The 57403-nt window shown below is 54.5% G+C and carries 53 protein-coding genes (1 of these 53 cut by a window edge); 25 read left to right on the top strand and 28 right to left on the bottom strand.

Annotated features, from left to right (window positions below; translation table 11 throughout):
• The 3 genes in view from M2418_RS21165 to dnaQ are tightly spaced (each overlapping or abutting the next) and all read left to right on the top strand, a layout consistent with a single transcriptional unit that may run on beyond the window.
• Positions 1–187 carry the final stretch of a shikimate dehydrogenase gene (locus M2418_RS21165; protein WP_259148943.1) on the top strand. The gene continues 677 nt to the left of window position 1, outside the view, so only the last 187 of its 864 coding nucleotides appear in the window; its start codon lies off the left edge, out of view; its stop codon occupies positions 185–187.
• Entirely contained in the window at positions 184–792 is a 609-nt protein-coding gene (coaE, locus tag M2418_RS21160; protein ID WP_259148942.1) for a dephospho-CoA kinase, read from the top strand. Before M2418_RS21165 ends, coaE begins: the two co-directional genes overlap by 4 nt.
• Positions 785–1486 carry a DNA polymerase III subunit epsilon gene (gene dnaQ / locus M2418_RS21155; protein WP_259148941.1) on the top strand — a complete coding sequence of 234 codons (702 nt, stop codon included), beginning with the start codon at positions 785–787 and terminating at the stop codon, positions 1484–1486. Before coaE ends, dnaQ begins: the two co-directional genes overlap by 8 nt.
• 127 nt (positions 1487–1613) lie before the next feature.
• On the opposite strand, the gene secB is transcribed toward dnaQ, so the two are convergent.
• Positions 1614–2093 carry a protein-export chaperone SecB gene (gene secB / locus M2418_RS21150; protein WP_192490597.1) on the bottom strand — a complete coding sequence of 160 codons (480 nt, stop codon included), beginning with the start codon at positions 2091–2093 and terminating at the stop codon, positions 1614–1616.
• Between the two features lie 64 nt (positions 2094–2157).
• Positions 2158–2700, bottom strand: a complete 543-nt coding sequence (locus M2418_RS21145; RefSeq protein WP_259148940.1) for an FxsA family protein — start codon at positions 2698–2700, stop codon at positions 2158–2160.
• Positions 2701–2842: 142 nt separating this feature from the next.
• Between M2418_RS21145 and M2418_RS21140 the strand changes: the two genes are divergently transcribed.
• The 5 genes from M2418_RS21140 (at position 2843) to gyrB (ending at position 8160) form a co-directional block, all read left to right on the top strand.
• Positions 2843–3541 carry a Tim44/TimA family putative adaptor protein gene (locus tag M2418_RS21140; RefSeq protein WP_192490599.1) on the top strand — a complete coding sequence of 233 codons (699 nt, stop codon included), beginning with the start codon at positions 2843–2845 and terminating at the stop codon, positions 3539–3541.
• On the top strand, positions 3538–4659 hold the full coding sequence (locus M2418_RS21135; RefSeq protein WP_259148939.1) for a murein transglycosylase A: 1122 nt from the start codon (positions 3538–3540) through the stop codon (positions 4657–4659). Before M2418_RS21140 ends, M2418_RS21135 begins: the two co-directional genes overlap by 4 nt.
• Positions 4656–5222: a Smr/MutS family protein gene (locus M2418_RS21130; protein ID WP_259148937.1), complete on the top strand. Its 567-nt coding sequence runs from the start codon at positions 4656–4658 to the stop codon at positions 5220–5222. Before M2418_RS21135 ends, M2418_RS21130 begins: the two co-directional genes overlap by 4 nt.
• Positions 5219–5584 (top strand): helix-turn-helix domain-containing protein, encoded by a 366-nt coding sequence (locus M2418_RS21125; RefSeq protein WP_250984131.1) that lies wholly within the window; start codon positions 5219–5221, stop codon positions 5582–5584. The genes M2418_RS21130 and M2418_RS21125 overlap by 4 nt, the downstream gene beginning before the upstream one ends.
• A 140-nt stretch (positions 5585–5724) precedes the next feature.
• Positions 5725–8160, top strand: coding sequence for a DNA topoisomerase (ATP-hydrolyzing) subunit B (gene gyrB / locus M2418_RS21120; protein WP_259148934.1), 2436 nt, complete (start codon positions 5725–5727; stop codon positions 8158–8160).
• A 160-nt stretch (positions 8161–8320) separates the two neighbouring features.
• Here the strand turns inward: gyrB and M2418_RS21115 are convergent, their stop codons facing one another.
• A complete protein-coding gene (locus M2418_RS21115) occupies positions 8321–8923 on the bottom strand; it encodes a nitroreductase family protein (RefSeq protein ID WP_259148933.1) in 603 nt (200 codons plus the stop codon).
• A gap of 136 nt (positions 8924–9059) precedes the next feature.
• Between M2418_RS21115 and M2418_RS21110 the strand changes: the two genes are divergently transcribed.
• The 7 genes from M2418_RS21110 (at position 9060) to M2418_RS21080 (ending at position 16157) form a co-directional block, all read left to right on the top strand.
• On the top strand, positions 9060–9902 hold the full coding sequence (locus M2418_RS21110; protein ID WP_259148932.1) for a fumarylacetoacetate hydrolase family protein: 843 nt from the start codon (positions 9060–9062) through the stop codon (positions 9900–9902).
• 177 nt (positions 9903–10079) lie between these two features.
• Positions 10080–10841, top strand: coding sequence for a M48 family metallopeptidase (locus tag M2418_RS21105; protein ID WP_259148931.1), 762 nt, complete (start codon positions 10080–10082; stop codon positions 10839–10841).
• Positions 10842–11012: 171 nt separating this feature from the next.
• The gene (locus tag M2418_RS21100) at positions 11013–11675 is read left to right on the top strand and encodes a phosphoribosylanthranilate isomerase (RefSeq protein WP_259148930.1); all 663 of its coding nucleotides are present in this window, start codon (positions 11013–11015) and stop codon (positions 11673–11675) included.
• A gap of 2 nt (positions 11676–11677) precedes the next feature.
• Positions 11678–12898, top strand: coding sequence for a tryptophan synthase subunit beta (gene trpB, locus M2418_RS21095; RefSeq protein ID WP_250984126.1), 1221 nt, complete (start codon positions 11678–11680; stop codon positions 12896–12898).
• Positions 12899–12900: 2 nt separating this feature from the next.
• A complete protein-coding gene (gene trpA, locus M2418_RS21090) occupies positions 12901–13740 on the top strand; it encodes a tryptophan synthase subunit alpha (RefSeq protein ID WP_259148929.1) in 840 nt (279 codons plus the stop codon).
• Between the two features lie 39 nt (positions 13741–13779).
• Positions 13780–14682, top strand: coding sequence for an acetyl-CoA carboxylase, carboxyltransferase subunit beta (accD, locus tag M2418_RS21085; protein WP_192490610.1), 903 nt, complete (start codon positions 13780–13782; stop codon positions 14680–14682).
• A 122-nt stretch (positions 14683–14804) separates the two neighbouring features.
• Positions 14805–16157 (top strand): folylpolyglutamate synthase/dihydrofolate synthase family protein, encoded by a 1353-nt coding sequence (locus tag M2418_RS21080; protein WP_259148928.1) that lies wholly within the window; start codon positions 14805–14807, stop codon positions 16155–16157.
• Between the two features lie 6 nt (positions 16158–16163).
• Here M2418_RS21080 and M2418_RS21075 read toward each other — a convergent pair whose 3' ends face one another.
• Complete coding sequence (locus M2418_RS21075) at positions 16164–16565, bottom strand: helix-turn-helix domain-containing protein (protein WP_259148927.1); 402 nt, start codon at positions 16563–16565, stop codon at positions 16164–16166.
• A 101-nt stretch (positions 16566–16666) separates the two neighbouring features.
• Between M2418_RS21075 and M2418_RS21070 the strand changes: the two genes are divergently transcribed.
• Positions 16667–17875: an MFS transporter gene (locus M2418_RS21070; RefSeq protein WP_259148926.1), complete on the top strand. Its 1209-nt coding sequence runs from the start codon at positions 16667–16669 to the stop codon at positions 17873–17875.
• Between the two features lie 48 nt (positions 17876–17923).
• Here M2418_RS21070 and trxA read toward each other — a convergent pair whose 3' ends face one another.
• The 12 genes from trxA to chvI form a co-directional block, all read right to left on the bottom strand.
• Entirely contained in the window at positions 17924–18244 is a 321-nt protein-coding gene (trxA, locus tag M2418_RS21065; protein ID WP_192490614.1) for a thioredoxin, read from the bottom strand.
• 90 nt (positions 18245–18334) lie between these two features.
• A complete protein-coding gene (gene addA, locus M2418_RS21060; RefSeq protein WP_405049459.1) occupies positions 18335–21913 on the bottom strand; it encodes a double-strand break repair helicase AddA in 3579 nt (1192 codons plus the stop codon).
• Positions 21903–25091: a double-strand break repair protein AddB gene (gene addB / locus M2418_RS21055; RefSeq protein WP_259148924.1), complete on the bottom strand. Its 3189-nt coding sequence runs from the start codon at positions 25089–25091 to the stop codon at positions 21903–21905. The genes addA and addB overlap by 11 nt, the downstream gene beginning before the upstream one ends.
• Positions 25088–25825: a nucleotidyltransferase family protein gene (locus tag M2418_RS21050; RefSeq protein WP_259148922.1), complete on the bottom strand. Its 738-nt coding sequence runs from the start codon at positions 25823–25825 to the stop codon at positions 25088–25090. The genes addB and M2418_RS21050 overlap by 4 nt, the downstream gene beginning before the upstream one ends.
• An 80-nt stretch (positions 25826–25905) precedes the next feature.
• A complete protein-coding gene (gene tsaE, locus M2418_RS21045; RefSeq protein WP_250984345.1) occupies positions 25906–27399 on the bottom strand; it encodes a tRNA (adenosine(37)-N6)-threonylcarbamoyltransferase complex ATPase subunit type 1 TsaE in 1494 nt (497 codons plus the stop codon).
• A gap of 20 nt (positions 27400–27419) precedes the next feature.
• Positions 27420–29993: an ATP-binding protein gene (locus M2418_RS21040; RefSeq protein WP_405049462.1), complete on the bottom strand. Its 2574-nt coding sequence runs from the start codon at positions 29991–29993 to the stop codon at positions 27420–27422.
• Positions 29994–30192: 199 nt separating this feature from the next.
• Positions 30193–31596 carry an adenosylhomocysteinase gene (ahcY, locus tag M2418_RS21035; RefSeq protein WP_259148921.1) on the bottom strand — a complete coding sequence of 468 codons (1404 nt, stop codon included), beginning with the start codon at positions 31594–31596 and terminating at the stop codon, positions 30193–30195.
• Between the two features lie 126 nt (positions 31597–31722).
• Positions 31723–31998: an HPr family phosphocarrier protein gene (locus M2418_RS21030; RefSeq protein ID WP_192490618.1), complete on the bottom strand. Its 276-nt coding sequence runs from the start codon at positions 31996–31998 to the stop codon at positions 31723–31725.
• Positions 31999–32014: 16 nt separating this feature from the next.
• On the bottom strand, positions 32015–32416 hold the full coding sequence (locus tag M2418_RS21025) for a PTS sugar transporter subunit IIA (RefSeq protein WP_192490619.1): 402 nt from the start codon (positions 32414–32416) through the stop codon (positions 32015–32017).
• Positions 32417–32549: 133 nt separating this feature from the next.
• Positions 32550–33011: an HPr kinase/phosphorylase gene (locus tag M2418_RS21020; protein WP_250984118.1), complete on the bottom strand. Its 462-nt coding sequence runs from the start codon at positions 33009–33011 to the stop codon at positions 32550–32552.
• Positions 33001–34758, bottom strand: coding sequence for a stimulus-sensing domain-containing protein (locus M2418_RS21015; RefSeq protein ID WP_405049461.1), 1758 nt, complete (start codon positions 34756–34758; stop codon positions 33001–33003). The genes M2418_RS21020 and M2418_RS21015 overlap by 11 nt, the downstream gene beginning before the upstream one ends.
• 182 nt (positions 34759–34940) lie before the next feature.
• Positions 34941–35666, bottom strand: a complete 726-nt coding sequence (chvI, locus tag M2418_RS21010; RefSeq protein WP_192490622.1) for a two-component system response regulator ChvI — start codon at positions 35664–35666, stop codon at positions 34941–34943.
• A gap of 331 nt (positions 35667–35997) precedes the next feature.
• Between chvI and M2418_RS21005 the strand changes: the two genes are divergently transcribed.
• From M2418_RS21005 to lysM, 3 genes are all read left to right on the top strand, one after another.
• A complete protein-coding gene (locus tag M2418_RS21005) occupies positions 35998–37608 on the top strand; it encodes a phosphoenolpyruvate carboxykinase (RefSeq protein WP_250984117.1) in 1611 nt (536 codons plus the stop codon).
• 172 nt (positions 37609–37780) lie between these two features.
• Complete coding sequence (gene arfB / locus M2418_RS21000; protein ID WP_250984116.1) at positions 37781–38215, top strand: alternative ribosome rescue aminoacyl-tRNA hydrolase ArfB; 435 nt, start codon at positions 37781–37783, stop codon at positions 38213–38215.
• 79 nt (positions 38216–38294) lie between these two features.
• The gene (gene lysM, locus M2418_RS20995) at positions 38295–38750 is read left to right on the top strand and encodes a peptidoglycan-binding protein LysM (protein ID WP_259148920.1); all 456 of its coding nucleotides are present in this window, start codon (positions 38295–38297) and stop codon (positions 38748–38750) included.
• A gap of 72 nt (positions 38751–38822) precedes the next feature.
• Here the strand turns inward: lysM and coaA are convergent, their stop codons facing one another.
• From coaA to hisB, 7 genes are all read right to left on the bottom strand, one after another.
• Entirely contained in the window at positions 38823–39797 is a 975-nt protein-coding gene (coaA, locus tag M2418_RS20990) for a type I pantothenate kinase (RefSeq protein WP_250984115.1), read from the bottom strand.
• 28 nt (positions 39798–39825) lie between these two features.
• Complete coding sequence (locus tag M2418_RS20985) at positions 39826–40149, bottom strand: phosphoribosyl-ATP diphosphatase (RefSeq protein WP_250984114.1); 324 nt, start codon at positions 40147–40149, stop codon at positions 39826–39828.
• A 21-nt stretch (positions 40150–40170) separates the two neighbouring features.
• Positions 40171–40947 (bottom strand): imidazole glycerol phosphate synthase subunit HisF, encoded by a 777-nt coding sequence (gene hisF, locus M2418_RS20980; RefSeq protein ID WP_259148919.1) that lies wholly within the window; start codon positions 40945–40947, stop codon positions 40171–40173.
• Positions 40944–41678, bottom strand: coding sequence for a 1-(5-phosphoribosyl)-5-[(5-phosphoribosylamino)methylideneamino]imidazole-4-carboxamide isomerase (hisA, locus tag M2418_RS20975; RefSeq protein WP_192490629.1), 735 nt, complete (start codon positions 41676–41678; stop codon positions 40944–40946). The genes hisF and hisA overlap by 4 nt, the downstream gene beginning before the upstream one ends.
• A gap of 1 nt (position 41679) precedes the next feature.
• Positions 41680–42330, bottom strand: a complete 651-nt coding sequence (gene hisH, locus M2418_RS20970) for an imidazole glycerol phosphate synthase subunit HisH (RefSeq protein WP_250984111.1) — start codon at positions 42328–42330, stop codon at positions 41680–41682.
• 1 nt (position 42331) lies between these two features.
• Positions 42332–42823, bottom strand: coding sequence for a DUF2628 domain-containing protein (locus M2418_RS20965; protein WP_259148918.1), 492 nt, complete (start codon positions 42821–42823; stop codon positions 42332–42334).
• Positions 42824–42885: 62 nt separating this feature from the next.
• On the bottom strand, positions 42886–43482 hold the full coding sequence (hisB, locus tag M2418_RS20960) for an imidazoleglycerol-phosphate dehydratase HisB (protein WP_259148917.1): 597 nt from the start codon (positions 43480–43482) through the stop codon (positions 42886–42888).
• A 202-nt stretch (positions 43483–43684) separates the two neighbouring features.
• Here hisB and hslV point away from each other — a divergent pair, with 202 nt between their 5' ends.
• The 4 genes from hslV to M2418_RS20940 all read left to right on the top strand — a co-directional run bounded on the left by hslV (position 43685) and on the right by M2418_RS20940 (position 49021).
• Positions 43685–44212 carry an ATP-dependent protease subunit HslV gene (gene hslV, locus M2418_RS20955; RefSeq protein ID WP_259148916.1) on the top strand — a complete coding sequence of 176 codons (528 nt, stop codon included), beginning with the start codon at positions 43685–43687 and terminating at the stop codon, positions 44210–44212.
• Positions 44213–44243: 31 nt separating this feature from the next.
• Entirely contained in the window at positions 44244–45551 is a 1308-nt protein-coding gene (gene hslU / locus M2418_RS20950) for an ATP-dependent protease ATPase subunit HslU (protein ID WP_250984107.1), read from the top strand.
• 179 nt (positions 45552–45730) lie between these two features.
• Positions 45731–46696, top strand: a complete 966-nt coding sequence (locus M2418_RS20945; protein ID WP_250984106.1) for a DUF1402 family protein — start codon at positions 45731–45733, stop codon at positions 46694–46696.
• A gap of 156 nt (positions 46697–46852) precedes the next feature.
• A complete protein-coding gene (locus M2418_RS20940) occupies positions 46853–49021 on the top strand; it encodes a malate synthase G (protein WP_259148915.1) in 2169 nt (722 codons plus the stop codon).
• Between the two features lie 51 nt (positions 49022–49072).
• Here the strand turns inward: M2418_RS20940 and M2418_RS20935 are convergent, their stop codons facing one another.
• The gene (locus M2418_RS20935) at positions 49073–49528 is read right to left on the bottom strand and encodes a helix-turn-helix domain-containing protein (RefSeq protein ID WP_259148914.1); all 456 of its coding nucleotides are present in this window, start codon (positions 49526–49528) and stop codon (positions 49073–49075) included.
• Between the two features lie 120 nt (positions 49529–49648).
• Here M2418_RS20935 and M2418_RS20930 point away from each other — a divergent pair, with 120 nt between their 5' ends.
• Positions 49649–50896 (top strand): MFS transporter, encoded by a 1248-nt coding sequence (locus M2418_RS20930; RefSeq protein WP_259148913.1) that lies wholly within the window; start codon positions 49649–49651, stop codon positions 50894–50896.
• Between the two features lie 64 nt (positions 50897–50960).
• Here M2418_RS20930 and M2418_RS20925 read toward each other — a convergent pair whose 3' ends face one another.
• Positions 50961–51650 (bottom strand): L,D-transpeptidase, encoded by a 690-nt coding sequence (locus M2418_RS20925; RefSeq protein WP_259148912.1) that lies wholly within the window; start codon positions 51648–51650, stop codon positions 50961–50963.
• A gap of 169 nt (positions 51651–51819) precedes the next feature.
• Here M2418_RS20925 and M2418_RS20920 point away from each other — a divergent pair, with 169 nt between their 5' ends.
• A complete protein-coding gene (locus tag M2418_RS20920; protein WP_259149077.1) occupies positions 51820–52305 on the top strand; it encodes an MmcB family DNA repair protein in 486 nt (161 codons plus the stop codon).
• A gap of 13 nt (positions 52306–52318) precedes the next feature.
• Here the strand turns inward: M2418_RS20920 and M2418_RS20915 are convergent, their stop codons facing one another.
• From M2418_RS20915 to hrpB, 3 genes are all read right to left on the bottom strand, one after another.
• Entirely contained in the window at positions 52319–52909 is a 591-nt protein-coding gene (locus M2418_RS20915; RefSeq protein ID WP_259148911.1) for an ActR/PrrA/RegA family redox response regulator transcription factor, read from the bottom strand.
• A 72-nt stretch (positions 52910–52981) separates the two neighbouring features.
• The gene (locus M2418_RS20910; protein ID WP_259148910.1) at positions 52982–54286 is read right to left on the bottom strand and encodes an ActS/PrrB/RegB family redox-sensitive histidine kinase; all 1305 of its coding nucleotides are present in this window, start codon (positions 54284–54286) and stop codon (positions 52982–52984) included.
• A gap of 108 nt (positions 54287–54394) precedes the next feature.
• Positions 54395–56884 carry an ATP-dependent helicase HrpB gene (hrpB, locus tag M2418_RS20905; RefSeq protein ID WP_259148909.1) on the bottom strand — a complete coding sequence of 830 codons (2490 nt, stop codon included), beginning with the start codon at positions 56882–56884 and terminating at the stop codon, positions 54395–54397.
• Positions 56885–57403 lie beyond the last annotated feature (519 nt).

Here is a 57403-nt window from a genome sequence, read left to right as displayed (position 1 = left end):
CGTGTATGTGCCGCTGAAAACGCCGATCCTGAAAATTGCCGAGCGACAGGGCTTTGCGATTGTTGACGGTCTTGGCATGTTACTGCATCAGGCAGCACCAGGGTTTGAGAAATGGTTTGGGGTTCGCCCGAAGGTCGATGAGACCTTGCGGTCTCTGATCATCGCCGACATGGAGAAACATGCATGATTGTGATCGGGCTGACCGGGTCGATAGGCATGGGCAAGTCGACGACAGCCGCCATGTTTGCCGATGCTGGAATCCCGGTCAATGACTCTGATCGGAATGTGCATAGTCTCTATTTGGGTAAAGCAGTTTCTACCATTGAAGAGGCCTTTCCTGGCGTGACGTCCAATGGAACAGTCGACCGTCAAAAACTGTCGCAAGAACTCAAGAAGAATCCGGCTAATTTTAAAATGCTGGAAGGCATTGTTCATCCGCTTGTGCGCGAAATGGAAAAGGATTTTTTGGCAAACCAGAAAGCCTTGGGGCAAGACATCGTCATTCTCGATATACCTTTGCTGTTTGAAACGGGAGCTGACAAAAGGGTCGACAAGATAGTTGTCGTCACTTGTGATCCTGAAATTCAGAAAGAACGGGTTTTGAAACGCCCTGACATGACGGCAGAAAAATTTGTAATGATCCTGTCACGGCAGACACCGGATGCGGTAAAACGGGCGAGGGCGGATTTTATAATTGATACCGGAAACGGTATGGAGGCGGCCAGACAACAGGTTGATGAGATCATTCACAATCTGCGTGGGCAGATGAATAAGGATAATGCAGATGCGTGAGATTATTTTCGATACGGAAACGACCGGACTTGAATCAAAGAATGATCGCATCATCGAAATTGGCGGCATTGAGCTTATCAATCATTTTCCTACGGGTCGTACGATCCATTTGTATATCAATCCGCAGGGTCGCAAAGTTCATCCAGACGCTTTGGCGGTGCATGGCATTACCGACGAATCTTTGGTCGATAAGCCAAAATTCTCTGAGGTCGTTGACCAGATACGGGAGTTCTTTGAAGGCGCGAAGTGGGTCGCTCATAACGCGACCTTCGATATGGGCTTCATCAATGCGGAATTTGCGCGTCTGGGTATAGAGCCCGTGGCACCTGACATGGTGCTGGATACCCTGGCGATGGCTCGCCGCAAACATCCGATGGGGCCAAACTCTCTCGATGCTCTTTGCCGTCGTTATGGCATCGACAACTCCCGCCGCGAAAAACACGGCGCGCTTCTCGACTCCGAACTTTTGGCTGAAGTCTATATCGAGATGATTGGCGGACGCCAGACAGCGCTTGGTTTCGGATCGGCGCAGAAGGTGGCAGAACAGATAGATGTCGGCGATGACAGCCAGGTCGACGAGCCATTGTCGCGACCACACGCATTGCCATCACGACTGTCCCAACTTGAAGCTGAATCGCATGCGAAGCTGGTTGCCTCAATGGGCGAAAAAGCGATTTGGGGACGTTACAACTAAATCAGCTGTCGGTGGTCTCCGAGACGAGACCGCAGATAAAAGAGAAAGATTTTTCTTTGAACAAACAAAAAGCCCGCAGCGATTACCCCGCAGCGGGCTTTTTAGTTTCATACAAGCGAACCAACTATCAGTTGGTAACCTGAACCTTGGAGCGGGCCTGCTCTTCAGCAACGCGCTGTGCAAACATCTGCGCAAAGTCGATCGGGTCGATCATCAGTGGCGGGAAGCCACCATTGCGCGTCACGTCAGCAATGATCTGGCGTGCAAACGGGAACAGAAGGCGTGGGCACTCGATGAAGAGAACCGGCAGCATATGTTCCTGTGGGAAACCAGTGATGCGGAAAACACCGCCGTAAACCAGTTCCGCTGCAAACAGAACCTTGTCGCCATCCTTGGCTTCAGCGTTCAGCGTCAGAACAACGTCGAAGTCAGAACCGGTGATCGGGTTCGCATTGACGTTGACATTGATGTTGATCGAGGGAGCACCCTCACGCGCCTGCAAGGAACGGGGAGCGCCGGGATTTTCGAACGACAGATCCTTGATGTACTGGGTCAGAATATTCAGGGAGGGGCTGGCTCCGCCCTGCGCGCCATTTTCGGTGGTCATGCTTTTTCCTCGCGGATTGAATGTGTTTGGCCATCTATCATTTCAAAACAGGGCTTACAAGCCTTCAGCCACGGGGACCGTTGTTTCCGGGTCCGTCAAGATGGTCGATATCAGGTCCTTTTCGCCAAGGACTTTTTTCATTCGGGTCTTGCCGGTGAAAGTCAGTGTCATCGAGATCAACGACATCAGGGCGCGAAGACTGGCTTCGGGCACCACCACTCCACTGGCGACTTTGGCTGAAATTGCTGGCCACAACAATATTGGCTGCGAATTTCGACCAGATCGCTTTGCGTACAAAAGGCAGTAACAGCAGTAGACCGATCACATCGGTAATGAAGCCGGGTAGGAACAGGAGGACACCGGCGAGGCCAAGCATAACGCCCTGGACGATCTCGTCGGCAGGCGCTACGCCACTTTGACGGCTGGCCGAAAGTTTGCGGAACATGCCAAGTCCTATCGCTCGCAAAATTATCAGACCTGCGAAAGCGCTGAGGATGACAAGTGCCAGCGTTGCCCAAACACCTATTGCCTTGCCCACAACAATGAAGCCGGCAATTTCCAAGATCGGCATCAGTATGACGAAGAAGGATAGGAGTGGAAAACGCATTATTCTCGCCCTGCGTGTGAGTTATCTCGTTGCCAACGGTATGACGCCCATACCGCCGATTGCATCTGTCTATTTGAATGAGTGACAGTTCAGACTATATGATGTTTCATGATGTGGATTTAAATGGTGGTTTTGGCTAAACATGGGTTCAAGCGATTTCATAACATTATTCTTTCTTGTTGCGGCTGTACTGATTTTTCTTCAGTTGCGCAGCGTCCTTGGTCGCCGCACAGGAAATGAAAAACCGCCCTTTGATCCCTATAGCGCAAAGGACGCTGCGAGGGGTCCCGGTAGTGATGACGGCAAGGTTGTTACCCTGCCCAAACGCGATGGAAGGGATGAGGATGAGCGTTTTGCTGAAATCGATTCTTTTGCAAAACCAGGCACAGAACTGAACGAATCACTTCGTGAACTCCTCAAGAGTGATCCGTCTTTCCGGCCCAAGGAATTCCTCAACGGTGCCCGTATGGCATACGAAATGATCGTCATGGCTTTTGCTGATGGCGATCGCAAGACCCTCAAAAACCTGTTGTCACGAGAAGTTTATGATGGCTTCAATTCAGCCATTACGGAACGTGAGGCACAGGGCGAAGTCGTGAAGTCCACTTTTGTCGGTATCGAAAAGGCGGATATTCTTCAGGCCAGCATTCGTGATGAAGAAGAACAGATCACAGTGCGCATAGCCAGCCAGCTGATTTCGGCCACCTATAACAAGGATGGGGAACTGGTAGACGGCGATGCCGAGGGTGTTTCCGAGGTCAATGATATCTGGACCTTTGCCCGCGATGTGCGGTCAAAAGATCCAAACTGGAAACTGGTTGCTACAGAATCCGAACAATGAGTGCCGAAGGCCAGAATTTCTCGTTACGAGAACTGAAATTTTTGGATCTACCGGGCTGGCGTGGGGATGACCCACGCCCGTTGTTGGATGCTATGCAAGCCTGTCTTCGGCATCTGCGCTCCATAAAACCCTATCGTACCGGTTCCCTTGGACTGTCGAGTGATGATTTGCTGCCGCTTCTTGAAGCGGCAGAAACATTTCAGCCATCCAGTGCGGCAGATGCCCGGGAGTTTTTTGAACGACACTGTTCGCCATTTGCCATTCTTCCTAAGGAAACAGCGCAAGGTTTCGTAACCGGCTTTTATGAACCGGAAGTCGAAGTATCTGCCGTCCCTGACGATGTCTGGAAATATCCCTTCTACAATCGCCCCACTGATTTGATTGATCTGGACGCGCAAAATCGCCCAGTTCATATCGATGCATCCTATGCATTTGGACTTTCTGGCGACAACGGTATCGATTTCTATCCGGACCGCAAAGTGATTGATCAGGGTTATCTCCAGGGTAGGAATCTGGAAATTGCCTGGGCGAAATCGAAGGTTGATGTGTTCTTTGCCCATGTTCAGGGTGCCGCAAGGCTGAAATTTCCCGATGGAAGCGTGACCCGCATCACCTATGCGGCAAAAGCTGGTCATCCGTTTTCAGGCATCGGTCGGTTGTTGATCGATCGTGGCTGCATCGATCCGGCCACTGTCTCCATGCAGTCCATTCGTAGATGGCTCGGCGAAAATCCTGCCTTGGTGGACGAAGTGCTGTGGCACAATCCTTCTTATATCTTTTTCAAGGTAGCGGATGTTTCGGATGAAACTCTGGGGCCGGTGGCGGCTGCAAAGGTTCCACTGATCGCCGGCCGCTCGCTGGCTGTCGATCGTTCTGTTCACACATTTGGCTACCCATTTTTTATTCACGCTGCGGAGCTGACACATCTCGACGAGGGAAAACCTTTTGCCAGATTGATGCTGGCGCTTGATACCGGTTCGGCGATTATCGGTCCGGCACGCGGTGATATTTTCACGGGCTCCGGTTATCTGGCTGGAGAGCAGGCAGGCACGATCCGCAACAACGCTGATTTTTACATTCTGCTGCCCAACCATGCCGCCCAAAGGTACCGGCCATGAAGGGTGGTCGAAAGCTGAATCGGGACGAACGCATTTTGTGGGGCAAGGTCGCCAGAACGACACGGCCTGTGTCCGGTCGTCTTGAAGACCTGGAGTTTGAAGATGTAACGGAAGCAGCGCCCGTTGCCGCAGAACCGGAGAAGCCCAAAGCGCAATTCCCGAAAATGATTGTTGAGGAAGTGCCGCTTGATCCCGGTATTAAGACTAAAGCTGGTCGCATTCACCATCCGCTTGAGAAACCGGTCAAACGAAAACTGACCCGCGGCCATCTGCCACTTGAAGGCCGTATTGATTTGCACGGCATGGTCCAGAGCGAAGCGCATTCCATTCTGCTGGATTTTTTGATCCGCGCCCATGAACGGGGTATGCGGCATGTATTGGTCATCACCGGCAAAGGCAGGTCGCTCGGCAGCGATGGTGCCCTGAAACGAGCAGTGCCAATGTGGTTTTCCAAACCGGAGTTTCGTTACCTGATATCGTCTTATGAAGATGCTTCGCGTAATCACGGTGGTGATGGCGCGCTTTATGTCAGGCTGTCGCGGGCGAGGGGAGATCGATCATGACACCCTTTGCAGAAGCTGTGCGTCTGTTGAGAGAACGTAAGGGCGTGACGCAAAAGCAAATGGCCTATGCCATCGGTGTGTCGCCCGCCTACCTCTCAGCGCTGGAGCATGGAAAGCGTGGCAAACCCAGCTTCGATTTTCTCCAGCGGGTTGCCGGATATTTCAATATTATCTGGGACGAGGCAGAGGAGCTGTTTTCTCTCGCCGGTGTATCCGATCCAAGGGTGGTTATTGACACGTCTGGTATGGCGCCGGAATACACCGCCTTTGCCAACGCGCTTGCGAAGGATATTCGCCATTTGCCATCATCCGTGCTAAATGAACTGTCAGATGTTCTGCAACGCAGCCGGACGACCGGATAAATGCCTCTATCCCCTGAATTATGGGGTTAGAACAGTTCTCGGACTTTGGATGTTGCCCTAAAATTTCTATAGTCTCGGGTCAGGAATCTGGTGATTCGCAGAGACCCCTTCTGCCACCGACAAATTTGGAAAGACAATTCATGACCGAAATACCGTCTGGCGAAGTTGGCGCAACCCCTGAATATGGCGCCGATTCGATCAAGGTTCTCAAGGGTCTCGATGCGGTACGCAAGCGCCCTGGCATGTATATTGGCGATACCGATGATGGCTCCGGCCTGCACCACATGGTGTACGAAGTTGTCGATAACGCAATCGACGAAGCGCTGGCCGGCCACGCCGATATCGTAACTGTTACGCTCAATGCTGATGGCTCGGTCACCGTGACCGACAACGGCCGTGGCATTCCAACAGACATTCACACAGGTGAGGGGGTTTCTGCCGCTGAAGTTATCATGACCCAGTTGCACGCAGGTGGTAAGTTCGACCAGAACTCCTACAAGGTATCTGGTGGTCTGCACGGCGTGGGTGTGTCGGTGGTGAACGCGCTGTCCGTTTGGCTTAAGCTGCGTATCCGCCGCAATGGTAAGCTGCATGAAATCGCTTTCACCCACGGCGTGGCTGATGCGCCGCTGAAAGTAATTGGTGATTATGAAGGTCGTTCCGGCACGGAAGTTACCTTCCAGCCAAGCACGGAAACCTTCACTCATATCGAATTTGATTACGGCACGCTGGAACACCGTCTGCGGGAGCTCGCATTCCTTAACTCGGGTGTGCGCATTCTGTTAACTGACAAGCGTCGCCCGGAAATCAAGCAGGAAGAGATGCTTTATGAGGGCGGTCTGGAAGCCTATGTGCGCTACCTTGACCGTTCCAAGAAATCTCTGGTCGACAAGCCGATCTTTATCAAAAGCGAAAAAGACGGGATCACCGTTGAAGTGTCCATGTGGTGGAACGACAGCTACCATGAAAATGTTCTTTGCTTCACAAACAACATTCCACAGCGCGATGGCGGCACGCATATGGCCGGTTTCCGTGGTGCGCTGACACGTCAGATCACCTCCTATGCGGATACGTCAGGTATCACCAAGAAGGAAAAGGTCAGCCTGACCGGTGACGATTGCCGTGAAGGCCTGACTGCAGTTCTGTCTGTTAAGGTTCCTGATCCAAAGTTCTCGTCGCAGACCAAGGATAAGCTGGTTTCGTCGGAAGTGCGGCCAGTTGTTGAAGGTTTGGTCAACGAAGCCCTTTCGACCTGGTTGGAAGAACATCCGACAGAAGCCAAGGTTCTGGTTGGCAAAGTGGTTGAAGCTGCTGTTGCCCGTGAAGCTGCGCGCAAGGCTCGCGAACTGACACGCCGTAAGGGCGCACTGGATATCGCGTCTCTACCTGGCAAGCTTGCTGACTGCTCTGAACGGGATCCTGCCAAGTCTGAACTTTTCCTCGTCGAGGGTGACTCGGCTGGTGGTTCCGCCAAGCAGGGTCGTTCGCGTGAATCACAGGCCATTTTGCCGCTGCGCGGTAAAATCCTCAACGTAGAGCGCGCCCGCTTCGACAAGATGTTGTCCAGCCAGGAAATCGGTACGTTGATTACCGCGCTTGGTACGTCGATCGGTAAGGACGAGTTTAATCCGGATAAACTGCGCTACCACAAGATCATCATCATGACCGATGCTGACGTGGACGGGGCACATATTCGTACACTGCTGCTGACATTCTTCTTCCGTCAGATGCCGGAACTGATTGAACGCGGTCATCTCTATATCGCACAGCCGCCGCTTTATAAGGTGACGCGTGGCAAGTCCGTTCAATATCTGAAGGACGAAAAGGCGCTGGAAGATTATCTGGTGACCATGGGTCTCGAAGACGCGACATTGACATTGGGGTCAGGCGAAGTACGCGCCGGCCAGGATTTGCGTGAGATAATTGTTGACACGTCCAAGCTGCGTTCGCTGATTGATGGTCTCCATTCGCGTTATAATCGCGGTGTTGTCGAGCAGGCGGCAATTGCTGGCCTTCTTAATGTCGAGCTTGCTGCTGACAAGAGCCGTGGCGAAGAAATCGCCGCAGAAGTGGCACGACGCCTGGATATGATTGCTGAAGAAACCGAACGCGGCTGGAGTGGTCACGTGACGGACGAGGGTGGTTTCCGTTTTGAACGTATGGTGCGTGGCGTCAAGGAAGTGGCGTGGCTCGATATGAACCTGATCGGTTCGGCTGATGCACGTTACATTGACCAGTTGTCCGTTCGCTTGGCAGACATCTACCGTGTTCCGCCGGTCCTGACCCGCAAGGAAGGCAACATCACCCTTTCCGGCCCTCGTGAATTGCTGGATGCGATCTTTGCATCGGGCCGCAAGGGTCTGTCCATGCAGCGTTATAAAGGTCTTGGCGAAATGAATGCCGAGCAGCTTTGGGAAACCACTCTGGATCCAAACGTTCGCTCGCTGCTGCAGGTCAAGGTCAATGATGCGACCGACGCGGATGGCTTGTTCTCGCGCCTGATGGGCGATGAAGTTGAGCCGCGCCGTGACTTTATCCAGGAAAACGCCTTGAGCGTTGCCAACCTCGATATCTGATCAGGCACTGTCCCAGACGGTGAATGGTTGAGGATTCACGTGAAACTTTTAATCCCCGGGCTAAACCTCGGGGATTTATGTTTTGTGCTATGGCATCAATTAAGATGTCTTTGCAGAAAGACAGCCTGTTGGTGCCAGACTGCCAAAAGCGGCAACGCCCTTAATCAATCTTGCCGGTAAATTTGCCTTCAAAGGCAACGTCTGCCAGTGGAAGTCTGCCGCTTGGCACTTCACGTTCTCTCAGATCATCGGGCAGGGTGTCCTTGTCGGCTATCTTGCCGATCGCAACCGCTGCCTCAACCTGATACCCGTCGGGAATATCCAAAGCCTCAAGTGCCTTGTCACGGTAAATGCCACCCATGCCATGGGCATGGTAACCGAGCAACTGCGACTGCATGGCCATTGAAAACCAAGCAGCACCAGCATCGAAGGAATGGGTCGCCGATGGCTTTTTCTCGCCTTCGCGTGAAACATTGTAGGTGCGAGATACCACAAACAGCAGCACAGACGCTTTGTCGACCCAACGTTTGTTACCGTCCATCAGCAAGTCGAAAAGTGTCTGCCATTGTTCGCTGCCATTATGGGCGTAGATAAAACGCCATGGCTGGAAATTTGAAGCAGATGGTGCCCAGTGGGCGGCATCCAGAATGGTCAGAAGATCATCCGCCGGCATTGCCTCACCGGTGAAGGCTCGCGGTGACCAGCGCTCGAGAAACAATGGATCAACGGGATATTCAGATTGGCGGGAATTGGCTTTGGTCATCTTTGCGCCTTTCATTGGTAAAAAGATGTCAGCATTCCGCATGCTATTTTTCAGGTCCATATGCGGTCAAGGGGTGACAAGGATAAATAGATCGTTCATATATGATCTATCTTGTCTGACAACCGGGAGGATCCCTATGAAATTGATGCGCGTTGGCCCAGCGGGTCAGGAAAAACCAGCTATTCTTGACAACGACGGTAAGGTCCGTGATCTTTCCGCTCATGTAAAGGATATTGGCGGCGAGGCGATTTCGCCTGAAGGCCTCAAAAAGATTGCTGCACTGGACCTGTCCAGCCTCCCAGTGCTCGATGACTGCCGTATTGGCGCCTGCGTTGCCGGCACGGGCAAATTCATCTGCATCGGCCTGAACTTCTCGGACCACGCTGCTGAAACCGGCGCAGCCGTTCCTTCCGAACCAGTTATCTTCATGAAGGCAACATCCGCTATCGTTGGTCCTAACGACAATGTCGTTATTCCACGTGGCTCTGAAAAGACCGACTGGGAAGTTGAACTGGGTGTGGTTATCGGCAAGACAGCGAAATACGTTTCCGAAGCCGACGCATTGGACTACGTTGCAGGTTACTGCGTCAGCCACGACGTATCCGAGCGTGCGTTCCAGACCGAGCGTCAGGGACAGTGGACGAAGGGCAAGTCCTGCGACACCTTCGGCCCGATCGGCCCATGGCTGGTGACAAAGGAAGAAATTACCGATCCGCAGAACCTTGGAATGTGGTTGAAGGTCAACGGCGAAACTGTACAGAACGGCTCCAGCAAGACCATGGTTTATGGCGTTGCCAATGTTGTTTCCTACCTCAGCCAGTTCATGTCTCTGCACCCGGGCGATGTTATCTCCACCGGCACACCTCCAGGCGTTGGCCTCGGCATGAAGCCACCACGCTTCCTCAAGGCAGGTGACGTTGTTGAGCTCGGCATCGAAGGCCTTGGCACGCAGAAGCAGACTTTCGTCGCTGACGTCTAAGATCTGAATTGACGGTGCGTTCTGCGATGTTTTTATCGCAAGACATGCTGGAAGTTACACAAAAGCCTGAAGGTATCTTCGGGCTTTTGTTTGTTTCATAGTCCGCGACATACCCGCAGGATTGACAGGATGCAGTTTTCCTTGGCGTGAATGGCCTCGAATCGGTTATGAAACAGCATGTTTTCCTTACTGAGAAAATCTCGAACACCAGCAAAACCCAAAGCCCCGCTTCAGCGTGTGCATGAAGTGGCTGGCAGAAGCTTGCCGTTGGTTATCAAGGAAAACCTGCGCGCCACCCGTATTACCCTGCGTATCGAACCAGGCGGAAAGGGTCTGAAACTCACCATTCCCTATGGTCTACACCATCGCGAGGTCGATGATTTTCTTGATCGGCATCACGGCTGGTTGAAAAACAGGCTCGAAAAACTTGGCCCGGAGCAACATCTGCGCCATGGCGGTACCATCAGCATTCGCGGTATTTCCCACCGTATCGAACATACCGGAACGTTGCGCGGGGTGACGCAGGTTCTGCGTACTCCGGAAGGGGAGGCGATCTTGCGGGTCAGCGGCCTGCCGGAACATACCGGTCGACGCATTTCAACCTACCTTAAAAAGGAAGCCCGTGCTGATCTAGAACGGCTGGTGGCCATGTATGCAAAAACCGTGGGCCGGCCGGTGCGCTCCCTCACCATGAAAGATACGCGCAGCCGTTGGGGATCGTGCTCCTACGAAGGCAATCTCAGTTTTTCATGGCGTATCGTTATGGCCCCGGACAGTGTGATTGATTATCTGGCCGCTCATGAGGTGGCGCATTTGCGTGAAATGAACCACGGACCAAAATTCTGGGCACTGTGCAAAGCACTGTGCCCACATATGGAAGAATCCAAGGCCTGGCTGAAGCGGCATGGTTCACAGCTGCATGCATTGGATTTCAGCTAGACGTCATTGGCATAAAATGACGGCCACTCTGTTATGTTTTCCATCATTTGGCCCATTTTGTCGCGCGTATAACAGGTAACACTACAACTTGGATTCACGTGAAACATATTCTCTCATCGGGAGGTCGCGTTTTGGCTCGACTCTTGGATAAAATCATGTCACGTCGCGGCTATGAAACCTGATATCAAGATATGCGGATTGAAGACCTCGGAAGCGGTGGAAAAAGCCGTTGCCCGTGGTGCAAGCCATATTGGCTTCATTTTCTTTGAAAAAAGCCCCCGCAATATTGAACCTGATATTGCTGGAAAACTGGCGGATGCGGTGCGGGGACGGGCAAAAATCGTTGCTGTCACCGTCAATGCCGACAATGATGATCTGGACGAAATCATTGCGCTTCTCAAACCGGATATTCTGCAGCTTCATGGCACGGAAACCCCTGAACGGGTTTTGAACGTCAAGGCGATCTACGGATTGCCAGTCATGAAGGCACTTTCCATCCGTGAAGCTGATGATCTTATCAGGGTCGAACCCTATATAGGAATAGCAGATCGCTTCCTGTTCGATGCCAAGCCTCCAAAGGGTTCGGATCTGCCGGGTGGCAATGGTGTAAGCTTTGACTGGTCGTTGTTGGCTGGCCTTGACGCAGATATCGATTACATGCTTTCCGGTGGATTGAACAAAGATAATGTCGCAGAGGCGCTGTCACGCACCGGGGCGAGGGGAATAGATTTATCGTCGGGCGTGGAAAGTGCGCCTGGCGTAAAGGATCTCGGACTGATTGATGCGCTTTTTGATGCCATCGAGACAGCCGGAAACAAACCGCAGGGAGTTTGAAAGTGAACGAGACGCCAAAACCGAATTCGTTTCGTGCCGGTCCCGACCAGGATGGGCGCTTCGGCATTTACGGGGGGCGCTTTGTTGCCGAAACCCTGATGCCTCTGATCCTCGATCTTCAGGCGGAATGGGACAAAGCCAAGAACGATCCTGAATTCCAGGCAGAATTGAAGCATCTCGGCGCGCACTATACCGGCCGTCCAAGCCCACTCTATTTTGCGGAACGCCTGACCGAGGAACTCGGCGGTGCCAAGATCTATTTCAAACGCGAAGAGCTGAACCATACCGGTTCACACAAGATCAACAACTGCCTTGGCCAAATCCTGCTTGCCAAACGCATGGGCAAGACCCGTATTATCGCTGAAACCGGTGCCGGCCAGCACGGCGTGGCTTCTGCCACCGTGGCCGCACGGTTTGGACTGCCTTGTGTTGTCTACATGGGTGCAACGGATGTTGAGCGTCAGGCTCCAAATGTGTTCCGCATGAAACTCCTCGGTGCTGAAGTAAAGCCGGTCACGGCTGGCCACGGCACGTTGAAGGACGCCATGAATGAGGCGCTGCGCGACTGGGTTACCAATGTCGACGACACCTACTATTTGATCGGTACCGCTGCCGGACCTCATCCGTATCCGGAGATGGTGCGCGATTTTCAGGCTGTGATTGGTGAAGAAGCCAAACAGCAGATGATGGAGGCCGAAGGCCGTCTGCCGGATATGGTTATTGCAGCTGTTGGCGGCGGTTCCAACGCTATCGGTATTTTCCATCCGTTCCTGGATGATGAAAGTGTGAAGATTGTCGGTGTCGAGGCTGGCGGCAAGGGTCTGTCGGGTGATGAGCACTGCGCATCCATCACGGCCGGTTCTCCAGGTGTTTTGCATGGCAACCGTACCTATCTGCTTCAGGATGAAGATGGCCAGATCAAGGAAGGTCACTCCGTGTCTGCCGGTCTAGACTATCCGGGGATCGGGCCTGAGCATTCCTGGCTGAATGATATTGGTCGCGTTGAATACGTTCCGATCATGGACCATGAAGCTCTGGAAGCATTCCAGACACTGACACGTCTTGAAGGCATCATTCCCGCACTGGAGCCAAGCCATGCTTTGGCCGAAGTTATCAAGCGCGCGCCGACAATGGGCAAGGACGAAATCATTCTCATGAATCTGTCCGGTCGCGGCGACAAGGATATCTTCACTGTGGCGAAACTTCTGGGAATGGGTGCGTAATCATGACTGCTCGTATGGAAAAACGTTTCGCGGATCTGCGTGCAGAAAATCGCCCGGCGCTCATTACATATTTCATGGGTGGCGATCCGGACTTCGAAACATCGCTTGGCATCATGAAGGCGCTGCCGGAAGCCGGTTCAGATGTGATCGAACTCGGCATGCCGTTTTCTGATCCGATGGCCGACGGCCCGGCCATTCAGTTGGCTGGCCAGCGCGCGCTAAAGAACGGCCAGTCGCTGAAAACCACGATTGATCTGGCCCGTGAATTCCGCAAGGTTGATAACGATACGCCGATTGTCCTGATGGGCTACTATAACCCCATCTACATCTATGGGGTCGAAAAGTTCATCGAAGATGCATTGGCCTCCGGTATAGACGGCCTGATCATCGTTGATCTGCCGCCGGAAATGGATGACGAACTCTGCATTCCAGCATTGCAGAAAGATCTCAATTTCATTCGTCTCGCAACACCGACCACGGATGAGAAGCGTCTGCCTGCGGTTCTCAACAACACGTCCGGTTTTGTTTACTACGTTTCGATGAATGGTATCACCGGTTCGGCGCTGCCGGATCCATCGTTGATCTCCGGTGCCGTCGGGCGTATCAAGGCACACACGAATCTGCCGGTTTGTGTCGGTTTCGGCGTCAAGACCGCTGAACATGCCAAGGCCATAGGCGCAGTTGCCGATGGTGTGGTGGTCGGTACTGCGATTGTCGCGCAGATTGCCGGAAGTCTGACAAAGGACGGTAAGGCGTCAGCGGACACTGTTCATGCCGTCACGACACTGGTAAAGGGACTTTCCACGGGCGTCAGAGCATCACGCCTTGCTGCTGCCGAGTAGTATTCGGTACGGACAGCAGAAAAAGTCAGGAGTTTTCAAGTGAACTGGATCACCAATTACGTTCGGCCGCGCATCAATTCCATGCTGGGCCGCCGCGATGTGCCGGAGAATCTCTGGATCAAGTGCCCGGAAACGGGCGAGATGGTTTTCCATAAGGATCTGGAAGACAACAAGTGGGTTATTCCTGCTTCCGGCTATCATATGAAGATGCCGGGCAAGGCCCGACTTGCTGATCTGTTTGATGACGGCGTTTACGAAGCACTGCAGCAGCCAAAGGTCGCGCAGGATCCGCTGAAGTTCCGCGATTCAAAGAAATACACCGATCGCCTGCGTGACAGCCGCATCAAGACCGACCAGGAAGATACCATTCTGGCCGGCGTTGGTTTGCTGAAGGGCCTAAAGATTGTGGCCGTCGTGCATGAATTCCAGTTCATGGGCGGTTCGCTGGGTATTGCGGCCGGTGAGGCCATCGTCAAGGCATTTGAGCGCGCTATTTCCGAACGGTGCCCGCTCGTGATGTTCCCGGCTTCCGGTGGCGCACGTATGCAGGAGGGCATTCTGTCTCTCATGCAGCTGCCGCGCACCACTGTTGCCGTCAACATGCTCAAAGAAGCAGGCATGCCGTATATTGTCGTGCTCACTAACCCGACCACGGGCGGTGTGACCGCGTCTTATGCAATGCTGGGCGATGTTCACATTGCCGAGCCAGGTGCCGAAATCTGCTTTGCTGGCAAGCGCGTTATCGAGCAGACAATTCGCGAAAAGCTGCCGGAAGGCTTCCAGACGGCGGAATACCTGCTGGATCACGGCATGGTCGACATGGTGGTGGATCGCCATGAGATTCCCGATACGCTGGCAAACCTTCTCAAGATCATGACGAAATCGAACATCGCGGCGCCTGAAAAAAAGCAGGTTACCGTGGTTGATGCCGTTTCCGCCTGATTGCGCTTTTTCAAGATCCATGCGCAGCCTGCATTTTCGTCAGGCTGCGCATTTGTATTTTCCGGATGTGTGCGGAACAGGCTTTGTCCTCTAGACACACGCTTTAGACGCCTGAGGGGCGAATGACCGACATGACGCACTTGCCCATGAGTGAAGCCGAACTGGAAATTGAAAAGCTGATGCAGCTTCATCCGAAGGGCTTTGACCTTTCGCTGGAGCGTATTACCGCTCTTCTTGAGAAGCTGGGCAATCCACATCGCCGCCTGCCGCCTGTCATTCATGTGGCCGGCACCAATGGCAAAGGCTCTGTCACGGCGTTCAGCCGCGCGCTTCTCGAAGCAGCCGGTCTTTCTGTTCATGTCCACACCTCGCCGCATCTGGTGCGCTGGCACGAACGGTACCGCCTCGGCGTCCCCGGAGGCCGTGGTCGTTTCGTGGAAGATGCTGTATTTGCCAACGCATTGCGCCGCGTGGCTGATGCCAATGGCGGACAAAAAATCACAGTTTTTGAAATTCTGACGGCGGTGACGTTCCTATTGTTTTCGGAACATCCGGCAGATGTTGCGATTATCGAAGTGGGACTTGGCGGCAGGTTTGATGCCACCAATGTCATCAACAGCCCGGCTGTCTCCGTCATCATGCCGATTTCGCTGGATCACCAGCCTTATCTCGGTGACAGGGTGGAACTGATTGCGGCCGAAAAGGCCGGTATCATGAAAAAGGGCTTTCCTGTCGTCATCGGCCATCAGCAATTTGATGCGGCTCTTGAGGTTCTGGTCGGTACGGCCGAGCGGCTGTCCTGTCCCACCACTGTCTTCGGACAGGATTACGGTGCCCATGAGGAATTTGGCCGCATGATCTACCAGGACGAATTTGGGCTGTCCGATCTTCCGATGCCGCGGCTTCCGGGCCGCCACCAACTTGCCAATGCCGCTGCTGCCATTCGCGCCGTCAAGGCTGCAGGCTTCGAAGTCAGTGAGCGCATGATGGAAAAAGCCATGCAGTCGGTCGAATGGCCGGGTCGTTTGCAGAGACTGATGGATGGCAAACTGTTCCAACTGGCGCCAAAGGGTGCCGAATTGTGGGTCGATGGCGGGCATAATCCCGGTGCCGGTGAAGTGATTGCCGAAGCGATGGCCGGTTTCGAGGAAAAGCAGTCGCGCCCGCTGTTCATCATCGCTGGTATGATCAATACCAAGGATCCGGTTGGCTACTTCAAGGCATTTGCCGATATCGCCGAATATGTCTTTACAGTGCCGATTGGCGGAACCGATGCTGCAATTGATCCCGTCGTTCTGGCCCACGCTGCCTTTGACGCCGGATTGACGGCAGAGCCATCCTCGTCAATCGAGGAAGCGCTGCAGGAGATTCACGGCAGGCTGATGCTCGACGCACCGGCTCCACGTATTCTGATTGGTGGATCGCTCTACCTGGCTGGCAACGCGCTTTCTGCCAACGGCACGCTTCCAGACTGACATCGTTCAGGCAGGTTTTGCGGTCAAACTTCCATTCAAAAGCTGCCGGAATGACTTGCATTGCATATGCGACGGGGCAGGGCACTCGGCGACGTGGCGCAACGTGTCACGCAACGTCGTCAGTTCGCGGATCTGTGCATCGATCTGATCCGCCTTTTGATGGAAAACATCGCGCGATATCTGCGGCAATCCATTCTGGCCAAACATTCCGGCAATGTCCTGCAGTGAAAATCCTGCTGACTTGGCCATCGCAATCAATTTGAGTTGCAGCAGGACCTCAGGCGGAAACTGTCGACGCAAACCTTTGCGTGACACCGAGCCGATCAGCCCGGCTTCTTCGTAATGTCGAAGTGCCGACGGTTTGAACCCGCTACGAGCCGAAACTTCGCCGATATCCAGAAACTTCATACTTGACCTCAAGTTGGCTTGAAGTGGCAGCATGCTCCTCGTTCGTTATTCAAACAAGAGGCAAAGACATGCAGCAAACCAAAGTAAGTGAACAACAGCGAATGACGAAGGGGGTAGTTTTTACCCTCTCACTATCGATGTTGCTGGCATCGCTCGGCACCAGCATTGTCAACATTGCCTTGCCAGCACTGGCTGAGGCGTTTTCGGCACCGTTTGCAGAAGTGCAAGCGGTCGTGGTCATCTATCTTGCTGCCATGACAGTATCGGTCGTCATCGCTGGCAGGCTCGGTGACCGGTTCGGTTTAAAGCCCATGTTACAAACTGGCCTTGGCTTATTTTGCCTTGCCTCATTTGCCAGTGCATTTGCGCAAAATCTCTGGTGGCTGATTGCTGCACGAGCACTTCAAGGTATCGGCGCAGCTTTTCTAATGACGCTCTCCATGGCCCTGATGCGCCAAATGGCAAGCCAATCGCGGATTGGACGGGCCATGGGACTGCTCGGAACCGTTTCCGCTGGTGGCCCCTCGCTTGGTGGCCTGTTAATCCCGGTGGCGGGATGGCAGGGTATCTTCTGGCTGCAGATCCCTTTCACCGCAATCGCCTTGCTGCTGGCAGTTGTAATCCTGCCTGATGACGTGGCGAGAAAACAAACAGTAGCTGCTAGCATGCGATCGGTGTTCAACGCTGACTTGGTCGCCAGTCTTGTTATCAATCTTCTGGTCGCCGCAGTGATGATGACGACATTGGTTGTCGGCCCATTTTATCTCGGCCTCAGGCTGGAGTTGCAGATCAATCAGATCGGCTTTGTCATGGCGATTGGGCCGCTCCTGTCGATCATCAGCGGTGTGCCATCGGGTCGTCTTGTTGATGTCTGGGGAAGCAGGAGAGTGTTGTCCCTCGGGCTGATCTTGTTGGCTGCCGGCGCTTTTCTTCTGGCTTTTCTGCCTAACACGATTGGGCTGGTTGGATATATTGCATCCATCATTCTGCTGACGCCGGGATATCAATTGTTCCAGGCGGCCAATAACACCGCAGCTTTGGCAGATGTGCCGAGAGAACAGCGCGGTACAGCATTCGGTGTCCTGACCATGTCACGCAATATCGGTTTGATTACCGGTGCATCGATTATGGGAGTTGTTTTCAGCGCCGGTGTCGGCACCGAAAATTTAGCAGATGCCACAAGTGAGGCCATAGGGCAGGGCATGCAGCTGGTTTTTCTATTCTCCGGCGCCATGATGATTGCTGCAATCGCTGCGAATATCGCGGCAGGCAGGCGTAGATGGGAAAGTCTGACTCGTGAGCAGCCATAAAAAAAGCCCGGCATGGCCGGGCTTTTAATCTGTATTCTGATTGGAAAATCAGGCTGCGCCAGCAATCCAGGCAGAGAGCGCGCTCTTGGGGGCAGCGCCTACCTTGATGTCGGCCACTTCGCCACCCTTGAAAACGGCAAGTGTCGGGATAGACCGAACGCCGAACTGAGCAGCAAGCTCAGGGTTTTCATCGATGTTCAGCTTGGCAACCTTGACCTTGCCAGCCAGTTCATTGGAAATCTCTTCAAGGCTTGGTGCAATCATCTTGCACGGGCCGCACCATTCCGCCCAAAAATCAACAACGACAGGTTCGGAGGATTCGAGAACTTCCGACTGGAAGTTGGCGGTATCGACTTTAACGGTAGCCATCGCGGCTCTCCTTTCAGTGAAGCTTGTTGGCAAGCATGTGATGCGGCGCGGGCAGAATTTCAATGCCCTGTGTGCGGTTTTCCCGGTATTTCACTTTGTCTTGATTGCGGCAAGGGCCAGTGCGAGTTCTTTCTCATCCAGCGTCACAAGCTTTGCCGTTTCGGTGTAAACCAACGCGCAGATGAAGGTTTTACCCGGGTAGAGCGGCTCAAGAATGCGTTTATAGATAGCGAGCTGCGCCTTATGCGAATGAGGCGTGTCAACATTGCCCTTTGGCGGAACACGGTTGGTTTTGTAATCGATGAGGATAACGTGATCGCCATCCACCGCCAACCTGTCGATACGGCCGGAGACTGCATAGTCGGTTCTGCCAAGGGTCAGCGTTCCCATGATAGAGACTTCTGCACGGCTATTGGCTGAGAAAGCAGCTTTCAACTCCGGATTGGCAAAAACAGAAAGCGTGGTCTCAATCAGATTGTCGCGTTCGCGTTGGGGCCAGAAGCGGGCAGCACGCTCTACATAACGCAAGGCAGCATCGCGGCGTTCTTCTTCCGCAAAATCCGGCAGCATCTGCATCATGCGGTGGATCAACCGCCCACGTTGCAGTGCTATGCCCGAAGACGATGCCTTTTCCGTCGCAAACAATCGCGATGTTACGATTAGATCATCCGCACCATCATCGATTATTGTACCGGCACCGGAGGGGCTGAGAGGTCGCGGCAGATAGGTCTGTGGTGGCAACGGCTCGCCAAGTGCAGCCGGCAGCACAGGACTGTCATGATGTCGAGCCTCTGGCGTGCCTTTTATTTCAGCAGACGCCCCGCCTGTACTTGCCCGCCATAAGAGACCACCCCATTCCTCGGCACCGCTTTTCAGCGTGACCGACTGGCAGCGTGTTTCATCGGGAGCAAGGCTTGCTGAAATCATTGCATGCCAGCAATCCGGATTTTCTTTCGGCCCGCGATATCCGCAGACAATCAAATGATCGGCAGCGCGGGTCATCGCCACATAAAGCAGGCGACGATATTCCTCTTCCGCCGACATTTTCAGACGCGCTTCGTCAGCTTCGGTCAGCGTATTGCTGAAACCTTTGCCGGGTAGCCAGACCGGGAAGGAATTTTCTGTGGCTTCGATAAAACGAAGTTTCGGCAGATGACTGTGGTTGAAAGCCTTTGATGCGCCATCCACCAGAAAAACCACTGGCGCTTCCAGACCTTTGGACGCGTGCACGGTCATGATGCGTACTTCATTACGCTCCTTGTCCTGCTCACGTTTGACTTCCGGTGAATCGGTTTCCAGCACGGAGATAAAAGATTGCAGACCCGGCAGGCCGGCTCGCTCATGGTCGAGTGCAAAGGACAGGAATTCGTCGAGAACGTCACTCGCCTCATTGCCAAGCCGCGCAAGGAACAGTCTGCGTCCTTCATAGAGCGCAAGAATGGCGGCAAAGAAGTCATGCACCGTTGCGGTTTTGGAAAGCGTTATAAAGCCCTGCAGACGTTCCATTGCTGCTTGATAGGGCGAGTGGCTTTCACCGCTGCATAACCGCTGCAGGTGCTGCCAGACGCTTTCATGGTTCTCACGCTTGGCTGCCAGGGTAAAAATATCGTCTTCCGACAGGTTGAACAGCGGGCTTTTCAGAAGTGCAGAAAGTGAAAGGTCATCCTGCGGCAAAAGCACAAAACGCCCCAGCGCCAGTAGATCCTGAATGGCAATGTGGTCGGTCAGCCGCAGGCGGTCTGCACCGGCAACAGGAATGTCGCGTCGTTTTTTTAGTTCGCGGGTCAGGGCGTTAACGAAGGCGTGGCGTTTGCGCACCAGAACGAGAATGTCCCCCGCTTCAATCGACCGGGTCACGCCTTTCTCGGTAATGGTCTGATTGCCAATCATCTCACCGATCCGTGCGGCAATTCGACGGGCTAGAACGGCAGGCGGTGCACTTTCTGGTAGCGAATCGAACGGTGCCGTCCAATCGTCTTCGGTGTCAGCTTGCTCGGCGGCAATCATCTCCCACACTTCAACAGTACCAGCCTGGCCGATGCGGTTGGAGCGATGTTCGACCGGCTCTCCCGTAAAGCTCAGGCCTTTGGCATTTTCCTCATTGGAAAACACCTGATCGACAGCCGACAACACGTCTTCGGTGGAGCGGAAGGAAAGCGGTAGGCGCACCGGATGGAATACCTGCTCGACCGCCGTCACGCGTCGATGTGTGTCGCGGCGCTCCTGCGCAAATCGCTCAGGCCTGGCTCCCTGGAAGGAGTAGATGGATTGTTTTTCGTCGCCCACGGCAAACATTGTGCGGCGTGTTTCACGCGCCGTGCGACCGTTGAAAAAATCGGCTGCCAGAGACTGGATGATGGACCACTGCACCGGGCTGGTGTCCTGCGCCTCATCGACCAGAATGTGGTCAATGCCCTGGTCCAGCTTGTAATGAACCCATGCACCGGCTGTATCGCGGTTGAGAAGTGTTGCAGCACGTTCGATCAGATCTTCAAAGTCCAACTGGCTACGTTGCTTCTTCAGATCCTCAAATTCGGCAATCAGCCTTTCTGCCAGTACAAGTGCAGCGCGGGTTGCAGATAGCATGCGAAGCGTGCGGTAGGTATTGCGGCAGGCCGCCACATGCTCCTTTGCCGCGGCAAAAGCGTCACCCAGTTCCGGTGCTGCTTTCGACATTGCCTTATTGAACAGGAAGGCATCGGTTTTGGGCGTGCCTTTTTCGGTCAGAATGGCCGCCTCGACGAAATCCATTCGTTTGACTGGGTCGCTTTCCTTGATCGCCAGCCGCAGCTGATAGGCAACCACTTCTGCCCGCGCACCGCCAACCTCGTCGGCAAGCGTCAGATAGGCGTCCAGCAATGCACCACTGAGATAAGGTAGGGGCCAGTACGCGCTCGCGGCATCCTGTTCGCTCATGCCGTCAGGAATAGCAAACTCACGTCGCAGTGCCGTATCGATCCCACCGCTTTTGCGGGCCAGTGCCAGAAAGGCGTGAATAGGGTTGCGGCTGGCGACAATGGCGCTCAACAGACTTTCCAGCCCTGTCTCATCACCAATATCCAGAACGTAAGCCAAAGCCTGTGAAAGCTCGCTGTCACGATCACTGGAAACACTGGTCAACAATGTCCGTCCCGCTTCGGCAAGAAGCGTCGAGGCGGCACGATCGTCAAGCACCGAGAAGTGTCCGGCGACATTTGCTTCCAGCGGAAATTGGTGCAGAAGCGCTTCGCAAAAGGCGTGAATGGTCTGGATTTTAAGACCGCCCGGCGTCTCCAGGGCGCGTGCAAACAACCGTCTTGCCTCGGCAAGCTTCAACCGATCCGGCTGCTTTCCCTCAATTGTCGCGATGCGGCGCGCCAGATCCTCATCCGGCAAGGTTGCCCATTCCGCCAGCCGGTCAAACACACGGCTCGACATTTCAGACGCTGCAGCCTTTGTATAAGTCAGACAAAGGATCGCCGATGGGCGGCAGCCAGCCAATAGCAGGCGAATAACGCGTTGTGTCAGAACGTGGGTTTTACCGGAACCGGCATTGGCAGACACCCAGGCAGAACCGAGGGGATCCGACGCACGTGTCTGCTGGCTGACTGTCCAGTCGATCCAGCTTTTCGGATCGTCATTGGCCGGATTATCGATGTCTGTTTCGTAATGCATGGTATCACTCGCCATCGCCGTCTCCCGCCTCTGCGGTAGACCACTCGGAAACCCGGGCCAGATGGTCGTATTCGCCGCCATAGGTCTGCTGCTGCTCGGGAATGAGGCGTGAGGCGAAACCACGTTCGCCGCGTTGCAGAAGTCCTACGAATTTTTCAAGCTGCCCAACCGATTCGATGGCCAGTTCCAGCGCCGACTTCGGCTGCTTTTTGGTCGAGCGGGTCGAGTGTTCGTTGTTGACCTGTTCGGACAGGAAACGTTCGCCGGGTCTCAGGCGCACGTAAACGAGGTTTTCCGGCTCCTGATTGCCAACATTGCGAAACGCGCCGCCTCGCAGTGCAGCGGCTTCCAGCGCCAATTGCGGGTCGAGCAGGGCGCGTGCCTGTTGTACGGAAGGCGACAGTCCGGTCTTGTAGTCGACAATGTCGGCCAAGCCATTTTTTTTCAGATCGATCCGGTCGGCGATGCCGGTGAGGCGAATACCGGCAAGTGGCATTTCCATACCTGCGGGAACCTCGGTGAAAGTACGCCGGATATCATGATGGCGTGCCTTTTCCCATTCGATGAAAGAGTTGGCGACGGCTGCAAACCGCTGCCGCCATACGACATCAATATGTGCAGGTAGATTTTCCGCATCAAAACATGCGTTCAGAATCTGGTGCATGGCCTCATATGAAGCCGGTGTGCCGGGAACATGTTCGGCTGCTGTGTAGCGCTCAATAATGCGGTGATACAACGTACCGCGATCAGCGGCGCCGGGATCTCGGTTGAACTCATCGATTGGATCAAGTCTCAGAATACGGCGTGCGTAAATGGAATAGGGGTCACGCCGTAATTTGCCCACTTCACTGAAAGAATAGCTTTTTGGTTGCAGTTCGGCAGGCGCAATTGGCGAGGGGCGTCTGGCCGGATCTTGCGACAGACCGCTATCCAGCATGGCTGCCCATTGTCGGTAGGGTTCGCCACGCTCTTTCAGTTGTTTTGCGAAATTCGGCCCACCCAGCGCCAGCAGGCGCTGCAGCCAGCGGGAAGCCACAGATGGTGCCGAGCCCTGCCGCAGCGAGCGGGTATAGAATATGTCGCGTGTTCCATTGGCCATGTCGAAATCATGCGCTAATTGACCAATACGGCGCTCCGGTGGTTCCAGCCCAATGGCGGTTTTCATACTGCGTGAAAGGAAAGGATTGTTGGTGGTCTGGCCTGGCCAGACGCCCTCATTCAGGCCCCCAAGGATCATTGTATCCATGGTCTGCAAACGGGCTTCCAGTGCACCGAAAATAAACACGCGAGGATGGCTCATGGCGCGCGGCTTGGTCGATTCTCCCGCCACCAGCGCCATGACAATATCAATCCATTGCGGACCGTCAGCATCCAGAATGTCGCCACTTTCCATCAACTCGCCCAACAGGTTGGCAAGTTTGTCACCGGCCTCTCCAGACCACAGGGCCGCCAGATCTCCGTTTTCATCAACGCAGATCGCTTCCAGCACGCGGCCCGTTCTTTCCGCCCATTGTGACAGGGGCAGACGATCCGTCCGCGGCCTGCCATTTTTGCCTTCGGACAGGAAAGTAGAGGTCAATGGTTCTATTGCTGGCAGGATTTTTTCTGCCAGCAGCGCTGCTTCTGTCGCAATCTCCTCCGGCAAGGCGCTGCGCCACTTTGGCGGATGGCGGTCTGTGCTGTGCTGCAGAAGCTGGTCGGCAAGCAGGCCGCTGATTGTGGCAATGTCGACTTCCTCGGTACCGCCACGCAACGCCAGAAGCTCCAGGCCGGTCATGCCCCGATCGTGTTCTTCAACCGTCGCACCGAACCGTGCAAGTGGATGTTTGAGAAGCGAGACTATCGCGACAGGATCACCCGGCCGCAAAATGGCCTCCAGTGCCAGCTGCAGGATGGTTGATTGTGGTGTCGCTGTCAGTGGGGTACCGGCGGAATCGTCCGCCTCAATGCCAAATCGCGCAAGTTCCGTTGCCACCCGACGGGCGAGTGCGCGGTCGGGGGTGATGAGTGCTGCCTGAGACTGAACGCCATGGCGACCGGGCTTTTCCAGTGCAAGGCGTAACGCAATGGCAATTGCCGTGGCTTCTTCACGCTCATTTGCCGTTTCAATAAGGCAGGCGTTTTCAAACGCCTCTTCGAAAATTGATTGAGGATTTTCATCCCGCCAACGACCCCAGTCGTCGGTGACCTGCGCAGGTGCCATGGCGGCAGAAAACACGGCGGCCCGTTTTTGAAGTGCTGGCGTTGGCGTTGAAAGGGCTTCGACGTCACGACGCAGCACGCCAAGCTTTTGCAACAGGACAAACAATCCATATTGTGGATGTGTACGGCTGGAAGGATCGTCCGGTTCGGTGGCAATCGCCTGCCAGTTCTCTTCGGGCATGTTGGTATCAAGACCCGGAAGTACGACAACACCTTGCGGCAGTCGGGACACGGACACGATCAGATCAGCCGCTGCCGGAATAGAGCCTGTGGAACCGGCAACAATAACCGGGCCGCTATCGGTAAGTTTTGAAAGGCGCTGTGCTTCGGCACGCAGAACTGAATTCATGTGCCGTCCAGACGAAGAACGGTTTAGCTCGTTCAGCCGGGCTGGCCAGAACTGACTGGCAATTCTGAGAAAGTCGGCTGTCAGTTGCCACCACTGCGCATGTTCGCTGGTGTCCAGTTCGCCCAGCCGTTCCCAATCCAGTTCCTCGGTGTCCATGGCATCAATCACCTCGGCCAGCGACCGGGCAAGCCAAATGGCATCGGCAGGGCTGGCGGGTGCGACAAGTGGCGAATCGGAATGCACGGCGCGGATCGCATCAGGCAGGCTGTTTCGCCAGGCTAGGATCAAACGGGCCAGTTCCAGAAGTCTTGCCGTGCCGGAAATTGGTGGAGCAAGATCAAGAAGCGCAGGCATTTCGGCATCAAAAAAACCGCTATCGTCATCCGTTTCACCCAGTGGGCGGATAACCGGAAGAATGGCTGATTTTCCGCCGAGAAGATCCACAAATTCGGAGCGCAGATTACGGGCCGAACGACGGGTCGGCACGTAAATCGTCACCCGTGCCAGCGACAGGGGATCGGTTGGATCGTAACGGTAATCCGGCGTTAGTTGGCCATTGCAGAGTGTTTCCGCAAGCGTCTTCAGAAACGGGCTACCAGCGGCGATGGTAACGATGCGCTGATGATGAGCGGAGCCGCTCATGCCGCAACCTCGCGGTTAAAACGGCGGATCGTCATTTCTGCAGCTTCAATAGCATCCGGCGTACCAACCGTTATCCATTCACCATCTAGCATGGTGCCAAACAGGCGGCCTGCTGCGATCGCCCGGTCGAAATAGATATTCAGATTAAAGGGTTCGTCAGGCGCATCGGCAAGCAACCGCGAATCCATGGCGATGGCACCGGCGTAGACGACAGGATTGTCATCTCCATCACGGTAACGTGCCAGGCGACCATCACTGTCGAGATTGAAGTCTTTTTTGCCATTATGGCCGGTCGTATGCTCCAGCTTTACGCACAGCATCGCCATATCCATCCGATTGCTGTCAAAGAATCCGGCTAATTTTTCGAGCGCAGTCTGTTCGAGGTCAGGGCGTTCGAGCCAGAACAGATCCGCGTTCATCACCATGACCGGGCCGGCTGGCAACAATTTCAATCCTTTGGCCAATCCACCACCCGAATCCATCAACCTGTCGCGTTCATCCGAAATCAGGATATTTGCACGATCATAGTGTGCCAGATGCTGTTCCATTTGCCCGGCATGGTGATGTACATTGATGGCAATGGTGTCGATGCCAGCCTGTGTCAGGGCATCCAGGGCATAATCGATCATCGGTTTACCACCGATTGCCACCAGCGGTTTGGGGGTCGTGTCAGTGATAGGGCGCAACCGGGTGCCAAGACCTGCTGCCAGAACCATTGCATTGCGAATTGTCATGTTGCCTGTTCGGTTCGAGACGTCATTTGTTCAAGCATCAGATGATCCGCAGACCACTCCATCGTGTTCGGTACGATGCTTTAGAGAATGCCGATATCAGCCTTGATTAACCAGTCCCGCAAGGGGGAAAGCCGATCATTTTTTAATACGGCTTTAAGGTACTCCATCGTGCGCGGCATGTGGCGCATATATCCCGGTTTGCCATCCCGTTGCATCAAACGTACCCAGATGCCGGCGAGCTTGCAATTACGCTGTGTCGCCATAATGGCGAAGGTGTCGTGGAACTTCGTTTCATCAAACGTCGCGTCCTGCTGACGGCGCAACACAAGGTAACGTTCGAGAAGCGCGTCTGACAGATCAGGACGTATGGTCACACGTGCATCTTGCACCAACGACGCCACGTCATAGGCAGTTGGCCCAATCATCGCGTCCTGAAAATCAATGATACCGACCTTGCCAGCACCGGTTCTGTCATCTCTCCAGATAATGTTTGGAGAATGAAAATCGCGTAGCAGCAAGTTTGTCTCGCTGTCGGCAAGCTGGTCGATCAGATCGTCCCAGATTGCAAAATATTCGTCGTGCTCATCCTGGGATGCGGCAGACCCACGTTTCCACGGCAGATACCAGTCGATCAAAAGCGACACTTCCACTTTCATGGCGGCGCGATCGAATCCGGGTATTGAATAGGTTTCGCTGTCATCGACCGGCAAAATTCCGGGTGTTTTCAACGCATGTAGGCGTGCAAGACAGGCGACACTTTCCAGATAACGTTCCGCTATAGGGTTGCCCGCTTCATCGAGAACCCCTTCGCGACCGAGATCTTCCAGCAGCAACAGCCCCTTGCCGATATCGGCGGCGTGAATGGCCGGTGCCGACAATCCATTGCCGGAGAGATAATTGCCTATAGCGATAAAGGCCGGTGGCGTTTGCGCAATATGGGCAATTTCCGCATAGGTCTTGCCGTCCTGGATAACAGCGCCTTTGGGCGGTGTCGGCCAGTCCATCAGGATGAGGTTAGGTCCGTCTTGCGGCAGAATGGTTTCATAGGCACGAGTTGACGCGTCACCCGTCAAGAAGCGGCGTTTCGCCGTTCCATGACCAGCTCTTCCGAGAAAATCCGCAATATCCAAAACGCGCTGCAGACGGTCCAGAATGCGGGCAGGGCCTTCCAGTTGCGCAATACGCCCTGTGCCGGAATGCTCCAGCTGCAACGTTAGCAGGCTATTGCGTGGTAAATCCTCTGCTGCAATATCCGGCCACTCGATGAGGCAAATGCCGTCTTTTAGCATTTCATCGAGCCCGAGTTCATCCAGTTCACTGACGTCCGACAGGCGGTAAAGGTCGAGATGGTGGACAGGTATGCGCAGATTGTAGCTTTGTACGATGGTGAAGGTCGGGCTTGGAACTTCAAGCTCTTCGTCGTCTGCCATGGCGCGGATGAATGCCCGCGCCAATGTCGACTTACCGGCTCCGAGATCTCCGACCAAAGCAATACAATCGCTGGGTTTCAAGGTCAGGGCAAGTTGCTCGCCCAGCCGCATCGTGTCCGCTTCTCCTGCCAGTTGGATATGCATGATCGCGGACACGGGTTTGCTCACTCTGCAGCGATAGAGTGCGGGTTGATGTAGGACGGGATACGGCAGGTCACGACCGTGCCTTCGCCCGGCTTGCTGTCGATATGCACTTCACCCTTATGCAGGCTGACAAAGCTTTCAACGATCGAGAGACCAAGACCGGCACCACTGCGACGGCCGCCATTGCCACGGCTTGAGAAACGATCAAACACCGTCTTCAAAACGTCTTCTGGAATGCCCGGACCCTTGTCGGAAACCGAGAAGACAAAATCGCTGCCATTGCGGTTGCAGCTCAGCAGGATTGTCGAACCTTCCGGGGCAAAGTTGGCTGCATTGGTCAGAAGCTTGATCAGGATCTGCTTCAACCGTTGATGGTCGGCAACCAATGTACCGAGCTTCACCGGTGCGGCAATTTCCAGCTCGACATTGCTTTCATGCAGCTTGTCGGTGATCTGTTCAGCCACATCGTCCAGCAAAGAATTCAGATCATTTTCGCTGTATTGCAGCTGCATGATACCGGCGTCCACGGTCGCCAGGTCGAGAATGTCGTTCACGATGGTCAACAGCACGGACGACGATGTCGAGATATGATCGATATATTCACCCTGCCGATCGTTCAGCGTGCCGATGCCCGGCGTCTTGAGCAGATCGGTAAAGCCAATAATATTGGTCAGCGGTGAACGAAGTTCGTAGGAGACGTGCTGGACGAAATCGTTCTTGAGTTCATCGGCTTTCAACAGTGCGTCGTTCTTTTCTTTCAACGCCCGCTCTGCTCTGACGCTGTCAGTCATGTTGACGAAGGTCAGCATGGTCTGTGCGTCTGGCAATGGAATGATTGCATAATCGAGCACCAGCCCGGAAAGCAGTTCCAGCGTACCCTGTTTGGAGCGCCGTTCATCATCAAAGCTGGTGATGAACTGGCTGAATTCCCGCCAGCCATCTGGCTTTTCATAGGATGCAGAGCAAGCCTTTTCGATGGCCTTGATGTGAGTGCCCGGTTCTGCCTGTTCAGCAGTGACGCCCCATAACGCACGGAATGCCGGGTTGCACAGGCGGATGCGCCCATCCGCACCAAACACCGCAACGCCTTCGGCCAGATGGTCGATGGTCTCGCCCTGTACCTTGACCAACGTATTGTAACGGGTCTGCAGGTCCACCTGTTCAGTAAGGTTTTCAAACACCCAGGTTGCGCCGCCCTGCGGATGCGCAGTTGCGATAACCCGCAGTGTCTGGCCGTTTGGCAGGTGCCAGAGATCGGTCTGTGTATCCAGCGAACGATAAACCGAGAGGGCAGATTCTTTCCAGCTCTTCCAGTTCAGTTCTTCCGGCAGCTTGCCGGCTAGTCGCAAACGGTCAAACAGTTCGGAATTGTCAGGATGGCCTTCAAGGAAAACGATATCCAGTTCCCAGAGACGCGCAAATGCCTGATTGTAGAACTGAAGTCGTTGCTGGCCGTCGAAAATCGCCACCGGCGTTGCCAGATGATCGAGCGTTTCGGCATGGCTTTTCAGCGTACGTTTCAGCTCTTCACGAATGGCCTCGGCCTGCGATGTATCAATCGCAATACCGGCAGATCCGCCCGGTGTCTTGACATCGACCACATCAAAGAACGTGCGGTTGCCGTTCACGACTGTGGAAATCCGGTCGGAGAACGGCGATTCCGGCGTGGTGACGGCGCGGATTTTTTGGCGTGTCACGGTGGTCAGAAGTTCACGCTGTTCCTTGACGGCATCGGCGGCATTGCTGGAATCGACCGACTTGCCATAGGCGTGGTTAACCCAAAGCAACTGGCCATCGCTGTTGCGACGCCAAACAGGCTGTTCCAGTGCGTCGAGCAGTTCTTCAAAAGCATTGATGGAAGACAGCAGTCTTTCGCGCTCGATCCGCAGTTCTGCCAGTTCGGCGCGCAGATTGCTAAGCGCAATAAAACGGGCAAATGCTTTGCCACCTGAAACCCGGCCCTGAACCTCGATAACCTCATCGCGGTGGGTTTCAATGGTCAGGTCAAAACTCTGCGCATGGCTGCGCAGCTTTTCAATTGCCTTCTCAAGCTGGCTGGCTGAGCCGGATTTCAACCAGCGGCCAAACGCCAGGAAATCGGCATCATTTTGCGGAGCACCGGTCTCAACAGGAAGCTGCCCGATAAAATCTGGGCGCTTGCCGGTATTTTCCCAAACCACGATTCGGCGGCTCTTGTCGGAAATCAGTGCCTGATAGGTATCAATCTTCTGGTTGGCATCGGCAAGCGCTGTGCGGTAATCGCGGCTTTCCGCCTCGATATTGCCGCGCTGACGCACCAGCCAAACAACCGACAGCAGACTTGCTGCCAAAACGCCAATCACCAGCGAGAAGCCGATGGTCTCGCTGGAGGAGAACAGCCGCTCTCCGCTGGTAATGATGTTTGCTTCCTGTGCCTGCGCAACACCTGCCAGCGTCGTGCCGGACAGGAATGCAACAAAGCGACCACCGAAAACAGAAACCCGGTTACGAGCCGTGCGATAGAACCGCACATGCGCGCCGGATTTTGGTGTGGGGCTTGTTTCGCCCACGTTTTTTTGTACCCGCAGAAGCGAGTTTTTTATCTCTACCGACATTTCCGGTCTGTCTCCGTCCGTTGTGCCGCTCATCGACAAGACATCCCATTTTCGCGTGACGTCCGATCGGAAGCCTCACGAATCAAGAGCTTAAACAATACTGCCTTAGGGAATCTGCGGGAAGGGACTGGGCCAAAAAAGAAATGGCCCGCTTTGTCAAGCGGGCCATCACTATATATTGTGGATAAATTTGATATGGTTAATATCTGTAGTGCTCAGCCTTGAATGGGCCCACTTTTGATACACCGATATAGTCGGCCTGAACGTCAGAAAGTTCTGTGAGCTTCACGCCAAGCTTCTCGAGGTGAAGGCGGGCAACCTTTTCATCGAGGTGCTTCGGCAGCACATAGACGTCGTTTTTGTATTCGCCTGGCTTGGTGTACAGCTCGATCTGGCCCAACACCTGGTTGGTGAAGGACGCCGACATCACGAAGGATGGGTGACCTGTGGCATTGCCAAGGTTCAGCAGACGACCTTCCGACAGAAGGATCATGCGGTTGCCCTTGGCAAACTCGATCATGTCGACCTGTGGCTTGATGTTGGTCCACTTCAGGTTCTTCAGTGCAGCAACCTGGATTTCGTTGTCGAAGTGGCCGATGTTGCCAACAATCGCCATATCCTTCATCTCGCGCATATGCTCGATGCGGATAACGTCCTTGTTGCCGGTTGTGGTGATGAAGATGTCAGCCGAAGAAACAACGTCTTCCAGACGGACAACTTCAAAACCGTCCATAGCGGCCTGCAAAGCGCAGATCGGGTCGATTTCGGTAACCTTGACGCGGGCGCCAGCGCCCTGAAGCGAAGCAGCCGAACCCTTGCCAACGTCGCCGTAACCGCACACGACAGCAACCTTACCAGCCATCATCACGTCGGTAGCGCGGCGAATACCATCGACCAGCGATTCCTTGCAGCCATACTTGTTGTCGAACTTCGACTTGGTAACGCTGTCGTTGACGTTGATTGCCGGGAAGGGGAGAAGACCCTTTTTAGCCAGGTCGTACAGGCGGTGAACACCTGTGGTGGTTTCTTCGGTCACACCCTTGATTGCTTCGCGCTGCTTGGTGAACCAGCCTGGCGATGCCTTGAGGCGCTTCTTGATCTGTGCAACGAGAATTTCTTCTTCTTCAGAGCCCGGGTTGGACAGAACGTCTTCGCCAGCTTCTGCGCGTGCGCCGAGCAGGATGTACATGGTAGCATCGCCGCCATCGTCCAGGATCATGTTGGATGGCTCGCCGTCGGTCCACTGGAAGATTTTGTCGGTGTATTCCCAGTATTCCGTCAGGCTTTCACCCTTGATCGCAAAAACAGGAATGCCAGCAGCGGCAATAGCGGCGGCCGCATGGTCTTGCGTGGAGAAAATGTTGCAGGATGCCCAACGAACATCAGCGCCGAGTTCCTTCAACGTCTCGATCAGAACAGCAGTCTGGATCGTCATGTGCAGCGAACCGGAAATGCGTGCGCCCTTGAGCGGCTTGGAAGCACCGAATTCCCTGCGGCAGGCCATCAGACCCGGCATTTCGGTTTCGGCGATATCGAGTTCCTTGCGGCCAAATGCGGCAAGATTGATATCAGCGACGATATAATCTTTGGTTTCAGTGCTCATGCGTTTCTCCAGATCAGTGAGGTGCGATCCGCACCCCTTGGTGGCAACTGTTGGCCAAGGGGTGTATCAGGCTTAAACCAATCTGGCAATAATGATATAAAGAAGTCTTTATGTCTTTATATGACTTTACGCTTCTTCACCGAAACGGTTGGCAACCAGCGCGTCGAGAGCGGCAAGCGCCTCTTCAGCCTGATTGCCACTTGCTTCCACAAGCACCGTGCAGCCAGGGCTGGCTGCCAGCATCATAAGACCCATTATCGAGGTTCCGCCAACCGTCATTCCGTCTTTTGAAACGGTGATCTCGGCGTCAAATCCGTCAACCATCTGCACGAATTTTGCCGAGGCACGGGCATGCAGGCCGCGTTTATTGATAATCAGCAATTCGCGCGATAATGGCGACATGGGTGTGAAATGTCCGTTATTTTCCGCTCAAGACGCGGCTGGCAACATTGATGTACTTGCGGCCCGCATCGGATGCTTCCTGCAGCGCCTTGTCCATATTGTTCTCACCGCGCACGCCGGCCAGCTTGATAAGCATAGGCAGGTTTACACCGGCAATCACCTCGATTGGACCATTATGCATAACGGAAATCGCTAGATTTGACGGTGTACCGCCGAACATGTCGGTCAGGATGATAACGCCGTTTCCATCATCTGCACGCGCAACGGAATCAAGAATATCCTGCCGGCGCTGATCCATGTCATCTTCCGGGCCGATTGAAACCGCTTCGATCAACTTCTGCGGACCTACGACATGCTCTACCGCATGACGAAATTCTTCAGCCAGCTTGCCATGAGTGACAAGCACAAGTCCGATCATGAAATGCTCCCTTGCACACGCATTCTAATTGCCGACTACCGCAATGCCGCAATTCTGTCCACCGGTGGGTAGCCATCTTGGTGATGAAAACAGGAATCGCAAGTCCAAAAATGAGGCAATCGACGCATTTGTCTTATGCATAAAGCGAATTGCTTACCAATGTCCTGAACCTGGCAAGCGGATTATGGCATTGCAGCGGAATTCGTGTGACGGGCAATTGCCCGCCACAGGGCAACGCATACATCTCGTTTTCCGGCGGCAGTCGCTCATGCGTGTCGTTTGGCGCCAGAACCATCACCGCATAATGCAATGTCGCCTTTTCAATGCTGTCCAGCCGAACAATACCGCTGCCGCGCAACTCCAGCAGCCCTGCAATTGACACAGGGCGTTCAGCGATGATTGTGCCGTCCTGCTGCTGCGAGACAAAAATCTGGTCATCGGCAATCAGTGCCGAGGATTGCCCGGCATAACGGGCTTCCGTCAGAAAAGCGAAGGCCAGGGACGATTTTCCGCTGCCGGATGGTCCAATGAATAAAATGCCGATTTCATCGACGGTGATGGCGGTCGCATGAAGATTGATGCGATCAGCGCTCATGATGCTGTTCAGCGCTAGGCAGGCTCAGGGTAAAGCGTGCACCGGTTATCAAGCCGTGCTGGTCGAGCATGTTTTCTGCCTTCAGAGTGCCACCATGGGCTTCGGCAATCTGGCGGCTGATGGAAAGTCCAAGGCCAGAATTCTGACCAAAGTCTTCCGTCGATGGCCGGTCGGTGTAAAAACGCTCGAAAATGCGGTCGATATTTTCTGCCTGAATGCCAGGACCATTGTCTTCGACGCGGATCACACAACGATCCCGGTGCCGGTAAAGATGCACGAAGATCCGACCATTGTCTTCAGGTACGAAAGAGCGCGCATTCTCGATCAGATTGGTGACGATCTGGCCAAGACGCAGGTCATGGCCGTTGACGACAAAGTTGGTTTTGACGCCAGCCTTGTGATCTGCCTTGTATTCGATTTTGACGGCTTTTTTCTTGGCACTGATTTGCTGAGAAATCTCGACAAGGCTTTTGACAAGCACTTCCATATCAACGGGATTGGCATCGGCACGGGCAAGTTCGGCATCAAGACGCGAGGCGTCGGAAATGTCGCTGATCAAGCGGTCAAGTCTACGGACATCGTGGAAAATGACTTCCGTAAGGCGCTGTTTAGATTGTTCCGTCTTGGCCAGTGGCAGGGTCTCAACCGCACTGCGCAACGAGGTCAGCGGATTTTTCAATTCGTGGCTGACGTCGGCAGCAAAGCTTTCGATGGCATCAATCCGGTCATACAGCGCCGTCGTCATTTCGCGCAAGGCAATGGAAAGGTTACCAATTTCGTCCTGACGGGCAGAGAAGTCAGGGATTTCCTCGCGGGTGCGGGCACCGCGACGCACACGAATTGCGGCAGCTGACAAACGGCGCAAAGGTGTGGCGATGGTCGAAGACAATAGCAATGACAGCACAATGTTGACCAGTGTCGCGATACCGAACACGCGCATGATCGCCAGACGCTCGGCGTGCACAATCTTGTCGATGTCACCCGCCTGTGTCGACAACAGCAGAACACCAAGAACTGCGCGGAAACGCTGTACCGGCACAGCCACCGACACGATCAGTTCACCCTTGTCCGTCACCCGCACCACCGCGCCACGAACACCGGTCAATGCGTTCATGACCTCGGGGTAGATCGAGCCATCACCACCAGGCGCTTCTTTGTATTGAGGAAGACTGCCGGATTGCAGCATGCGGTTAAACAGGCTGGCGAACCAGTCACCCCAGCTTGTCGTTTCATTGGAAACTGGCGGCAGATCAAAACGCAGGACCTGGCCGCGCGAATAAAGGTGGCGCGAATCAAGCAGCAGGTTTGCATCCGCGTCAAACAGGCGGGCGCGTGTGCGGGTAGGGGAAATCAATCGACGTAGAACCGGGGCAACTCGTTCCGGATTGATCGGGAAGCTCAGGTCCTCATCATTGGGAACAGGCGTAATGCTCTGGCCCGCTTGTAGTTCAAGCAACTTTTCCGGATTGATGGTGATCGAGTTGGTATCAACGGACGCCGATGCGGAAATCGCACCGGCAATGATTTCTCCCTGCGTCAGCAGACTTTCGACGCGGGCGTCGATCAGACCTTCACGGAACTGATTGAGGTAGAGAATACCGCCAACCAGAACGACGGTCGCCGCCACGTTGAAAAACAGGATACGGCGAGTAAGGCTGGAAAACACCGCATTGCCGAAGATCCGTCGAATGAGCGTCAACGGGTGAATACGGTGGGGGCGATCCTGCAAACGGTCGTCCGCATCCATATTCTGCGCGTTGTTCTCAAAGGTTTGCTTCAGCAATTCCTGTTCCTTTTCACCGCCCAAGTGAAGAAGGCCAAAACCTCCAGGGTTTTCAGCCTTTTCTTCATCAGCCCCTGAAACCAGTCGCTTTGGACTGGCCATAACAGGGCGGTAACCGTCTCAAACCGGACGTTCTTATAGCCCGTTTAGGCCGCTTCGCGGAAGCGATAGCCTACACCATAGAGCGTTTCGATCATATCGAAGTCAGTGTCAACGACCTTGAACTTTTTGCGAAGACGCTTGATGTGGCTGTCGATGGTACGGTCGTCGACGTAAACCTGCTCATCATAGGCAGCATCCATCAGCGCATCACGGCTTTTGACCACGCCTGGACGCTGTGCCAGCGAATGCAGAATGAGGAACTCGGTTACTGTCAATGTTACCGGCTCACCCTTCCATGTGCAGGTGTGACGTTCCTGATCCATGGCAAGTTGGCCGCGTTCCAGAGTACGGGCCTGCTGGTCAGCGGCGGATTTGGTGCCGGGTACGCCACTTGCGGCGGCCTCACGGCTGCTGGCGCGGCGCAGAATAGCCTTTACGCGCTCCACAAGAAGGCGCTGCGAAAACGGCTTGGTGATAAAGTCGTCCGCACCCATTTTAAGGCCGAACAATTCGTCGATCTCTTCGTCTTTCGAGGTGAGAAAGATAACAGGGATATCAGACTTCTGGCGAAGGCGACGCAACAACTCCATGCCGTCCATGCGGGGCATCTTGATGTCAAAGATGGCCAGCTGCGGCGGACGGGCCAGAAGTCCATCCAGTGCCGATGCGCCATCGGTATAGGTCTCGACCTTGTAACCCTCGGCTTCGAGGGCGATGGAAACGGATGTCAGAATATTCCTGTCGTCGTCCACAAGGGCAATTGTCTGCATAGTGTTTATCTCCATCGTCATCTTCTCTCTCGACATCATACCCAGCCAGGTTGGAGCGCCGTGAGCGTGTTCATGAGTATAAAGGTGGAACAAATTGTGGCAAAGAAAAAGGATGCGACATCGTGCAATCTTCCAAACAGTCGTTTGCACCCGTCCTAAACGCGAAAATCTGCGATTGTTTAAACGATTTAAAATGAAATAAAATATTCTAAATCGATTAATATATTGAATTTATTGATGTATTTTAAAAGATGCTCTTGCGTTTCCGAAAAACGGGTCATACGCTTGCGAAAATTTCAATGGTTATGCCTGCAACAAAAGGAAATTGCTCATGGAGGAGCTTGGAATTCGTAATCCTGCTAATGGAGTATCCGAGCTTGGTCTGGCTGGTGCGTCCAACGTCAAGTACAATCTCATCGAGAGCGAACTTTACGAAGAAGCAATCCGCAATGGTGAAGCCGATGTCACCGCTGATGGCGCATTGCGTGCAGTGACCGGCCAACACACAGGTCGTTCGCCAAAGGACAAGTTTGTTGTCCGCGACGCGGCGACGGAAAACACCATCTGGTGGGATAACAACAAGCCACTGTCTCCTGAAAAGTTCGAAATCCTGCACAAGGACATGCTGGCCCACGCTGCCGGCAAGACACTTTATGTACAGGATCTGCTGGGCGGTGCCGACGAAGACAACGTCCTTCCGGTTCGTGTTGTAACCGAACTGGCCTGGCATGCGCTTTTCATCCGCAACCTTCTGATCCGCCCGCTGCGTGAAAAGCTGGGTTCTTTCAAGCAGAAGCTGACCATCATCAACCTGCCAAGCTTCAAGGCTGATCCAGAGCGTCACGGCGTCCGCACCGAAACGGTGATTGCTTGCGATCTGACCAATGGTCTGGTGTTGATCGGCGGCACGTCCTATGCCGGTGAAAACAAGAAGTCGGTGTTCACTGTTCTCAACTACCTGCTGCCTGCCAAGGGCGTTATGCCAATGCACTGCTCGGCCAATGTTGGCCCGGCAGGTGATTCGGCCGTCTTCTTCGGCCTGTCCGGCACCGGCAAGACCACGCTGTCTGCAGATCCGTCGCGTACGCTGATCGGTGATGACGAGCATGGTTGGGGTGAAGATGGTATCTTCAACTTCGAAGGCGGTTGCTACGCCAAGGCAATCAAGCTTTCTGCAGAAGCAGAGCCGGAAATCTACGCGGCGACCCGTCGTTTCGGCACGGTTCTGGAAAATGTCGTACTGGACGAAAACCGCGTTCCGGATTTCAACGACAATTCGCTGACCGAGAACACACGTAGCGCTTACCCGCTGCACTTTATCCCAAATGCGTCGGAAACCGGTATTGCCGGCCACCCGAAAACCATTATCATGCTGACAGCAGATGCCTTTGGCGTTCTGCCGCCAATTGCCCGTCTGACACCTGAGCAGGCCATGTACCACTTCCTGTCCGGTTACACCGCCAAGGTCGCTGGTACAGAAAAGGGCGTGACTGAGCCGGAAGCAACATTCTCGACCTGCTTCGGCGCACCATTCATGCCACGTCATCCTGCGGAATACGGTAACCTGCTGCGTGACCTGATCAGCCGCCACCAGGTGGATTGCTGGCTCGTCAACACCGGCTGGACCGGTGGTGCTTACGGCATTGGCAAGCGTATGCCGATCAAGGCAACCCGCGCACTGCTGACAGCGGCTTTGACAGGTGAGCTGAAAAACGCCCAGTTCCGCACGGACGCAAACTTCGGTTTCGCTGTGCCGACTTCGCTGGAAGGCGTCGACAGCGCCATTCTCGACCCGCGCTCGACTTGGGCTGATGGCGTTGCTTACGACGCACAGGCCAAGAAGCTGGTTTCGATGTTCGTGACCAATTTCACAAAGTTCGAGGATCACGTCGACAGCAAGGTGCGCGATGCGGCTCCTGGCCTGAAGATCGCTGCAGAATAACAAGTGGATGCAGGTGTTGCGTCTGGAAGGACGCGGCACACTGTAGTTTGGATTCACGTGAAACCCCGGCGATATCTCGCTGGGGTTTCTTTATGCGAAGGCCTTTCACTAGGCTCTCCCGGTTTTCATTTCTGTCGATCTGTGGCATGACGCGCACCGGAGAAAACCGCCCATGGCCAGTGAACCACTTTTTGTCAGCAATCGAATAACGATTTCCGGATGGGAACTGACGGAACAATTCGTGCTGGCGGGTGGGCCGGGTGGCCAGAACGTCAACAAGGTTTCCACCGCCGTTCAACTGTTTTTCAGCGTTGAAACCTCTCCCGCCCTGACTGATCGCGTCAAGACAAACCTCAAGCAATTAGCGGGCCGTCGTCTCTCAAAAGAAGGCGTGTTGATGATTGAAGCCAGCCGCTTCCGCAGCCAGGAGCGCAATCGGGAAGATGCACGTGATCGGTTGAAGGAGTTGATTCTTGAGGCTGCCAAACCACCACCGCCAGTGCGCAAAGCCACCAAACCCACAAAAGGTTCGGTTGAGCGTCGTCTGAAAGAGAAATCCGGACGCTCTGAAGTCAAGAAGATGCGCGGCCGCCCAATCGGTGATTGAAACTGCCATCATAAAACATGCTTGTATTTTGATCAGGCTTACAGTTCTTTAGTGTTTCCGAACATGAGAGGAAATCACCATGGGATTGTTCAGCTTTATCAAGAATGCCGGGAAAAAACTGGGCCTTGGAGGAGATGAAGAGGCTCCGGATGCCGAAGCTGTTAAAAAGGAGCTGGCATCGCACAATCTCGGCACCGACAAGGTGCAGGTAGATGTGGTTGACGACAAGATCGTACTGAAGGGCGAAGTGGCCGATCAGTCCGCCTTTGAAAAAGCCGTTATCGCGGTTGGCAATACACTCGGCGTGTCCAAGGTGGAGGCCGGTGAACTGAAAGTGGCTGCGGCACCTGCGAATGAGCCAGTCTTCTACACGGTTAAAAAAGGCGATAATCTCTGGAAGATTGCCGAAGCCCAATACGGCAAAGGCAAGGGCGCCAAGAACAATATTATTTTCGAAGCCAACAAGCCGATGCTGACCCATCCGGATAAGATCTATCCGGGTCAGGTGCTGCGCATTCCGGCCCTGGACGAATAAACGCATTTCAAAAAAATGGATACAAAAACGCCGCAGATTTCTAGTCTGCGGCGCTTTAGATGTGTGCGGTGATCAAAGCTTTCTTAGTGCCACCGTATCGATCAGATGATTATTGCCCTTGCGCAGAATGAGGTCCGCACGCGGCCGGGTCGGCACGATATTCTGGCGCAGGTTCTTCAGATTGATATTGGCCCAAAGTCCCTCGGCAATCTGCAAGGCCTCTTCTTCACTGATCGAGGCATAACGATTGAAGAAGGAGTTGGGGTCACGGAACGCTGTCTTGCGCAGGTTCATGAACCGGTTGACGTACCAGTTATGGATCTGGTGTTCGTCTGCATCGATATAAATGGAGAAGTCGAAGAAATCCGAAACGATGGGCACGATACGGCCACCCGCGGGCAAATCCCGCGACTGCAGCACATTGATGCCTTCGAAAATCAAAATGTCCGGCTGGTCGATGACCGAATATTCATTTGGCAGGACATCATAGACCAGGTGCGAATAACGTGGCGCCTTGACCTCTGCCTGTCCCGCCTTGATGGCAGACAGGAACCGCAACAATGCACCGATATCGTAGCTTTCGGGAAATCCCTTGCGCTCCATCAGGCCTTCGCGTTTCAAGACAGCGTTTGGATAGAGAAAACCGTCCGTGGTGATCAGATCCACCTTTGGGCTGGAAGGCCAGCGTGCCAGCAGTTCTTTCAATATACGGGCTGTGGTGGATTTTCCGACCGCAACCGAACCGGCAATGCCGATGACGAAAGGCGTCTTGTTGACATCGGACATGTTGAGGAAGCGGTTGCGCTGTTCGAACAGCAGTTGCGATGCTTCAACATGGGATGACAGAAGGCGCGATAGCGAAAGATAGATACGCCGCACCTCATCGAGATCGATCGGGTCATCGAGTGAACGTAATCGGCTGACCTCGTCGGCCGTCAGTGTCATCGGCGTATCGGCGCGGAACTTCGCCCATTCTTCCGAAGAGAAGAAATGGTAAGGCGAATAATCATCGGCTCGGAAATGGTCGAGTGTACTGGTCGTCGGCATGCGCCTCTCCTCTGCGTGCCCGGCTTGATCAAGCCGTGGGACGCGACGCCTTTTCCTGAAGACCGGTCTGCGCCGTGCGGCGCTCCAGTTCCTCCATCACTTCCGTGAGCGGAATATCGGCAATCTTCAACACCACAAGTAGGTGGTAGAGAAGATCGGCGCTTTCCTTGGTCAGTTCAGTGCGGTCATTGGAAATGGCGGCAATCACGGTTTCGACCGCTTCCTCGCCCAGTTTCTTGGCTGCACGCGGCTGGCCTGCCGCAAAAAGTTTGGCCGTCCATGATTCGTCCGGTGACGCCGCAGCGCGCGCAGCGACGATACGTTCCAGATCGGCAAGGGAAAAACCGCTCATGATGTGTTCCTGAGGCTTATATCAGTCCAGACGCATGGCAATGCCATGGTTGGCCATATACTGTTTGGCTTCGCTAATGGAATAGAGACCAAAGTGGAAGATGGAAGCGGCGAGAACGGCAGTTGCGTGACCATCACGAACACCAGCTACCAGATCATCGAGGTTTCCAACGCCACCGGACGCGATAACCGGCACGCGAACCGCGTCGGCAATCGTGCGTGTCAGCGCAATGTCGTAACCGCTCTTGGTACCATCCCGGTCCATGGACGTGATGAGCAGTTCGCCAGCGCCGCGTTCCACCATCTTGATGGCGAATTCAACGGCATCGATGCCGGTCGTCTGGCGACCGCCATGGGTGAAAATTTCCCAACGGTCAGTTTCACCCGGAGCCGAAACCTTCTTGGCGTCAATCGAAACAACGATGCACTGGTTGCCGAATTTGTCGGCAGCCTGTGCCACAAAATCCGGATCCTTCACTGCTGCGGAATTGATCGACACCTTATCGGCGCCACACAACAGCAGCTTACGGATGTCGGCAACGGCACGAACGCCACCACCGACGGTTAACGGCATGAAACAGTGATCGGCCGTACGGGAGACAACGTCAAAAATGGTGTCGCGATTGTCCGACGAGGCGGTAATGTCGAGGAAACAAAGTTCATCGGCACCGGCGGCGTCATAAGCTTTTGCCGCTTCGACAGGATCGCCAGCATCGATCAGATCAACAAAGTTGACGCCTTTGACAACGCGACCGTCTTTTACATCAAGGCAGGGGATGACACGGGCTTTGAGGCTCATGCGCGTGCCTCCTTGATCAGCGCTAATGCTTGCGCCGGATCGATGCGGCCATCATAAAGCGCGCGACCGGAAATCGCGCCCTCCAGTTTGGCTGCGTCCGGTTCCAGCATACGTTTGACATCATCAATCGAAGCGAGACCACCCGAGGCGATCACCGGAATGGAAACGGCACCGGCCAACTCCAACGTGGATGGCCAGTTGATACCGGTCAGAATTCCGTCACGGTCAATGTCGGTGTAGATGATTGCGGCAACACCGGCGCCTTCAAAACGCTTGGCAAGTTCAATCACACCAAGTTCTGAGGCTTCCGCCCAGCCTTCGACAGCCACCTTGCCACCCTTGGCATCGATGCCAACGGCAACCTGTCCCGGAAATCGTTTGCAGGCCTCGATGACAAGCATTGGATCACGCACGGCGACGGTGCCGAGAATAACGCGAGCCAGCCCGCGCGACAGCCACGCCTCAATATGGTCAAGCGTGCGGATGCCGCCACCAAGCTGCACAGGGTTTTTGGTTGCCTTCAAGATGGCGTCTACCGCAGCACCATTGACGCTTTCACCGGCAAAGGCGCCGTTCAGATCCACCACATGCAGCCATTCAAAGCCTTGATCTTCAAAGGCCTTAGCCTGAGCGGCAGGGTCTGGATTGTAAACGGTGGCCTGGTCCATATCGCCGAGTTTCAGGCGTACGCACTGGCCGTCTTTAAGGTCGATTGCGGGAAAAAGGATCATGTCAGGGCTTCCAGCGCAGGAAATTGGAAATAAGGGCGAGGCCAAGCGTCTGGCTTTTTTCAGGATGGAACTGTGCTCCGGCCATGTTGTCGCGGCCAACAAATGCAGTCATCGCCCCGCCGTAATTGGTGGTGGCGATAACGTCATCATGGTTCGTCGCTGCCAGATGGTAGGAATGCACGAAGTAGGCGTGCAGACCGTCTTTTCCGGTTTTGATGTCGTTGAACAACGGGTGAGGGTGTTTCACATCCAGCGTATTCCAGCCGATCTGCGGAATTTTCAGGGTCTTGTCGTCCGGTGTCATTTCAACGACGTCGCCCTTGATCCACCCAAGCCCTTCAGAGGTGGTTTTCTCAAGACCGCGCGAGGACATCAGCTGCATGCCAACACAGATGCCAAGAAACGGCCGTGCCTTGTGTTCGACAACGTCCTTCAACGCCTCCAACATGCCGGGAACGGCGTTGAGGCCGGCGCGACAATCTGCATAGGCGCCGACGCCGGGCAACACAACACGGTCAGCTTTCGCCACAACGTCTGCCTTGTCAGTCAGTTCGATCGTGGCGGCAATGCCAGCTTCACTTGCGGCCCGTTCAAAAGCCTTGGTGGCCGAGCGCAGATTGCCCGAACCGTAGTCGATGATTGCCACACGCATGTCAGCGCCTTCCACTGAAATCGAACTGGAACAGTCCAGCTGCATCACTGTCTGCAAGGCGGGAGACACCCTGCGATGAGGTTTTCCATTCCGGTTTTACAACAGCCGTCTCTGGCGACGGCTCGTCTGCGGCCATGGAAAAATGAATGGTTTCGGCAGTTGCCAGATCGGGAGCGACGATAATGTCTTTCGTTTCCCAACCCTTGGCGGTCAAATGTCGGATAAGCAGGTTTCGACCCTCAAAACCGGTCAGCAGAGCAAGGGTCAGCGCGCAGAGAGCACCCGCGACCTCAAATCCGCTGACTGTAGACAGGGCACCGGCGAGGATCTGGACCACAATGGCAAGGACCGCAAACAGCCACAGGCGGTTCGCACCAAGCCATATCCACGGCACGATAAAACCAAGCCAGGAAAAGCGGTCGGCAACGAACCGAGTAGAAAGCCCTTGTGGATAGGCTCCATCGGGCGCTTCAAGAACGAGATAGCTTGTCATGGCTTTCCTGAAAAATTTTAGAGCGGCTGAAAGGCGTCTTGCCTTCCTGCCTGCTCAGACATTCAGGCCAGCATGCCCTTGGTAGAGGGTACGCGACCTGCCTGCCGTGGATCGATTTCCGTTGCGGTGCGCAGCACGCGGGCAACGGCCTTGAAGCATGTTTCGGCGATATGATGGTTGTTAGCGCCGTAGTGGTTGAAAATATGCAGGGTTATACCGGCGTTCTGTGCCAGTGCCTGGAAGAACTCACGCACCAACTCGGTGTCGAACGTGCCTATTTTCGGCGCGGAAAAATTGACGTTCCACACGAGGAATGGCCGCCCGGAGATATCGACAGCCGCTTTGGTCATGGTTTCATCCATGGCAAGGTCAAGCGAGGCATAGCGCGTGATACCGCGGCGATCTCCCAGTGCCTTGGCAATGGCCTGGCCAATGGCAATGCCGGTGTCCTCGACCGTATGGTGATCGTCGATATGCAGGTCACCCTGTACCTCGATTTCCATATCGATCAGCGAATGGCGGGCAAGCTGGTCCAGCATGTGGTCAAAAAAGCCGACGCCAGTCGAAATTTTTGATTGTCCGGTCCCGTCGACATTTACGCGCACCGATACCGATGTCTCGTTGGTCTTGCGGGAAATCTCACCCTTACGCTCTGCCATTCTGGCTGCTCCATGCAAATGATGGCCGTTCCTTATCAGCAAGAACGGCAAATATCCAGAAGTTACATCACCTTGTCATATAGTGGCCTGTGTTGACATTGTCAGCATGATTGCAATCGCCAAAAGCCTCCTTACATAGACGCTTGGAAAGGGCCACGTCGGTCCGATTGTAACGTGCCCATCGAGGGTAGACAGGTGTTTGATGACAACGATTATAACGGTTCGTAAGGGCGGTAAGGTCGTAATCGCCGGTGACGGCCAGGTCAGTCTCGGCCAAACGGTTATGAAGGGCAATGCCCGCAAGGTACGCCGCATCGGTAAGGGTGAAGTTGTCGCCGGATTTGCCGGTGCGACGGCCGATGCCTTTACGCTGCTCGACCGACTTGAAAAGAAACTGGAACAATATCCAGGCCAGTTGATGCGTGCTGCGGTTGAGCTTGCCAAAGACTGGCGCACGGATAAGTATCTGCGTAATCTCGAAGCCATGATGATTGTCGCTGACAAGACCATAACACTGGCCATCACCGGCAATGGTGATGTGCTGGAACCGGAACATGGCACCATGGCCATCGGTTCCGGCGGAAATTATGCGTTTGCAGCGGCTCGCGCCATGATGGATTCTGACAAGAGTGCGGAAGACATTGCTCGTCGGGCACTCGATATTGCTGCTGATATTTGCGTTTATACCAACCATAGTTTTGTAATCGAAACTCTCGATTCCGATAACTGAATCCGGCTACGAAGGCCGTGAGGTAAAATTCATGACAACTTTTTCTCCCCGCGAAATCGTCTCGGAACTTGACCGTTACATCATTGGCCAACACGAGGCGAAGCGCGCTGTAGCGATTGCCCTGCGCAATCGCTGGCGTCGTCAGCAGCTCGATGAGAGCCTGCGCGACGAAGTCATGCCGAAGAATATTTTGATGATTGGACCAACCGGTGTCGGCAAGACGGAAATCTCCCGTCGCCTTGCCAAACTGGCGGGTGCTCCGTTCATCAAGGTCGAAGCGACAAAATTTACCGAAGTTGGTTACGTCGGTCGCGACGTCGAGCAGATCATCCGCGATCTGGTTGAGATCGGCATCGGTCTGGTTCGTGAAAAGAAACGCGCCGAGGTGCAGGCCAAGGCGCATGACAGTGCTGAAGAGCGCGTTCTCGATGCGCTGGTCGGAACCACAGCGTCGCCTGCCACGCGTGAAAGCTTCCGCAAGAAGCTGCGTGATGGTGAACTGGACGACAAGGAAATCGATATCGAGATTGCCGATAGCGGAGCGGGCATGCCCGGCTTCGACATTCCCGGCATGCCAGGCGCTAATATCGGCGTTCTGAACCTGTCGGAAATGTTCGGCAAGGCTATGGGCGGCAAGTCGAAGAAAGTCCGCACCACGGTTTCGAAATCCTATCCTGAGTTGATCCGTGACGAATCTGACAAGCTGATCGACAATGAAGTCATCCAGCGTGAAGCTGTACGATCTGTTGAAAATGACGGTATCGTCTTCCTCGACGAAATCGACAAGATCGCGGCGCGTGATGGCGGCATGGGTGCCGGTGTGTCGCGCGAAGGCGTGCAGCGAGACCTTCTGCCATTGGTGGAAGGCACCACGGTGTCGACCAAATATGGTCCGGTAAAAACCGACCATATCCTGTTCATCGCGTCGGGCGCATTCCATGTGGCCAAACCTTCGGATCTTCTTCCGGAACTTCAGGGCCGTCTGCCGATCCGCGTGGAATTGAAGGCGCTGTCCAAGGACGATTTCCGTCGTATCCTGACGGAGCCGGAAGCAAGCCTCATCCGCCAGTACAAGGCTCTGATGAAGACTGAAGAGCTTGATCTCGATTTCTCCGAAGACGCGATTGATGCACTGGCCGATGTGGCGGTCCACCTCAACTCAACCGTGGAAAATATCGGCGCACGTCGTCTGCAAACGGTGATGGAGCGGGTTCTAGACGACATCTCCTATAATGCACCGGACCGTGGCGGCTCCGCAGTCAACATCGACAGCGAATATGTTCGCAAGCATGTTGGCGACATTGCCGCTGACACCGATCTGTCCCGCTATATTCTGTAAAAAGAACCATCGTTACTGCAATATTCGGTGATACGGTCTGCTTTTCCTCGACATCCAGCCTCTCTTTTCTGTAAGGGGAGGCTGGAATTTGTTTGGGAACTCCTTTTACGGAGCAGCGTGCAGATGTAACCACTCTGGAGGAGAGGGAAGCATCTCAGGGAAGAATGAGGCATCCGGTCTTGCGCCATACAATTGTGACACTCGCCGCCGCACTGCTGATGACGGCTTTTTCGACTGCAGCAGCTGATGCTGCCACGCTTGTTCCTGCGGGTAACCGCAATGCGGAACAGCCGGGTGTACCAGGTGCATCGGCGCGACGCACGAAAGCCAGCAATTCAAGTTACGAGAGAAAATACCAGAAGGTCATCGATCTCCTGTCCAGCGACAAGCAGCTTATCGGTAAGATCAAGTCGACAGCCGGTCGCTACGGCATCGACCCCATTCACATGATCGGTGCGATTGTCGGCGAACATACCTATAATGTCGACGCCTACGACCGCTTGCAGTCCTATTACGTCAAGGCGGCATCCTACGCTGGCAGCAGTTTCCGCTTCGGTTATGAAGACGAAACCATTGCCCAGTTCATTGCAAAACCTGAATTTGCCAACTGTTCGCCAAACTCGGATGCTTACCGTCTGTGGTCGTGCCGGGAAAATGTCTGGGAAAAAAGCTTCCGTGGCCGCAAGGTTGGTGGAAAATCCTATCCGGACAATCGTTTTAGTGCCGTATTTTTCCAGCCCTTTTATGCAGGTCAGACCTTTGGTTTGGGCCAGATGAACCCGCTGACAGCTCTGATGCTGACTGACATGGTTTCCAAAACATCGGGCTATGAAAAGCTGGATGAAAACGACGCTGCGGCGGTTTACAAGGCGATTATGGATCCTGATCGCTCGCTTGCCTTCATGGCTGCGTCGATCCGCAAATCAATTGACGATTACAAGTCCATTGCAAACATGGATATTTCTGACAATCCCGGTCTGACATCGACGCTCTATAATGTCGGTGGCTCCACACAGCGTGCCGGAGCTTTGGCCGCGCGCAATCGTGCCCGTGCTGCCGCAGGTGATGGGCCAGCCTGGCCGGAAGAAAACTATTACGGCTGGTTGGTCAACGACCGCATCGAAGACCTCAAAAAATTGCTGTAAGCCATCAGGCTTGGATCTGCCCAAGGCCTATTTTGTTATTGATCTTGAAGGATTTGTTCCCAGACGGAACAGATCCTTCTTACTTTTGTGTGATTGACTAAAAATATCCTGCTGGCAATGTGGCACCCAAACACCAGAAGTTTTGGAGAGCCCTGTATGACCTTCGTTGAAAAGCACGGACTATCTGTAGACGCAAAGCTGCACGACTTTCTGACCACAGAAGTCCTGCCTGAAACCGGACTTGATGCCGATGCGTTTTTTGCCGGTTTTTCCGAAATCGTGCACGACCTTTCGCCGAAGAATCGCGCTCTGTTGGAAAAGCGTGACGCGTTTCAGGCTAAACTTGATGACTGGTACCGGCAGAACGGTGCACCTGTAGATCTTGCTGTCTACGAGCAATTTCTCCGCGATATCGGTTACATCCAGCCGGAGGGCGGTGCCTTCACCATTTCGACTCATAATGTCGATCCGGAAATCGCGCAGATCGCTGGCCCGCAGCTTGTCGTTCCGGTCATGAATGCCCGTTACGCGCTGAATGCTGCCAATGCCCGCTGGGGTTCGCTGTACGACGCGCTTTATGGCACGGATGCCATTCCTGAAACCGACGGTGCCGAAAAGACCGAAGGCTATAATCCCAAGCGCGGTGACAAGGTCATTGCGTGGGTACGAGCATTTCTCAATGACGCGTTTCCGCTTGTTGATGGTGACTGGACCGCTATCAACGCCCTGCGGGTCAACAACGGAACATTGGAAATCGCCTCATCCAGTGGCGTGACAGGCCTCAAAAATCCCGCGCAGTTTGCCGGCTACAAAGGGGAGGCGACGCAGGCTTCCGCTATTCTGCTGGCCAATCATGGTCTGCATATCGAAATTGTCATCGACCCAACAACTGCGATTGGCAAAAGCGATGCTGCCGGCATCTCGGATGTGATTGCCGAATCGGCGCTGACAACCATCATGGACTGCGAAGATTCCATCGCCGCTGTGGATGCTGCTGACAAGGTTGAAGTCTATCGGAACTGGCTTGGCCTGATGCGCGGTGATCTCAAGGAAAGCGTGAGCAAGGCGGGCAAGACATTTACCCGCACGCTGAACACCGATCGTGACTACACGGCCCCTGATGGTTCAGCACTGACGCTACCCGGTCGTTCGCTGATGTTGATTCGCAATGTCGGCCACCTAATGACTAACCCGGCTATTCTTGACCGTAACGGTAACGAGGTGCCCGAAGGCATCATGGATGGTGTCATCACCGCTTTGATTGCGCTTTATGATATTGGCCCCGGTGGTCGCTACAAGAACTCGCGTGCCGGTTCGATGTATGTCGTGAAGCCCAAGATGCATGGCCCTGAAGAAGTGGCCTTCGCATGCGAAATCTTCTCGCGTGTTGAGGTTTTGGTTGGCATGAAACCCAACACCATGAAAATGGGCATTATGGATGAGGAGCGCCGCACCACGGTCAATCTCAAGGAGTGCATTCGCGCGGCAAAGGACCGTGTTGTGTTCATCAATACCGGTTTTCTTGATCGCACCGGTGACGAAATGCACACATCCATGGAAGCGGGTCCAATGATCCGCAAGGGCGACATGAAGCAGGCGGCTTGGATTGCAGCCTACGAAAACTGGAATGTCGACATCGGTCTGGAATGTGGATTGTCCGGTCATGCGCAGATCGGCAAGGGCATGTGGGCCATGCCGGACCTGATGGCCGCGATGCTAGAGCAGAAGATCGCCCATCCAAAGGCTGGCGCAAACACGGCTTGGGTACCTTCACCGACTGCGGCGACACTGCACGCGACCCATTACCACAAGATCGATGTTGCCGCCGTCCAGCAGGGGCTTAAAAGCCGCCCGCGCGCCAAGCTGGGCGATATTCTCTCGGTACCTGTCGCCAGCCGTCCAAACTGGTCTGCTGAAGACATCCAGCGCGAACTGGATAACAACGCCCAGGGAATTTTGGGCTACGTTGTGCGTTGGGTTGATCAGGGTGTTGGTTGTTCCAAGGTTCCTGACATCAACAATGTTGGCCTGATGGAAGATCGTGCGACCCTGCGCATCTCTGCGCAACACATGGCCAACTGGCTACATCACGGTATCGCCAGTCGTCAGCAGATCGTTGAAACAATGCAGCGAATGGCAGCTGTGGTCGATGGTCAGAATGCCGGCGATGCTGCGTACACACCGATGGCCGGAAATTTTGACGATTCCGTTGCTTTCCAGGCAGCACTGGAACTGGTGCTGGAGGGCCGTATGCAGCCAAACGGTTATACTGAACCGGTTCTGCACCGCCGTCGCCAAGAGTTGAAGGCAAAGCTGGCAGGCTGATATATCCCCTCAGGTCTGTCACGAGGCGAGACAGCGTCGTGACAGACATTGTCATGAACTGCGGCGCTGGGCTGCAACGATCCGGGTTTCTTCCCAGGCAAGCTTTTTCCCGGATAAAGAGGACAATTCCAGCCGCGAAACCGGATGATTTGTATTGGTCTCCACCAGTGTGGAGCGAGGTTCGTCGGCTTGGTAGAGGTGGTCTTCACCCCATTGTCGCAACGAGACAATAACTAGAAAAAGTCGTCTCCCTTTTTCAGTCAGCACATATTCCTGATAGGCACTGCCATCAGAGGCTGGGGCCAGCGCTAGTACGCCCGCCTCAACAAGATCGCGCAACCGCGTTGTCAGCATACCCTTGGCAATACCGAGGTTCTGCTGAAACTGGCTGAATCGACTGATGCCATCAAATGCATCGCGAATGATAAGCAAGGACCACCAGTCACCGATCGCGTCCAGCGTCCGCGCGACTGGACACTCCGCTTCCCGAAAACTCTTCCGTTTCATCTGCTTTGTTCCACGTTAACGCGCTTCTTGGCGGCTATCTGCCAAATCTGGTTCTAAAATAGAACTGGAATGCGAATGTGACAAGTGGTCTTGTTATAAGACTAGAAAGGAAACATGTTCATGGAAACGCCAGTCAATCTTGCCCCATTCCACCCCGATGCACCACACGTCCAAAGCCTTCCACCCGCCAGCCTGTCTGGCTGGATCATTCTGATCTTTGCTTTGACCTGTGGTCTCAGTGTCGCGAATATCTATTATGCCCAGCCATTGCTCGATGTCATGGCGGCTGACTTTGGTATTGAGCCCGCATCAATTGGACTTATCGTCACGCTGACGCATGTCGGTTACGTCGCAGGGCTTCTGCTCATCGTGCCGGCTGGTGATCTGATCGACCGCCGTAAGCTTATCATCTGCCAAATCCTTCTGTCCGCGGTGGCGTTGATGATTGTTGCAACAGCCCAGCATGTCGCCATTCTTTTCGTCGGAATGATCTGTGTCGGACTTCTTGCTGTTGTCGTGCAGGTCATCGTGGCTTTTACCGCGACGTTGGCGGCTCCCAGACAACAGGGACACGCCATTGGCCTTGTGACGGGCGGGGTAGTGATAGGCATTCTTGCTGCCCGGTTTGTCTCCGGTGTACTCGCTGATTTCGGCGGCTGGCGCACCGTTTATATGGTGTCCGCATTTTTGATGCTGATCATGGGTCTGGTGCTTGCCCGTGTCCTGCCGGGCGGAGCGCCGTCCACCGCACGGACAGGCAGCTATTGGGCAATCGTAAAATCCATACCAGCATTGTTTCTGCGAGAGCGCATTTTGCGTGAGCGGGGCATCCTGGCTTTTCTCATTTTTGCAAGTTTTAGCACCTTGTGGACGGCAATGGTGTTGCCACTGAGTACTACTCCTTTTTCGCTTTCACACACCAGTATAGGGCTGTTTGGTATTGCCGGCCTAGCGGGTGCACTTGCTGCCAGTGGAGCCGGACATCTTGCCGATCGTGGTCATGCTAACCGGGTAACGGGCCTGTCGCTCCTTTTGCTCAGCCTTTCATGGTTGCTGGTCGACCTTTTGCCCGCGTCGTTGCTGCTTTTTGTGGTTGGTGTGGTGTTGCTTGATTTCGCAATTCAAGCAGTCCATGTGACCAATCAGAGTGTGATCTTTACGGCTCGCCCAGATGCGCGCAGTCGTCTGGTTGGCGGTTACATGGTGTTCTATTCGGCAGGAAGTGCAGTAGGAGCCATCTCGTCAACCACCGCCTATGCCCAATTTGGCTGGACGGGCGTATCGATGCTCGGTGCAGCATTCAGCCTGTCCGCCGTGTTATTCTGGATTTCTTCAAGCGTCATGCGACAGCGTCAGCACAACATCTGAGCAAACAAAAAAGCCGCCAGGAGGTTCTCCGGCGGCTTTTGTGATTTTGGTCGTTTGCGTGACCTTACTGGATCACGATAACCTTGGAGGTACGGCCTGGACGAACACGGCTGTAAAGATCGATCACATCCTGATTGATCATACGGATGCAGCCGGAGGACGCAGCTGTGCCGATCGAAGCCCATTCTGGCGAACCATGGATACGAAACAGTGTGTCCTGACCCTTTTCGTTAAACAGGTACATGGCGCGTGCGCCGAGCGGGTTTCTGAGACCCGGACCCATGCCCTTTTCGACGTATTGGGCAATATCAGGCTTGCGTACAGCCATTTCCTTTGGCGGGTGCCACATTGGCCATTCCTGCTTCCATGCAACATAGGCTTCGCCCGCCCATGCAAAACCCTGCTTGCCAACGCCGATGCCGTAACGAACGGCGCGGTTGCCGGACATGACGTAATACAGGAAACGCTCGCGGGTGTTGACGATGATCGTGCCCGGCTTTTCCTGTGTCTGGAACTCAACGATCTGGCGGCGGAACTTCTCGTTCACACGCTCGATCGGAATTGCTGGCAGTGCGTAACCGGCGTCGGTGACCGGACCATAAACATCGTTGAAAATCTGAACAGTTTCAACGCGGGCAGGGGCTGCTATCAGAGCAGCCTCGTTCTTCGAAACTTCAGAACTCGTAGAAGCACAACCGGTTATGGCAAGCGTTGCTGTCAGACCGAATGCAGTCAAAATAGTGCGAATGCGCATGATGTTCTCGCGGAAAATGACGCTGGTGATGGGGAAGGTTGAACCACCTTTGTCAGCAGCTTATTTTCCATTAGACTGGGCTTTGCAAGGCATTGCGTTGCAGCATCACGCTATGCAGCGATTAATTGTGACGGGATGGCCTTTTTGCAACATTTCACAGGGCTTTGATATGACCATCGTTTCATTTGGGGCCGGTAACCCGCTGGTCGACGGGCGGCAATCTGAAAAGGCCATGCTGGTGCGACGTGGCGTGCAGCGTTTGTTGCATGAGATGCGCCATGCCGTGTTGCCAGAATTGCCGCTTGCCAATGGCCGGCGTGCGGACTTGATCAGCCTGTCCATGAAAGGCGAAATCTGGATCATAGAGATCAAATCATCGATTGAAGATTTTCGTGTCGATCGCAAATGGCCGGAATATCGCCAGTTTTGCGACAGGCTGTTTTTTGCAACCCATAATGAAGTGCCGCTTGATATCTTTCCGCCGGACTTTGGTCTGATTGTTTCGGACGGGTACTCGGCGCATATGTTGCGCGAGGCACCGGAACACAAGCTGGTACCGGCGCGGCGTAAGGCGATCACTCTCGACTTCTCACGAACGGCGGCGCGCCGCTTGATGCTCGCCGAATGGCAAACCGGCCAAACCTTTGGGGAGTGACCGGTCAGCGTCCTTACTTAGGGGCTCTTTTGGCCAGAATGCGCTGCAGGGTGCGGCGGTGCATATTCAAACGACGAGCTGTTTCCGACACGTTGCGTTCACACATCTCGTAGACGCGCTGAATGTGCTCCCAGCGTACCCGGTCCGCAGACATCGGGTTTTCCGGTAGTTCCTTTTTCTCACCGGCGCGCTGCGTCAACGCATTGAAGACGTCATCAGCATCAGCAGGTTTTGCCAGGTAATCCAGTGCACCCAGCTTAACGGCGGTAACAGCGGTGGCAATGTTGCCATAACCTGTCAGCACGACGATCTGCGTGTCGTCGCGGTTCTGACGAATGGCTTCGATGACTTCCAGACCATTGCCATCCGTCAGGCGCAAATCGACCACCGCGTATTTCGGTGGCATGATCTTCGACTTGGCAATGCCTTCACTGACCGTCTCGGCCGTGTCGACAACAAATCCTCTTGTTTCCATGGCGCGTGCCAGACGGCGCAAAAACGGACCGTCATCATCAACGATCAGCAGGGTCTTGTCATGCCCGATATGGTCTTCTGTTGGTTGGTCTGCGCCACTTAACGCTGTGGTTTGGGTTTCGTTGCTCATGCCCCGGCCTCCCGGCTATTTCTGTCTTTATAGGTGATAATTGTTATGGCCCTTAGCGGCCTTGGCGTAAAGTCATTTCGCCCTGATGTCGTCCATGATGCTGCGCGGCCAGACCACTTTGACGCGTGCGCCTGTCGTGTCGGATCGGTTCTCGAATGTCAGTGTAGCGCCGGAACGTTCCAGCAGGGTTTTGGCAATAAAAAGCCCGAGGCCCAATCCGCCGGCGCGCGCCATGTTCTGGCGTTTGGTCACGTAGGGATCACCGATACGCACCAGAATGTCCGGGGCGTAACCCTGGCCGTCATCTTCAATGGTAATGCGCACCTGCTGGGCGTTGTGTTCAACAGTGATGATCACCGATTTGCTGGCGTAGTCGACGGCGTTTTCGATCAGGTTGCCCAGACCGTACAGTATGCCAGCGTTACGGGATCCGACAGGCTCTCCATCCCGTCCATTGATGTCGACCAGATTGATCTTGATGCCAAACTCGCGGTGCGGCGCGATCACCTCCTCCATTAACGAGGAGAGAGGCAGCCGACGCATATGTTCCTCGCCGTCAGCAGAAAGGGAAGTCAGCCGCTTCAGAATGTCACGGCAACGTTCGCTCTGGCTGCGCAGCAGCGAGACATCCTCGCCAAACCGCTCATCCTTGCCAAGCTCGCGTTCCATTTCCTTCGCGACCACACTAATCGTTGCAAGTGGTGTGCCCAATTCATGGGCTGCGGCCGCAGCAAGGCCATCAAGCTGCGACAGATGTTTTTCGCGTTCCAGCACCAGTTCCGTGGCCGCCAGTGCATTGGCAAGCTGATTGGCTTCATTGGAAACCCGGTAGGCGTAGAAGGCGGTAAACAGCATCATAGCAATGATCGAGCACCACATGCCGACCTGCATGATCGGTTGGATCGGCAATGGCTCACCCGGATACCAAGGCACGGGATAGGGGGAGAATGCAATAATTGCCGAGCAGACAAGTGCGACACCCAATAGCACTTGCGAATAACGCAGAGGCTGCGAGGCAAATGCAATGATAACCGGAACGGAAATTAGTGGGCTGAACGGGTTGGAGAGACCGCCGGTGATGTAAAGAAGCGCTGTCAGCTGCAGAAGGTCAAATGCAAGTAGCAAAGTGGCCGAACGCGGCTCAAGTCGGTGTGTCGATGGGAAGCGGGCAGTCAGAACAAGATTGGCGGCCGCCAATGCTGCGACGAGAAGGATGCACGGCACCAAAGGCAGTGGGAACTTCAGCACCAATTCCACCAGCAGCAGTGTTGCACTCTGCCCGGCTACTGCTAGCCAGCGTAAACGCACAATTGTTTGCAAACGTATCTGGCGGCTGAACCGGTCAAGCTGGGTATTTTCGATTGGCTGAACGGCCATGCCAGTCTCCTTCATGCTATTCACGTCAGACTTTATTGTCTTGTCGCGGGCATAGCGGTCAAAACTCTTGGTACCGACCGGGAGGGACACAGGTCTTGCGACACGTGATCAGGTGCCGCGTGGCTTTGCACGGTTGGTCGGCGCGGCATCTGCGGGATTTTCTGGCCAATGGTGTCGCGGGTAACGGCCACGCATGTCAGCGCGTACATCTCTCCACGAACCGGACCAGAACCCTGGTAGGTCGCGTGTCGTCTGTATGGGGCGATGCGCAGGCGAGGTCAATTCCAACAGGAGCGGTAATTTGCCGCCTGCAACAGCAGGATGTGTCTTGAGGCCAAACAATTCCTGCACCCGTATGACCAGCAATGGCTCTTCACCGTCATAATGTACCTGATGTCGTTGACCCGTAGGAGCTTCGAAATGGGTTGGCGCAAGTCGGGGAAGATCGCGGTCCAACCCATGCGGTAGAAGTGACATCAACCCGTCAAACAACGCCCCGGGTTTGACGTCGGAAAGACCTTTGCAGTCGCTCTGAAAGGGTACAAACCAGTCTTCAAGCCTCGACAGTAGAGCGTCATCGCTCATATCCGGCCATGGTTCACCCAATGTACGGTGCAGGAACCCGATACGGTGGCGCAATTGCTGTGCTTCTTTGCTGAAGCCAAGCAGCGACAATCCACGCTCCCGAATGCCTTGCGCCATTGCCATGGCAGCTTTCTCCCCGGTGGGGCGCGGTAGCGGGGTCTCGTCAAGAATGATAGCGCCGATGCGCGTTACTTTGCGGGCGCGCACCTGCCCACTTTGTCTGTCGAGGAAAAACTGGTCTTCCTGCGCGATAATACCCGGCATTTCGCTCTCTATATCTGCACGGGACACAGCAGCTGCGGACAGAATACGTGGCTGAGCAGCTCGTCCTGTTATATCGGTGACGACAAGCATTTGCTGGCCCGCTAGTTGCTCGGTTTCACCAAGTTCACCGCCACGGCCATTCGCCATGACATAACGCCCCCGCGCCCCACGCTGCAAAGCAATGCGGTCGGGAAAGGCATGCAGGAGAAGTTGACCGGCACTCGGCCGCACCTTGGACTTCTCGCCAGCCCCGCCCGTCATCTTCGCCAGTGACATTGCAAGGCGGTTTGCCAGTTTGCGCGCCGCTTCTGCCCGGTCTCCTTTTTCAAACCGGAAACGTCGCAAACGTTCTTCTAGATCGATGTCCTGACCACCAAGCCCTTGCTCAGTTAAAAGTACGGCCAGCAGACATGCCTGTTCAGCGTCTCTCTGTCTTGCTGCGTGAACGGCCATCGCGGCCAAACGAGGTGGCAAGGCAAGGCCTCGCATGATCTTGCCCTGTGCGGTAATATTGTAACCTGCATCCAATGCTCCGAGTTTCTGCAGCAAGGACCGTGCCTCAGCCAGCGCAATTGCCGGCGGCTGGTCCATGAAGGATAATGTGGTCGGATCTGCTACCCCCCAATGCGCCAGATCGAGTGCCAATCCAGTAAGGTCGCTGGACAGAATTTGTGGTGGCGTAAAGGCTGGCAGGGCAGCAGTCTGGCCCGGGTGCCATAAGCGGATGGCCGTCCCCGGCTCCGTTCTTCCGGCGCGTCCGGCACGTTGTTCGGCAGAGGCTTGTGATACCCTTTGTGTCTCTAGCCGGGTTATCCCGGTTGCCGGCTCGAAGACCGGTAGGCGCTGCAATCCACTATCAATGACAATACGCACACCATCAATGGTGATAGATGTCTCAGCAATCGACGTTGCCAACACGATCTTGCGGTTGCCTGGATCTGTCGGACGAATGGCAGCGTCTTGCTCTTTCTGTGACAGGTTACCGTATAGGGGTATGATAGAAGTATCATGATCAAACCTGCCTTGCAGGCGCTCGGCAGTGCGCGTGATTTCCGCTTGCCCCGGCAAAAACGCCAATATCGAACCGGCATCACTGGCGTGTGCTTCAATGATTGCCCGTGCCATCCTGTCTTCTACACGATCAGGCGTCGTCCGTTCATCATAATGGATATCGATAGGGTAACTGCGGCCCATGCTCTCAATTGTCGGTGCATTGCCCAGTAGGGCACTGACCTTCTCGACATCCAGCGTCGCCGACATGACAAGAATACGCAGATCATCGCGCAGCCCGGCTTGCACATCCAGTGCCAGTGCCAACCCGAAATCGCCGTCAAGCGAACGTTCATGAAATTCATCAAACACTACTGCGGCGACATCGGGAAGTTCGGGATCGTCGAGCACCATGCGACTGAACACGCCTTCCGTGACGACTTCGACGCGAGTGCGGTCGCTTATGCGGTTATCGAGCCGCATGCGGTAACCAACGGTTTCGCCGACCTCTTCACCCAATATAGATGCCATGCGTGCCGCCGCCGCCCGTGCCGCCAGTCGCCTTGGCTCCAATAGAATGATCTTGCCGTTCTTCATCCAACTCTGATCGAGAAGATAAAGCGGCGCCAATGTCGTTTTACCGGCGCCCGGTGGCGCTGAGAGTATTGCACACCGTCCAGCATCAAGCGCTAACGCAATTTGCGGTAGGACATGGCTGACCGGCAGGTCCGGCAACTTTCCTGCATGGGGGAGGGGCATCTCACTTGATCTCGCTCGTCAGCCTCTTTGTTGCACTATGCTCTTAAACAGCAGGCCCACAGATTCAAGTGTGCTGGTGAAGATACAGCGCAGCCATTGGGCTGGGTGAGGGATTTTGGCCCTTTATATACGTATTGCTCCCGCTGAATTTCTTCTTTTGCTTCGGTCATTTTTGTTGTTGGGAATGATTTTGGGATATTTTGTCTGGGTTGCAGAAATTACTGTTTAGAATCAATGTGATGAAAAAATGACAATTTTTTTACATTCCCCCTGTTGACTTGTTTGTTGGGATAGATTTATAAGTCCGCTCACTGAACGAGGGCGGCGGCGCTGCTGGCGACGGACTGCTTCGTTCTAGAGAAATCACGATAGATTGGCTTTTATGGCTGGTTTGTTCCCAGGGTTTTCGGATTTTGGGGTTGGATTTTGGACACTGATGTGTGTCAGTTTTTTGACAATTGAATATGAGAAGAAAGAGAAACGTGGGCGGCGAAGCTTGCGGGACCTTAAGAGATTAGG

The organism is Rhizobium sp. BIGb0125, assembly GCF_024810055.1.
GTDB lineage: Bacteria > Pseudomonadota > Alphaproteobacteria > Rhizobiales > Rhizobiaceae > Agrobacterium.
The sequence above is the reverse complement of the archived record's forward strand: the minus strand, read 5'-3'. Positions and strand labels throughout refer to the sequence as shown.

Bases quoted from the DNA above. Each gene is read 5' to 3' on its own strand.
- hisB (WP_259148917.1), bottom strand. From the start codon at position 43,482: ATGGCAGAGCGTAAGGGTGAGATTTCCCGCAAGACCAACGAGACATCG.
- M2418_RS20935 (WP_259148914.1), bottom strand. From the start codon at position 49,528: ATGAAACGGAAGAGTTTTCGGGAAGCGGAGTGTCCAGTCGCGCGGACG.
- M2418_RS21070 (WP_259148926.1), top strand. From the start codon at position 16,667: ATGACGAAGGGGGTAGTTTTTACCCTCTCACTATCGATGTTGCTGGCA.
- M2418_RS21015 (WP_405049461.1), bottom strand. From the start codon at position 34,758: ATGGATGCGGACGACCGTTTGCAGGATCGCCCCCACCGTATTCACCCG.
- M2418_RS21005 (WP_250984117.1), top strand. From the start codon at position 35,998: ATGGAGGAGCTTGGAATTCGTAATCCTGCTAATGGAGTATCCGAGCTT.
- coaE (WP_259148942.1), top strand. From the start codon at position 184: ATGATTGTGATCGGGCTGACCGGGTCGATAGGCATGGGCAAGTCGACG.
- M2418_RS21020 (WP_250984118.1), bottom strand. From the start codon at position 33,011: ATGAGCGCTGATCGCATCAATCTTCATGCGACCGCCATCACCGTCGAT.
- trpA (WP_259148929.1), top strand. From the start codon at position 12,901: ATGACTGCTCGTATGGAAAAACGTTTCGCGGATCTGCGTGCAGAAAAT.
- M2418_RS21115 (WP_259148933.1), bottom strand. From the start codon at position 8,923: ATGACCAAAGCCAATTCCCGCCAATCTGAATATCCCGTTGATCCATTG.
- ahcY (WP_259148921.1), bottom strand. From the start codon at position 31,596: ATGAGCACTGAAACCAAAGATTATATCGTCGCTGATATCAATCTTGCC.
- hslV (WP_259148916.1), top strand. From the start codon at position 43,685: ATGACAACGATTATAACGGTTCGTAAGGGCGGTAAGGTCGTAATCGCC.
- lysM (WP_259148920.1), top strand. From the start codon at position 38,295: ATGGGATTGTTCAGCTTTATCAAGAATGCCGGGAAAAAACTGGGCCTT.
- M2418_RS20965 (WP_259148918.1), bottom strand. From the start codon at position 42,823: ATGACAAGCTATCTCGTTCTTGAAGCGCCCGATGGAGCCTATCCACAA.
- coaA (WP_250984115.1), bottom strand. From the start codon at position 39,797: ATGCCGACGACCAGTACACTCGACCATTTCCGAGCCGATGATTATTCG.
- secB (WP_192490597.1), bottom strand. From the start codon at position 2,093: ATGACCACCGAAAATGGCGCGCAGGGCGGAGCCAGCCCCTCCCTGAAT.
- M2418_RS21080 (WP_259148928.1), top strand. From the start codon at position 14,805: ATGACCGACATGACGCACTTGCCCATGAGTGAAGCCGAACTGGAAATT.
- M2418_RS21030 (WP_192490618.1), bottom strand. From the start codon at position 31,998: ATGTCGCCATTATCGCGCGAATTGCTGATTATCAATAAACGCGGCCTG.
- addB (WP_259148924.1), bottom strand. From the start codon at position 25,091: ATGAGCGGCTCCGCTCATCATCAGCGCATCGTTACCATCGCCGCTGGT.
- M2418_RS21135 (WP_259148939.1), top strand. From the start codon at position 3,538: ATGAGTGCCGAAGGCCAGAATTTCTCGTTACGAGAACTGAAATTTTTG.
- tsaE (WP_250984345.1), bottom strand. From the start codon at position 27,399: ATGCATATCCAACTGGCAGGAGAAGCGGACACGATGCGGCTGGGCGAG.
- M2418_RS21040 (WP_405049462.1), bottom strand. From the start codon at position 29,993: ATGTCGGTAGAGATAAAAAACTCGCTTCTGCGGGTACAAAAAAACGTG.
- arfB (WP_250984116.1), top strand. From the start codon at position 37,781: ATGGCCAGTGAACCACTTTTTGTCAGCAATCGAATAACGATTTCCGGA.
- M2418_RS20920 (WP_259149077.1), top strand. From the start codon at position 51,820: ATGACCATCGTTTCATTTGGGGCCGGTAACCCGCTGGTCGACGGGCGG.
- hisH (WP_250984111.1), bottom strand. From the start codon at position 42,330: ATGCGTGTGGCAATCATCGACTACGGTTCGGGCAATCTGCGCTCGGCC.
- M2418_RS20985 (WP_250984114.1), bottom strand. From the start codon at position 40,149: ATGAGCGGTTTTTCCCTTGCCGATCTGGAACGTATCGTCGCTGCGCGC.
- gyrB (WP_259148934.1), top strand. From the start codon at position 5,725: ATGACCGAAATACCGTCTGGCGAAGTTGGCGCAACCCCTGAATATGGC.
- M2418_RS20940 (WP_259148915.1), top strand. From the start codon at position 46,853: ATGACCTTCGTTGAAAAGCACGGACTATCTGTAGACGCAAAGCTGCAC.
- hrpB (WP_259148909.1), bottom strand. From the start codon at position 56,884: ATGCCCCTCCCCCATGCAGGAAAGTTGCCGGACCTGCCGGTCAGCCAT.
- M2418_RS21145 (WP_259148940.1), bottom strand. From the start codon at position 2,700: ATGCGTTTTCCACTCCTATCCTTCTTCGTCATACTGATGCCGATCTTG.
- M2418_RS20915 (WP_259148911.1), bottom strand. From the start codon at position 52,909: ATGAGCAACGAAACCCAAACCACAGCGTTAAGTGGCGCAGACCAACCA.
- M2418_RS20910 (WP_259148910.1), bottom strand. From the start codon at position 54,286: ATGGCCGTTCAGCCAATCGAAAATACCCAGCTTGACCGGTTCAGCCGC.
- M2418_RS21050 (WP_259148922.1), bottom strand. From the start codon at position 25,825: ATGACAATTCGCAATGCAATGGTTCTGGCAGCAGGTCTTGGCACCCGG.
- addA (WP_405049459.1), bottom strand. From the start codon at position 21,913: ATGGCGAGTGATACCATGCATTACGAAACAGACATCGATAATCCGGCC.
- M2418_RS21140 (WP_192490599.1), top strand. From the start codon at position 2,843: ATGGGTTCAAGCGATTTCATAACATTATTCTTTCTTGTTGCGGCTGTA.
- M2418_RS20925 (WP_259148912.1), bottom strand. From the start codon at position 51,650: ATGCGCATTCGCACTATTTTGACTGCATTCGGTCTGACAGCAACGCTT.
- M2418_RS21025 (WP_192490619.1), bottom strand. From the start codon at position 32,416: ATGATCGGACTTGTGCTTGTCACTCATGGCAAGCTGGCTGAAGAATTT.
- hisF (WP_259148919.1), bottom strand. From the start codon at position 40,947: ATGAGCCTCAAAGCCCGTGTCATCCCCTGCCTTGATGTAAAAGACGGT.
- hslU (WP_250984107.1), top strand. From the start codon at position 44,244: ATGACAACTTTTTCTCCCCGCGAAATCGTCTCGGAACTTGACCGTTAC.
- dnaQ (WP_259148941.1), top strand. From the start codon at position 785: ATGCGTGAGATTATTTTCGATACGGAAACGACCGGACTTGAATCAAAG.
- M2418_RS21125 (WP_250984131.1), top strand. From the start codon at position 5,219: ATGACACCCTTTGCAGAAGCTGTGCGTCTGTTGAGAGAACGTAAGGGC.
- M2418_RS21075 (WP_259148927.1), bottom strand. From the start codon at position 16,565: ATGAAGTTTCTGGATATCGGCGAAGTTTCGGCTCGTAGCGGGTTCAAA.
- M2418_RS20930 (WP_259148913.1), top strand. From the start codon at position 49,649: ATGGAAACGCCAGTCAATCTTGCCCCATTCCACCCCGATGCACCACAC.
- M2418_RS21100 (WP_259148930.1), top strand. From the start codon at position 11,013: ATGAAACCTGATATCAAGATATGCGGATTGAAGACCTCGGAAGCGGTG.
- M2418_RS21110 (WP_259148932.1), top strand. From the start codon at position 9,060: ATGAAATTGATGCGCGTTGGCCCAGCGGGTCAGGAAAAACCAGCTATT.
- M2418_RS21130 (WP_259148937.1), top strand. From the start codon at position 4,656: ATGAAGGGTGGTCGAAAGCTGAATCGGGACGAACGCATTTTGTGGGGC.
- chvI (WP_192490622.1), bottom strand. From the start codon at position 35,666: ATGCAGACAATTGCCCTTGTGGACGACGACAGGAATATTCTGACATCC.
- hisA (WP_192490629.1), bottom strand. From the start codon at position 41,678: ATGATCCTTTTTCCCGCAATCGACCTTAAAGACGGCCAGTGCGTACGC.
- trxA (WP_192490614.1), bottom strand. From the start codon at position 18,244: ATGGCTACCGTTAAAGTCGATACCGCCAACTTCCAGTCGGAAGTTCTC.
- M2418_RS21105 (WP_259148931.1), top strand. From the start codon at position 10,080: ATGTTTTCCTTACTGAGAAAATCTCGAACACCAGCAAAACCCAAAGCC.